Raw genomic sequence first — 57,671 nt, forward strand, 5'->3', positions numbered from 1 at the left:
ATCGTGCGTGCGCCGGATGGCATCGGCGGCGAGAAATTTTTCCAGCGTCACGGCATGCAGGGCATGTCGGACCTGCTGGAGCTGGTCAAGGTCTCGGGCGACCGCAAGCCGTATCTGCAGATCGATCGCGTCGAGGGATTGATCGCGGTAGCGCAGGTCGCGGCCGTCGAGCTGCATCCGTGGAATTGCGCGCCCGATGTCTACGACGTGCCGGGCCGGCTGGTGTTCGATCTCGATCCGGCGCCGAACGTCGCCTTCGAGGAGGTGATCGCGGCCGCCAAGGAGATGCGGCAGCGGCTGACGAGCCTTGGTCTGGAGAGCTTCTGCAAGACCACGGGCGGGAAAGGGCTGCACGTCGTGACACCCTTGCGCTACGGCGCGCGCGACAAGGTGACGTGGCCGGAGGCGAAGGCGTTTGCGCAGGGCGTGTGCCAGTGGATGGCCAACGATAATCCGGATCAGTATCTGCTGAACATGTCGAAGAAGCTGCGCAAGGGAAAGATCTTCCTGGACTATCTGCGCAACGACCGGATGTCGACCTCGGTCGCGGTGTTGTCGCCGCGGGCGCGCGAAGGCGCGACGGTGTCGATGCCGCTGACCTGGGCGCAGGTCAAGAACGGGCTCGATGCCAAGCGCTACACAATCCGCACGGTCCCGGCTCTGCTCTCCAAGGCCAAGGCGTGGGACGGTTATGACGAGGCCGCCGGATCGATCAAGCCCGCGATCAAGAAGCTCGCAAGTGCATCATAGGAATGCGGGCAGAGACGGCTGCGCCGCCTCTGCCCGAACGGATCGAATCAGTTGCACCGTCAGATTCGGCCGAGCAGGACGAGGATCAGGATGATGACGATGATCAGGCCGAGGCCGCCGCCGCCGTAGTAGCCGGTGCCGTAGAAGGGACCGCCGCCGATGCCGGAAAAGCCGCCGAGCAGGGCGATGATGAGAATGATCAGAATGATAGTTCCGATGGACATGTGCTTCCCTCCAGGGCCCGGCAGCGGGGCGAATGTGCTCTGCCTTCGCCGAGGAAACTGGTGGGAACTTCGAAAGTTCCGGCCGAGGTCCAGGTAAAATGCGGGCGTGTCTTTGCGGTCGTGGCAGCTGATGACTACATCAAGACGGTTGTTAGTCAGGAGATCGCGATGTCAAGACCGCTTGTCGTTTCCATTCCGCATCGCCTCGGCAAGGACGAGGCCGTGCGCCGGCTGCAGGCGGGATTGACCCGCGCCGCGCGCAGCGTTCCGGTTCTGAGCATCGACGAGGAGCGCTGGGAGGGCGACAAGATGATCTTTCGCGTTCGCGCCCTCGGCCAGGCGGCAGCCGGCCATGTCGATGTCGCCGAGGATCACGTGCGGGTCGAGGTCGTCCTGCCCTGGTTGTTGCAGCGCTTTGCCGAGGCGGCGCAAGCGGCCATTCGCAGCCGTGGCCAGCGGTTGCTGACCAAGAGCTGATCAGGTGGCGGCGACCGCCGCCGGCCCCGCATGACGTTTTCCGATCTGCCCGGCTGCTGCCTCGCTCCGCGCCGGGATCACCGCCGCCGGCAGATGGGTGAAAATGGAGGAGACCGGAAGGAGCCCATCTTGCACGCCCTCGGCCTTGTAACCGGGAACGTGCACCGCGGCGTCGAACGCGTCGGCGTGCGGCCACACCCGGCCGCTGTCGGTGAATGGCGCAAACGCCCGTGCGACCACTACGATGGCCGCTTCACGGCCACGGCAACGCGCGAAGGCGACGATGTGATCTGCGTGGCGGCCCGTCACCTCCAGCGGCTCGTATGCGCCGTCCGTGAACACCGCTGCGAGCTCGTTGCGCATCTTGAGCAGATGCCGCGTCCAGCCCAGCTTGACGCGGCCATCAGGCCAGAGCTCGATGAGACGAGCCCAGTCCGGCTTCTCTGCCTCCCGCAGTGCGGTCTCGCGCGCGGCAAAATCGACCGGACGGCGGTTGTCGGGATCGACCATCGACAGATCCCAGAACTCGGTGCCCTGGTAGAAATCGGGCACGCCCGGCATGGTGGCCTTCAGCGTGAGCTGGGTCAGCGAATTCAGCGCGCCGAGCAGCGCCAGCCGCCTAGCCACCGTCTCCAGCGACTGCAAGAACTCGGACGAGCGCTCGCGGTCGAGGATGCGCTCGATGAACATGCGCAGGCCGTTCTCATAGGCCTCGTTCGGGTTGAGCCAGCTCGTCTCCTCCTTGCCTTCCCGCGCCGCCTTCAGCGCATAGGCCTGCAAGCGCCCGGGAAGGCTGTCGTCGGCGCCGGACGCCGGCCAGATGCCGACCAGCGTCTGGTAGAGCATGTATTCGAACGCGGCCGAGGGCGCGCGCATGTTGCCCTCCACCACCACATGAGGCGCGTTCAAGGTCTTCCAGCGCGCCACCGAGGAGGTCCAGTCGCTGGGCAGTTCGGTGAGCGCCGCAAGCCGGGTGCGGGCGTCTTCGCCGCGCTTGGTGTCGTGGGTCGCAGTGGCGGTCATGCCGTGCGGCCAGTGCCTGGCGCGGTCGCGCATCAGTCTGTGGAAGTCGGCGATGGCGAGCGCATGCGCCGCCGGATCGCCGCCGACCTCGTTCAGCGGGAGCAGCCGGTGGAAGCGATAGAAGCTGGTGTCCTCCAGCGATTTCGCCATCATCGGGCCCGTGAACTGCTGCACCTTGAGAGCGAAGCGGCGCACGCGCGGGACGCTGTGGTTGGTGCTGCGGTCGCGCTTGATGAGATCCATGGTCAGCGCATCGCGCAGGAACTCGAAGATCGAGCCGTCGGAGGCGAACCATTCGGCGCGGGCGCCGGCGATGGCGTGATCGATCAGCTTGCGGTCGGCCTCGGTCGGAGCGGCCGTGGTGAGATAGGTGCGATAGACCGGGAAGTGCAGCACGTAGAGCTCGAGCGCCCGGCGCAGGCTGTCTTCCGAATAGTCGCGCGTGGAGTAGTGGCCGTTGGCGATCCGCGCCAGCAGCCGGGTCAGCACGGTGAACTCGCTGGTCAGCAGCGTTTCCAGCACGCGCCGCTTGGCGTCCTTGATGACGGGCGCGAGCTTCGGTGGCCTATTGCTGATCTGGCGCCAGATCTCGTCGAGCGGCTCCAGCCCGTTGCCGTCGATCAGGAGCTGCGTGATGACGTTCATCCACTCGTAGCCGGTGGTGCCGTGCACGCCGGCGAAGCTCGGCAGCTTCTCGTGCTCGCAGAGGATCTTTTCGATCACGACATAGAACGGCGCTGCCGCCGGCCCGCGGGCGTCACGGATCAGGCGGCGCAGGCGCTGGAAATACTGCGCGGGGTCGCGCAGGCCGTCGATGTGGTCGAGCCGCAATCCCTGCAACCGGCCGTCGGCGATCAGCTTCTTGACCAGCCGATGGATCGCCTCGAACGTGCCGGCATCCTCGACGCGCAGGCCCGCCAGCGTGTTGACGTCGAAGAAGCGGCGATAGTTGATGTCGCTGGACGCCAGCCGCCAATGCCCGAGCTTGTAGTTCTGCCGCTCCAGCAGGTGATGCAGAGCGAGCGTCTGCGCCGGCCGGTCGGGGCCGGCCCTGTAGGCCGAAAGACCGCGGGCGATGATATCTGCCGCGCCGGGAACGGCCATGAGCGCTGCCTTGAAGCCGGGGGCTTCCTTGCGATTGGGATGGCGCAGACCCGGATAACGCGAGACCAGTTCGAGAATCTGTTTGCCCGCATCGCTATGCTCCTCGCCGGCTTCCTTGACGATGATGCGCAGCATCTCGCCATAGCGCTCGGGAGCGATCGGCAGCCGATGCTCGAAGTACCAGCAGGAGAAGGAGCCTTCGCTGGCGTCGTAGCGCAGCTCGATATCGCCATGTTCGAGCGCGTGGCCGTAGGAGGTGCCGATGATCGGCAGCAACACTCCGCCGCGCGCGCGATACGGCAACTGGTCCCAGTCGATGTCGAAGGAGGCTGCGTGGGGCGAGGCCTCGCCCCATTCGAGCACGTCGAGCCACCACGGATTGTCGTCGAAATGCACGCCGACATGGTTCGGCACGAAGTCGAGGATGAGGCCGAGATCGTGCTGCTGCAGCGCCGCGCTCAGCTTGGCAAAGCCCTCCTCGCCACCGAGCTCGGGATTGAGCTTGGAATGGTCGGTGATGTCGTAGCCATGTGTCGAGCCCTTGCGCGCTTTCATGAAAGGCGAGGCGTAGACATGGCTGATGCCGAGCGCCTTCAGATACGGCACGACGCGCGCGGCCGCCTCGAAGTTGAAATCGGCGGTGAGTTGCAGGCGGTAGGTCGCGAGCGGAATGGCCGGAGGCATGTTACCCTCCGATGCTCCAGAAGACGGACCAAGGCGGCAGGCGGTCTCCAGGCGTGCCGCCCCAAATCAGAGTGCCCGCGAACTCGCTCGGAGAGAAGGCCAGCTCCCTGTCAGAGACGTTGGCGAGCAGCCGCAGCTTGCTGCCGTCACCCATCACCCAGTGAGCGCTCAGCCGCCCGTCGTCGGTCGCATTGGCGTCGCCGAATTTTGCGCCCGGCAGTCGCGGCGCGACCTCCTTGTGCCGCACGGCAAGCAGCGCGCGTACCAGCGCCAGACGCGCGCGCCCAGGGGACTCATTGCGGGAGTCCCAATCGATGATCGCGGACTTGAAAGTCTCGATGTCGAGCGGATCGGGGACCTCGTCGCCATATTTGGCGTACGCCCACTCATACTCCCTGCGGCGTCCCCTGCGCACGGCATGTGCGAGGTCGCCCTGGAAGTCGCAGAAGAACGGGAACGGCTGCTTCGAGCCCCATTCCTCGCCCATGAACAGCATCGGGATCGTCGGCGCCAGCAAGGTCGCCGCCAGCGCAGCCGCGATTCCTTCCGGGGGCGCCAGTGCCTCCAGCCGGTCGCCGAACACGCGGTTGCCGATCTGGTCGTGGTTCTGCAGGAAATTGATGAAGGCGCCGGGGGCCAGATGACCGCTCGGTTCGCCCCGTGGGTCGCCGCCCCAGAACACGGCCGGCTCGCCCTGATAGACGAAGCCCGAGGCGAGCGCGCGCGCGAGGCCATTGCGCGGCGATTGCTGATAGTCGCCGTAATAACCGCCGTTCTCGCCGGTCAGCATCACGTGCCAGACGTGGTGATAGTCGTCATTCCACTGCGCGCGGAATTTGCCGCTTGGCGGATCCTCGGAGGCGTCGAGCATGCTGGCGCGGTTGTCGCCGTTCTCGAGCACGAGATGGATGTGCCGTCCGGCCGCCGCGGCGAATTCGCCGACCGCCGCGCTGAGATCGTGCAGCATTGGAATCTCCCCCTCGTTGGAGAGGATGTGATTGACGGCGTCGAAGCGCAGTCCGTCGAAGCGATAGTCGCGGAGCCAATGCAGCGCGTTCTCGATCGCGAAAGCGCGCACTTCCGGCCGCCGGTAGTCGATGGCGCTGCCCCACGGGGTATGCGCGTCGGTGAAGAAGGTCGGTGCATACCGGCCGATGTAGTTCCCCTCAGGACCAAAGTGATTGTAGACGACGTCGAGGAACACCATTACGCCGCGTAGATGCGCCTCGTCGATCAGCGCGCGCAAATCGTCGGGACGGCCATAGGCGCTGTCGGGCGCGTAGAGCAGCACGCCGTCATAGCCCCAGTTGCGCTTGCCGGCGAAATCCGCCAACGGCATCAGCTCGAGCGCAGTGATGCCGGTCTCGACGAGGTGGTCGAGCTTGTCGATCATCGCGCGATAGGTGCCTTCCTTCGTGAAGGTGCCGACATGGCTTTCGAGGAACACGGCATCCTGCCACGGACGGCCGCGCCAGTCCGAGGAGCGCCAGCGGTAAGCGCCGTGATCGATGACTTCGCTGGGACCGGAGACGTCCTCCGGCTGAAAATCCGAGCCTGGATCCGGAACGTCGAGCTCGTCATCAATGCGGAACTTATATTGCGTGCCGGCACCGACTCCGGCGACATCGAGCACATACCAGCCGCTATCGACGCGCTGCATCTCATGCTTGCTGTCGAGCACCAGATCGACGCGCTTCGCGGCGGGAGCCCACAGCCGGAACGTCGTGCCGTTGCCGGTGATGCGAGGCCCGAACTGCCGGGCGCTCATGACAGGCCCGCATAGGCCAGCACGGAGCGCGGCGGCGCCTTGAGATCCGCGCCGGCGATGAAGTCGATCTGCGTCTGCTGGGCTTCAGTGGTGTTGAGGACCTGCTGCCACGTCTTGTATTCGGCGAGCTTGGGCAATTTGAATCCGATCTCTTCGGGGGCGGCGTTCAGAACGATAAAGATCGGAGCCTGCTCCTGTTCCACCGGCGCGAGCACATAGGCGAGAAATCGACCATCGGGAAAGGTCCAGTCGGTTTGTGTCATCTCCTCTGCCGAGGGTGTCAGCCACAGCACGCCGAAGCTGCCATCCGAGCGACGGCCATCGAGCCAGCGGCGCGCGCGAATCTGGCCGAAGCGGCGGCGCAGCTCGGTCATGTGCGCAATGAAGTCGATGAGGTCGTCACCTTCGCGCCCCATGCCGCTCCAGTCGACCCAGCCGACCTCGTTGTCCTGGCAATAGGCGTTGTTGTTGCCGCTCTGCGAGTTGCCGACCTCGTCGCCGGCGAGCAGCAGCGGCAGGCCCTGCGCGAGGAACAAACAGGCGAGCTGATTCTTGCGCGACTGCCGGCGCAGCGCATTGATGGCCACATCGTCGGTCGGCCCCTCATGGCCGAAATTGTTGCTGTGGTTGTCGTTGGAGCCGTCGCGATTGTCCTCGCCGTTCGCCTCGTTGTGCTTGCTGTTGTAGCTGAACAGGTCCGCAAGCGTGAAGCCGTCATGGACGGTGACGTGATTGAGGCTGGCGCGCTGCGTGCGGCCGTCGTGATTGAAGATGTCCGACGAGCCGGTCATGCGGCTCGAGACCTCGCCGATCAGGCTGCCTTCGCCGCTCCAATAGCGCCGCATGGCGCTGCGATAGCGGTCGTTCCATTCCGACCATTGCGATGGAAAGGCGCCGACCTGGTAGCCGCCGAGGCCGACGTCCCAGGGCTCCGCGACCAGCTTGACGCCCGCCAGCACCGGGTCCTGGCGGATCGCCGTGAGGAAGCCGCTGCGCCGGTCGAAGCCGTGCTTCTCGCGGGCGAGCGTGGTGGCGAGATCGAAGCGGAAGCCGTCGACGTGACAGACCTCGACCCAGTAGCGCAGCGAGTCCATCACCATCTGCAGCACACGCGGATGCGTGAGATTCACCGATGAGCCGCAGCCGGTGAAGTCGTCGTAGAACCGCGGATTGTCTGGCTGCAGCCAGTAGTAGGACGCGTTGTCGATGCCGCGATAGCACAAGGTCGGCCCGAGATGATTGCCCTCGGCGGTGTGGTTGTAGACGACGTCGAGCATCACCTCGATGCCGGCGTCATGCAGCCGCGCCACCGTCGTCCGGAAAGCGTCGAGCGGATTGTCCTGCGCGTAGCGCAGCTCCGGCGCGAAGAACGAGATGGTGTTGTAGCCCCAGTAGTTGACCAGCTTCTTCTCGACCAGCATGCGGTCGTCGATGAAGGCGTGGATCGGCAACAGCTCGATCGTGGTGACGCCGAGCCGCTTGAGGTGCTTGATCATCGCCGGCGACGACAGCCCGCCATAGGTGCCACGCAGATTGGGCGGGACGTCGTCACGCTTGTTGGTCAGGCCCTTGACGTGGGCCTCGTAGATGATCGTGTCCTCCCAGGGGATCTGCGGACGCATTTCGCGCCGGCCCCAGTTGAAGGTCTCGTCGATGACGACGGCCTTGGGCATGCCGCGCGCATTGTCGCGCCGGTCGAAGGAGAGGTCCTCTCGCGGCGAGCCGGCGCGGTAGGCGAAATGCGCATCGCTCCAGACCAGGCGGCCGGCCAGCCGCTTGGCATAGGGATCGAGCAGCAGCTTGTTGGCATTGAAGCGATGGCCGCGCTCCGGCTCGTAGGGGCCGTAGACCCTGTAGCCGTAGAGCTGCCCGGGCGAGACGTCGTTGAGGTAGCCGTGCCAGACGTCCTCGGTCCGTTCCGGGAGCTCGATACGCTCGATCTCCCGGCGGCCCTGGCTGTCGAACAGGCAGAGCTCGACCTTCTCGGCATTGGCCGAAAACAACGCAAAATTGGTCCCCCGTCCGTCCCAGGTGGCTCCGAGACGGGCGTGACTTCCTGTGGCCAGACGCATTGCGTCAGGCTTCCGGGACGAGAAATACCGCTGCCATGGGCGGGAGGATGAGGTTGAGCTGGTGTTCTTCAGAGGCATGAACCTGGCCGACATTGCCGACATTGCTGCCGCCATAATGCAGGGAGTCGGAATTTAAAGCTTCCCGCCACCTGCCGCCGAACGGCACGCGGACCCGGTAGTTGTAATACACGTTGGGCGAAAAGTTCACGACCACGACGCAGCGGGCATGCTCATCGAAGCCTTTTCGTACCCAGGCGAAGACATTGCGGTCGGAATCGTCCGCGATCAGCCATTCAAAGCCGTCCGGCTCGCAGTCCCGCTCATGCAGCGCCGGCACGTTGCGGTAGAGATGGTTGAGGTCGCGGATCAGGGCCTGGATGCCGGCATATTTGGCGTCGCCCAAGAGATGCCAGTCGAGCGAGGTATCGTGATTCCACTCGCGCTCCTGGGCGAGTTCGCAGCCCATGAACAGGAGTTTCTTGCCCGGATGCCCGAACATGAAGCTGTAATAGGCGCGCAGATTGGCGAAGCGCTGCCAATCGTCGCCGGGCATCCGTCCCAGAATGGAGCGTTTGCCGTGGACGACCTCGTCATGGGATAGCGGCAGAATGAAGTTCTCGGAAAAAGCGTAGTGCAGCCCGAACAGGATCTCGCCGTGGTGATATTTGCGGTGGATCGGATCCTTGCTGACGTAGCGCAAGGTGTCGTGCATCCATCCCATGTTCCATTTGTAGCCGAAGCCGAGGCCGCCCATGTCCACGGGGCGTGAGACCTGCGGCCACGCCGTCGACTCTTCCGCAGCCGTCGTCGCCTGCGGGAAATGACCGAACACCTCGATATTGGTCCGGCGCAGAAACTCGATCGCCTCCAGGTTCTCGCGGCCGCCATATTTGTTGGGAATCCAGCCGCCGGACGGACGGCTGTAGTCGAGATAGAGCATGGACGCGACGGCGTCGACGCGCAGGCCGTCGATGCCGTAACGCTCGAGCCAGAACAGCGCATTGGAGCGCAGGAAGTTGGCGACTTCGGTGCGGCCGAAATTGTAGATCAGGGTGCCCCAGTCGAGGTGCCGGCCCTGCATCGGATTGGCATGCTCGTACAGCGCCGTACCGTCGAAATGGCCGAGGCCATGCGGGTCGTCGGGGAAATGGCCTGGTACCCAATCGAGCCATACCGCAAGCCCCTCGCGATGGCAGGCCTCGATCAGGGCGCAGAAGTCATCAGGGGTGCCGAAGCGGCTGGTTGGCGCGAACAGGCCGGTCGGCTGATAGCCCCATGAACCGTCGAAGGGGTGCTCGCTGACGGGGAGGAATTCGACATGCGTGAAACCCATGTCGCGTGCATAGGCCGGCAACTGCTCGGCCAACTCGCGATAGGTCAGCCACTGGTTGTTGTCCTTGCGTCGCCAGGAGCCGAGATGCACCTCGTAGATCGAGACCGGCTTGTTCAGCTTGTTGATGTCATGCGGCGCCGGCCGCGGGCGCGGAAGCGTCGTTTCGTCGATGACGATCGATGCGGTCTTCGGACGCAGTTCGGCCGCGAACGCCATCGGATCGGATTTGAGCGGCAGGTGCTCGCCCTGCGGGCCGATGATGTCGAACTTGTAGTGATCTCCAGCCTTGGCAAGGGGAACGAATAGTTCCCAATAGCCGTTGCCGCGCACCCGCATCGGGTGGCGTCGTGCGTTCCAGAAGTTGAAATCGCCGACGACGCTGACGCGCCGTGCGTTGGGCGCGAGCACGACGAAGCCCACGCCCTCGACGCCGTCGAGTACCATCGGATGCGTGCCGAGCTTGTCGTAGAAACGCTCATGGTTGCCCTCGCCGAGCAGGTGCAGATCGAAATCGCTCAGGATCGGCAGGAAACGATAGGGGTCTTCGAGGTCAGTGACGCGATCGCCGAACGTGGCTCGAAATCGATAGCGCTGCAGCGACGACATGGTCCCGGTGAACAGGCCGGCGTCGTGGATGCGCGTGAGCGGCGCGACTTCGCCGTGCTCGCCGACCACCTCGACCCGGGAGGCCTCGGGCAGGAAGGCGCGGACCACGGTCCGGCCGTCGATCGTGTGCTGACCGAGATAGCGAAACGGGTCGGCATGCCGACCTTCGATGATCGCAAACGCCTCGGGAGAAAGATGGGTCATGAGGACTCGCTGGCAGGTGCTGGCACGAACAGGACGCGAAGCAGGTTGCCCAGCGCGACGCGTAGCCAGTCCGGCCGGTGAGCCAAGTCATATTCGAGTGCTCCGAGGGCTTTTTCCAGCATGAAAAAGTTAAGGAGCGCCTCTGCGGTGTGCGGATCGTCGGGCCAGAGGCGCTGTTGGGTCCTGTTCTCGCGATAGCCCGCCAAAAAGGCGGCGATGGCCCGATCGCGCCAGTCCAACAGCGCCGCGGCAATCCGGCCGTGGTCGTCGGGGCCGGCGCGCAGGGCGCGATCGAGGGCGACGCCGACCGAGCAATCGATCGAGCGCAGGAATCCGGCGATGTCGCGGGCCGGCGGCGCCTTGCGCTGGCGCTCGGCGAGCGGCTGCTCCTCGTCGCCGTCGAAGTCGATGATGAAGACGTCGTCCTTGACGATCAGCATCTGGCCGAGATGGAAGTCGCCATGGACGCGGATGTCGAAGCCGCCGACATGGTGCGGGATCAGATTGCTGAGCCGCTCCGACAGATCGCTTCGCTTGGCGAGCACCTGGTCGACCAGTGCTCGCTCATGATCCTTGAAGTGGTCGCGGCGCTCGCTCAGGACGGCGAAAATACGGCCTGCCTGGGCGCGGAGCCGGTCGATCCAATGGTCGAGCGCATCGGCCGTCGTCGGCTCCGGGGCGAACTCGGCCATGTCGTCGCGCGACGCCAATGCCGCATGCAACTCGCCGACCCGTCGTCCGGCCTGTGCCATGTAGCGCAGGTAGGGCAACAGCTCCTCGCTCTGGCGCTCGTCGCCGCTTGCGGCAAATACGCGCTGGTCGTCGATGTAGCGGTCGAGATAGGCCGCGCTGACGGTCCAGCCGTCGCCCTGGTTCTCGACAAAGCCGTGGACGCTGCCGATGGTCCAGCGCCCGCCGTCCTGCATCACCTCGACGCTGCCGAGCAGCGGCGGCACGTTGGCAAAGCCCACGATCTCGGTCAGGAAGCGACCGACATCGACCTCGGGGTGGCTGCCAGCCTCTAGCTCGCGATAGATCTTGATGAAGAATTCATTGTTGACCACCGCCTTGCTGCTGCAGCGGTCGGTTTCGATGATGCGGACCTGCTCGGACTCGCGGATCGGCTTGTCCGGAAATCGCGACGTCGGGAGGAATTCCAGGCGCAGTCCGTTCTCCTCCACGATCAGCGATTGACCGAGATTCCGCAGCAGCAGTGCGAGGAAGATGGGAGTGGTCGCCGCATCGAGCAGGGTGCCTTCGCGGGCGCCCTGGCGCACGGCGGCAAACGCCTGCGGATTGTAGCGCTCGCGATCGAAGCGAACCCAGTCGATCTGCATCGGCAGCAGATAGCGTAGCGCGTCCTGCCGTTCAGCGGCCTTGAAGAAGATCAGCCAGGGGCGGTTGTCGCCGATGTCGCAGAACGGAATCGCGGCCGTGAGCGTCGGATGGATCGCCTCGGCCGAGCGCTCGGGGTACCAGCGCGTGCGCGCGAGGTGGTCGGGCAGCACGTCGCGCTCGAACAGGCTGCGTGTGCGCGCCAGGGACACCCAGGTGGAGCCGAGCGGCACCACCAGCGTTTCGAATTCCGGAACGGCGCGCTGGACCACCGGCTCGGATTTCTCGCGCTCCTTGAGCTGGAACCAGTAGAAGCCGTAAGGCGCGAGCGTGATCATGTATGGCAGCGTGCCAATCGCGGGAAAGCGCGAGCGCCCCAGCATCTCGACCGGAATGCGGTCCTTGAACGCGGAGAGATCGAGCTCGGTCGCCTGCGCGGAGCGCGACAGATTGGCGACGCAGAGGATGACCTCATCCTTGTATTGCCGGACATAGGCCAGCACGGACCGGTTGGCGGGACGGATGAAGGCCATCGTGCCGCGCCCAAAGGCCAGCGTCGATTTGCGCACCGAGATCAGCTTCTTGGTCGCGTTCAAGAGCGACGACAGGCTGCGCGACTGCGCCTCGACGTTGACGGCCTCGTAGCCATAGACGGGGTCCATGATCATCGGCGCGTAAAGCCGCGCCGGGTCGGCGCGGGAGAAGCCGCCGTTGCGGTCCGGCGTCCATTGCATCGGCGTGCGCACGCCGTTGCGGTCACCGAGATAGATGTTGTCGCCCATGCCGATCTCGTCGCCGTAATAGATGATCGGCGTGCCGGGGAACGACAACAACAGCGAGTTCATCAGCTCGATCTTGCGCCGGTCATTGTCCATCAGGGGCGCCAGCCGCCGGCGGATGCCGACATTGATGCGCGCGCGCGGATCGTTGGCGTAGGTCGACCACAGATAATCCCGCTCGACGTCGGTCACCATCTCCAAGGTCAGCTCGTCATGGTTGCGCAGGAACAGCGCCCACTGGCAGGTCGCGGGAATGTCGGGCGTCTGGCGCAGGATGTCGGTGATCGGGAAACGGTCCTCCTGCGCGATCGCCATGTAGATGCGCGGCATCAGCGGGAAGTGGTAGGCCATGTGGCATTCGTCGCCCTGGCCGAAATATTCCTGCACGTCCTCGGGCCATTGATTGGCCTCGGCCAGCAGCAGCTTGTCCTTGGCGTAATTGTCGAGCTCGACGCGCAGGCGCTTGATGATCGCATGCGTTTCGGGGAGGTTCTCGTTGTTGGTGCCGTCGCGCTCGCACAGATAGGGGATGGCGTCGAGCCGGAAGCCGTCGACACCGGCATCGAGCCAGCGCTTCATCACCTGGATGATGGCGTTGACCACGCGTGGATTGTCGAAATTGAGGTCCGGCTGGTGTGAGAAGAAGCGGTGCCAGTAGAACTGGCCGGCCTCCGGATCCCAGGTCCAGTTGGACTTCTCGGTATCGGTGAAGATGATTCGCGTGCCCTGATATTTCTGGTCGGTATCGCTCCAGACATACCAGTTGCGGGCGCTTGAGCCGGGCGGGCTGCGCCGGGCGCGCTTGAACCAGTGATGCTGGTCGGAGGTGTGGTTGACCACGAGCTCGGTGATCACCCGCAGGCCGCGCCGCTTGGCCTCCTGGATGAAGCGCTTGAAATCCTTCATCGTCCCGAAATCGGGATTGATGCTGCCGTAGTCGGCAATGTCGTAGCCGTCGTCGCGCCCGGGCGAGGGGTAGAACGGCAACAGCCACAGCGTGGTGACGCCGAGGTCCTGCAGATAATCGAGCTTATCGGTCAGGCCGGCGAAATCGCCGACACCGTCATTGTTGCTGTCGGCGAAGGCTTTGACGTGCAGCTGGTAAATGATCGCATCCTTGTACCAGAGACCGTCGCCATCGGTCGTCGTCACGAGGTCGGTCGCATCCAGAGACGACATCACGTTCATGGGGCTCTCACCGGACGGAGGATAGTGGATCGGCTGTGGTCGGAGGCGACTTGACCCCGACAGATGCGGCTCTCCTCAAAAGGGGGCAGAATAGGGGAGAAAGCGTCTCGGGGAACGACGCTCTCGAACGTGTGCGCAAATTTGTTCACGGTGATGCCATTGACAACAAAACGGTGTCCCGGTTCGCTATGAATCGAGACGACCCCATACAAAGCTGCAGACGCCGGTTTGGTTCCCCAGGGAACGAGGGCAACCGCAACGCGTTAGGGGTCTATCCTCTTGCGACCCAACAACAATTTCATGACGTGTGCCCCTTCACGTCCAGATCGCGTGCCGAATGGATCTCTACAAAGAAGCTCAATATCTCGGAATTCTGACCGAATTCTATGACGGTCAGGGGCAGCGCCGCGTCACCGACGAGGCAGCCCTCAAGATCATCGTCGAGGCCTTCCCGAGGCCCACACCGCACCGGCTGCTCAGCGGCGCCATCGTGATTCGATCCGGGCAGCCCGTCCGCAGTCGGCTCAGCGAGGCGGCCCAGCTGCCGGTCGTATGGACCATCAAGCGGGGGGACGTACAGGTTGCCAGCGGCGAGGCCGGCGAGGCGCTGGTCGAATGGCCAGCCGATCTTCCGGTGGGCAGCTATCGCCTCGAGCTCGTGGACGCGTCGTCATGCCGCGAGGATCTGCCACTGCTGGTCGCGCCGGAGAAGGCGTTCGGCGGCGATTTCGACCGCGGCTGGCTGCTGGCGGTGCAGCTCTACGGCATTCGCTCGGGCCGCAACTGGGGTATGGGCGATTTTACCGATCTGGCCAATCTGATCGAGCTCGGTGCCAAGCTCGGCGCCGACGGCGTCGGTCTCAATCCGCTGCATGCGCTGTTCGATGACCGGCCCGGGGATTTCAGCCCCTATGCGCCGAACAGTCGGCTGTTCCTGAATGCACTCTATGTCGATGTCGAACAAGCGCCGGGCTTCCGGAAGGGGCCCGACAGCAAGGTGCTCAAGGAGCTGAGGCAAGCCGAGTTCGTCGATTACAAGGGCGTTGCGGCGCTGAAATGGCCGGCGCTGCGCGCGGCCTTCAAGGCCTTCATGGCGATGCCGGACAGCGCCGAGGCCGCCGAGTTCAAGACCTATCGCGCCGAGCGTGGCGACCTGCTCGCGCGCTTCACCTGCTTCGAAGTGCTGCGGCATCGCTTCCAGCAGCCATGGTGGGAATGGCCCGCGGAATGGCGCGAGCCGGACGCGGCGCGCTGTGCGGCTCTGCTCAACGGTCCCGATCGCCGTGAGGCCGATTTCGTCGCTTATGTGCAGTGGCTCGCCGAGCGGCAGCTGCGCCATTGCAAGGAGCTCGCCCATCGGCTCGGCATGAAGGTGGGTCTCTATCTGGACGTTGCGGTCGGTGTTCAATCCGACGGCTTCGACGCCTGGAACGAGCAGGGAGCGATTTCGCGGACGCTGTCCGTCGGCGCGCCGCCCGATCCCTTGAATACGGTTGGACAGAACTGGGGTCTGGCCGGCTTCAATGCACCGGGGCTCGAATTGAAGAATTTCGAACCGTTCCGGGAGATGGTGCGGGCGTCGATGCGTCATGCCGGGGCGATCCGGCTCGATCACGTGCTCGGTCTGAAGCGGCTCTATCTCGTGCCGCACGGCTTTCCCGCCAAGCAGGGCGCCTATGTCCAGATGCCTTTCGACGCTCTCCTGGCGGCCACCGCCCTGGAGAGCGCCGCAAACGAGTGTATCGTCATCGGCGAGGATCTCGGCACCGTGCCGGAAGGTTTTCGCGAGCAGATGGCCGATTGGGGGCTGTGGTCGTACAAGGTGATGATCTTCGAGCGCGACGACAACGCGCGCTTCCGCGATGTCGATGCTTATCCGCCGAACGCCTTGGTGACGCTCAATACGCACGATCTCTCGACCTATGCCGGCTGGCGTTCGTTCGGCGATCTCACGACAAAGCGCGGTCTCGACATCGATCCCGGCGAGACCGACGAGGAGCGCTGGCGCGCATTGGGGCTGTGGGACGAGGTGCTGCGTCACAACGCGATCGAACGCAACGACGTCTATTCGGCGATCAGCTTCCTGTCGCGAACGCGGTCACGGCTGCTCGCGATTTCGCTGGAAGACCTGCTCGGCGTGGTCGACCAACCGAACATTCCGGGCACGATCGACGAGCATCCGAACTGGCAGCGCAAGATGCCGGTCGCGATCGAAGACATCACCGGTGCGATCGATGCCGAGGCGCTGAAAGTCGCAACTGCCGAACGGATCAGTCCGGCGGGCGTTTGAGGAGCGGGGTGGGAGGCATTTGCATGTGGATGCGAAATGTCCTGCAGAATTGAAGACTACGCGCTGATCGGTGACTGTGAAACGGCTGCGCTCGTCGGCCGCAACGGGGCGATCGACTGGCTGTGCTGGCCGGCGTTCGACTCGGATGCCTGCTTTGCGGCGCTGCTCGGCGACCATAGCAATGGACGCTGGCTGATCGAGCCCCGCGGCGAGGTCACCGCCACGTCGCGCCGCTATCGCGGCGACAGCCTGATCCTCGAAACCCGGTTCGAGACCGCGACGGGCACGGTCGAGCTGATCGACTTCATGCCGCCGCGGGGGAGCGCCTCCGATGTCGTCCGCCTCGTTCGCGGCGTGTCCGGCCGGGTCGCGATGCGCATGGACCTGATCATCCGCTTCGGCTTCGGGGTGGAGATTCCCTGGGTGAAGCGGTCCGACGACCGCTCCGCGCTGCTGGCGATCTGCGGCCAGGACATGGCGGTGCTGCATACGGCGGTCCAGACGCGCGGCGAGAACATGACGACGGTGGCCGAGTTCGACGTCGCGGCCGGCGAGACCATCCCGTTCGCGCTGACCTACGGCGCGTCGCATCTGCCGGTGCCCAGGCCGATCGATCCGGACCAGGCGCTTGCCGACACCGAGGCCTTCTGGACGGAATGGGCCCGCCGGTGCACCTATCGCGGCGAGCACCGCGACCTCGTGATGCGATCGCTGATCACGCTGAAGGCGCTCACCTACGGCCCGACCGGCGGCATCGTCGCAGCGCCGACCACGTCGTTGCCCGAGAAGCTCGGCGGCTGGCGCAATTGGGATTATCGCTTCTGCTGGCTGCGCGATGCGACGTTCACGCTGCTCGCGCTGATGAACTCCGGCTACACCGAAGAGGCGCTGGCCTGGCACAACTGGTTGCTGCGCGCGGCCGCCGGCGCCCCGGCCCACATGCAGATCATGTACGGCATCATGGGGCAGCGCCGGCTGACGGAATGGGAGGCGGAATGGCTGCCGGGCTACGAAGGCTCGCAGCCGGTCCGGATCGGCAACGCCGCGCATGCGCAGCTGCAGCTCGACGTCTACGGCGAGTTGATCGATGCCTTTCACCAGGCGCGCATGACCAGGCTGAAGCTGGACGACGGCACCTGGGCGCTCGAATGCGCCGTGCTCGACCATCTTACCGATGTCTGGGACCAGCCGGATCACGGCATCTGGGAGCGCCGCGGTGATGGCCGGCACTACGTCTTCTCCAAGGTCATGACCTGGGTCGCCTTCGACCGCGCCATCAAGAGCGCCGAGCGCTTCGATCTGAAGGCGCCGCTGGAACGCTGGCGGCGGCTGCGCGAGACCATACATCGCGACGTCTGCGACAAGGGCTACGACGCCGATCTCGGCTGCTTCGTCGAATCCTATGGGTCACAGCTGCTCGATGCGAGCCTATTGCTGCTGCCTGCGGTCGGCTTCCTGCCAAGCTCGGACCAGCGCATCAGCGGCACGATCGCAGCGATCGAGCAGCGCCTGATGCGTGACGGCTTCGTGCTGCGGCACGACCCTCGCGAGGTATCGTCGGAGGAGCAGCAGCCGATCGAAGGTGCTTTTCTGGCATGCACCCTGTGGCTCGCCGACGCGCATGTGCTCGCCGGCGATATCGCAAAAGCGGAGGCGCTGTTCGAGCGCGTCGTGGCCATTGCCAACGATGTCGGCCTGCTGGCGGAAGAATACGACATCGAGACACGCCGGCAGACCGGCAACTTTCCCCAGGCGCTGACGCACATCGCGCTGATCAACACGGCGCAGAATCTGAGCGGAGCGAAAAAGACCAGCGACAAGCCTGCAAAGCAGCGGTCGGAGTCCTGAGCCTGCTGCCGTCGGCTCGCAGGACTAGCCTTGCGCGTTCTCCGCGACGATCATCTCCATGGCGTTGGCAAAGCCTTCGTCCTGGTTGGAGGTGGTGACGCGCTTGGCGTGGCTCTTCACCTCGTCGCTGGCATTGTCCATGGCGATCGAGAGTCCGCTGACCGCGAACATCGCGACGTCGTTGTGCATGTCGCCGATGGTCGCGACCCGGTCGAGCGGAATGCCGAGCCGCTGCGCCATGGCGGTGACGAAGGTGCCCTTGTCGCGGCCGGGCGGCGTGATGTCGAGATAGTAGCTCTGCGAGCGGACCGCGTTCGCCTCGCTCCCGAGCGCCTCGCGCATCTCGCTCTCGCAGCGGGCCAGGAGCTCGAAATCGCGGCTCGAGCCCACGATCTTGCAGGCGCTCGACAGATAAGGAGCGAAGTCGCCGATGATCGTCGGGTCGGCGCGGATCGCGCGCTGTTCGTTCGGCACGTAGTCGCCGTCCGGATTGCGCGTCAGCCAGGCATCGCTGGTGAAGACCCAGATGTCGACGCCGGACTGGTGGAGAAGGTCGACGCAGCGCTTGGCCGCCTCGGCAGGGATCAGGTTCTGTTCGAGCGGGCGCATGTCGGGGGCGATGATCGAGCTGCCGTTGAACGGCCCGACCGGCAGGTCGATCTGCAACGGGGAGATCAGAAAGCCCATCCCGATCGCCGGCCGGCTGGACGTGATGGTGAAAGCGATCCCGGCCTCGCGCAGCTGGCGCGCCGCCTTTGCCGCGCGTTCGGTCAGCACCTTGTCCTTGGTCAGAAGCGTGCCGTCGACATCGGACACGACGAGAGCGATGCGGGTCATGATCCCTTCCATTCGCAGTCAGGCGCGGTCCTGACTGACATGAAGCTGTTGCAGGATGCCGTCGACGATCGCCTCGACCGGCGCGTCGACCGAGACGGTGAGAGGATGTTCGCAGGCGCCGGGTGGTTCCAGGGTGGCGAACTGGCTGTCGAGCAGCCCTGTCGGCATGAAGTGGCCTTTGCGGTGGACCATCCTGTCACCGATCAGCTCCCGGCTGCCCTCAAGATAGACGATGCGAACGTCGTGATGGTGGTCCAGCAGAATGTCGCGATACGCTTTCTTCAGCGCCGAGCAGGCGATGATGATGTGCTCGCCGTTCGCCCGGCACCGCGCGATCTCCGCGGCGATCGCCCGGAGCCACGGCCAGCGATCCTCGTCGGTGAGGGGGTGGCCCGCGCTCATCTTGGCGACATTGGCCGGCGGATGGAAGCTGTCGCCATCCTCGAAGCGCCATCCGAGCCGCTCACCCAGCGCTTTTCCGATCGTGCTCTTGCCGGACCCGGCCACGCCCATGATGATGAGCGCCTGCGGCAACCCCGACGTCGACTGGTCAGCCGATGTTTCCGGTGAAGCGGCCGCATCGATCAAAAGAATGGTCTGATGGTCCGAGCGGGCGCGATTGGCGGGCAGGTCCTCGCCCGCCAGCACCCGTGTGAGGATCGGTCGCTTATCGGCGCCGCCCACCTCGAACAGCACGGTCCGGCAGGAGGCGAGGACGGGCAGGGTCAAGCTCACTCTGGGGACGAAAGGCGCGACGTGGGCCTGGTCGACGCCAACCACCCAGCGATCCCTGACATCGGCCGCAGGGAAGCCGGGAAAAAGCGACGCAACGTGGCCGTCGGGGCCGATGCCGAGCAGCACCAACTCGAACAGCGGCCGCGCCGCATCGAGCTGCTCGGCGCCATAGAACGTCTTCAGCTCGCGTTCGTAGGCGCGCGCCGCATCCTCCGGATCGGTCGTGTCGGTCGGGATCGGGTGGATATTCGCGGGCGGTGCGCAGGCATCGAGAAAGGCGCTGCGTGCCATGGTCATGTTGTGCAGCGGATCTCCAGGCGGCACGAAGCGCTCGTCGCCGATGAACCAGTGCACGCGCGGCCAGGGGATGCGATCGCGGTAGGCGTCCGTCGCCAGCAGCTCGTATAGCTGCTTCGGGCTGGAGCCGCCGGTGAGGCAGATCGCGATCCGGCCGGAATTGGCTGCGATCCGCGCAAGCAGGAGATCGGCAGCCGCTCGTGCCATCGCGGCCTTGTCGGCGACGCGCACCAGCTCGGGAGACGGTGTGCCCATCGCTTCAGGCCAGCTTGCGCCAGCTGCGGCCGTCACGGGCGAGCAGATCGGCCGCCGCCTGCGGGCCTTCGCTGCCGGCTTCGTAGCCATGCAAGCCATCGCGGCCGGCCTTCTTCCAGGCCTCGATGAACGGCTCTACCGCCTTCCAGCCGGCCTCGACGCTGTCGGCGCGCTGGAACAGGATGTTGTCGCCGATCATGCAGTCATAGATCAGTGTCTCATAGCCCGTCGCCGGCTCGGCCTGGAAATAGTCCTTGTAGTTGAACTTCATCTGCACGCCGTCGGTGCGGATGGTCGGCCCCGGGATCTTGGTGTTGAACTGCAGGGTGATGCTCTGGGTCGGCTCGATGCCGATGACCAGATAGTTTTCGGCCAAAGTGTCGATCGGCGTGCAGCTGAACATCGCGAACGGCGCCTGGCGGAACTTGATCGCCACCTCGGTGCGTTTCGCTCCAAGCGCCTTGCCTGTGCGTAGATAGAACGGCACCCCGGCCCAGCGCCAATTGTCGATCGTCAGCTTGATCGCGGCATAGGTCTCGGTCGTGCTGTCGGGCCGGACGTCCTTGGTCTTGCGATAGTCGGCGAGCTCCGCGTCGCCCACCATGCCGGCCTTGTATTGTCCACGGACGGAGTTCTGCAGCGCTTCCTGTTCGGTGAGCGGCTGAATGGCCGAGAGCACTTCGGCCTTTTCGGAGCGAACGGTGTGCGCATCGAACCGCGCCGGCGGCTCCATCGCGACCAGCGAGAGCAGCTGGAACAAATGGTTCGGCACCATGTCGCGCAGCGCGCCGGTCGCATCATAGAAGCTGCCGCGCGTGCCGACGCCGAGCTTTTCTTCCACGGTGATCTGCACGTGGTCGATGTGGTGCCTGTTCCAGATCGGCTCGAACATGCCGTTGGCGAAGCGCAGCACCAGGATGTTCTGAACGGTTTCCTTGCCGAGATAGTGATCGATCCGGTAGATCTGATGCTCGGTCACGAGCTCGAGCAATTGGTCGTTGAGCTTCTTGGCCGAGGCGAGGTCGGTGCCGAACGGCTTTTCCACCACCAGGCGCCGCCACGCCTTGCCGTCCTCCTTCAGCAACCCGACGCGTCCGAGCTGCTGGGCGATCGGCGCGAAAGCGCTCGGCGGCGTCGCCAGATAGAACAGCCGGTTGCCGTGGGTTTCCCGCGCGGCCTCCAGCTTCTCCAGCCTGGCCTTCAGTTGGTCAAAACTATCCGGCTCGCTCGGATCGGCCTCGATCGCGGTCACGCATTGCAGGAGCCGCTGGGCGACCTCGTCCTCGACCGGTCGGGTCGCGTATTTGCGCAGGCCTTCCATCAGATTGTCGCGCAGCTGCTCGCTCGACATGCCCTTGCGGGCGATGCCGACGATGCAGAAGCGATCGGGCAGCAGGTGACTGGCGGCGAGATTGTAGAGCGACGGCAGCACGAGCCGGTGAGTGAGGTCGCCGGTGACCCCAAAGATGACGAAGGCGCAGGCGTCGGGCTTCTGATGTTGCGGCTGGCGGGGATGGGTCACGCGAGGTCGGCCTTTGGCTTGACGATCTCGGGCCCGCTCTGGCGCGCCGGATCAGGATGTTGCTCGGGCTCCTTGTGGCCGCCAAAACCTTCGCGCATCGCCGAGAGAATCTTTTCTGCGAACGTGTGTTCCTGGCGCGAGCGGAAGCGGGCGAACAGGGCGGCCGTCAGCACTTCCGCAGGGACCGCCTCGTCGATTGCGGCATTGACGGTCCAGCGTCCCTCGCCGGAATCCTCGACGTAACCGGAGTATTTCTCCAGTCCCGGCTGCCGCGCCAGCGCGCTCGCGGTGAGATCGAGCAGCCAGGACGGAATGACGCTGCCGCGGCGCCAAACTTCGGCGATGTCGGCGAGGTCGAGATCGAACCGGTGCGACTCGGGCAGGACCTCGCTGTTCGCATTCCTGAGGATGTCGAAACCCTCAGCATAGGCCTGCATCAGGCCATATTCGATGCCGTTGTGGATCATCTTGACGAAATGGCCGGCGCCTGTCGGGCCGGCGTGGATGTAGCCCTGCTCGACGCGCGGGTCGCGGCCGTCGCGGCTCGGCGTGCGCGGAATGTCGCCGATGCCCGGCGCGAGGCTTGCGAAGATGGGGTCGAGCCGGTCGACGACCGCCTTCTCGCCACCGATCATCATGCAATAGCCGCGGTCGAGGCCCCAGACCCCGCCGGAGGTACCAACGTCGACATAGTGCAGGCCGCGCTGCTGCAGCGCCTTGCCGCGGCGGACGTCGTCCTGCCAGAAACTGTTGCCGCCGTCGATGATGACGTCATCTGATGTCATCAGCTTGGTCAGCTGCTCGACCGTCGCCTCGGTGATCTTGCCCGCCGGCAGCATCACCCAGGCGTGCCGCGGGGCGGCGAGCTTGCTGACGAATTCCTCCAGGCTCGCGGCGCCGGTCGCGCCTTCGGAAACGAGTGCGGCAACCGCCTTCGCATCGCGATCGTAGACGACGCAGGAGTGCCCCGTGCGCATCAGGCGGCGCACGATGTTGCCGCCCATTCGCCCGAGACCAATCATACCCAACTGCATTGACGAGGCCCTTCCTAGCTCAGCGCTTCTGATATCGCGCTGTCGAGCATCTTCAGGCCCGATTTCAGATTGCCTTTGAGATGCACCCGCAACGCGCGGCGTCCGCGTTCGGTCAGCACGTCGAAATCGCCGCGCGCCTGGGCCGCCTTGATCACGCCGAAGCTCGCCTTCTGCCCGGGGATCGGCAGATCCTGGGCATCATCGGCGGTGATCTGGAGAAACACGCCGCTGTCCGGACCGCCTTTGTAGGCTTGGCCGGTCGAGTGCAGGAAGCGCGGGCCGAACTCGGCGCAGGTTGCGAGATGCTTGGCATCGCGCAGCTTGAGCCGGATATTTTGCAGCGTATCGATGTTGCCGGGATTGCGGTCGATATAGCCGAGCAGGGCGATGTAGTCGCCGTCGCCGGCGCGGCCGAGATGCGCCTTCAGCCAGGAGGCGAGCGTGCCGTCCGCGCCATGCTCGCGCAAGCTCTCGGCATTGTGCGTGTCGGTGTAGAGTTCGCAGCCCTTGATGGAAACGACCGGCTCTTCCGCAGGAAGTGCGCCGGTCTGCTCGAACGCTGCGGTCAGCTCACGGGTCTTGATCTTGGCGGCCTCGACGTCGGGCTGGTCGAACGGGTTGATGCCGAGCACGGCCCCCGCCACCGCGGTCGCCATTTCGAAGCGGAAGAACTCCTGCCCGAGCTGGTCGATCGACTTCATGACGATGCGCACCACGGGATGGCCGGCGTCCTCAAGTGCTGCAAGCTTCGCGTCATGGCCGGGGACGTCGTCGCCATCGACCTTGATGTCGATGAAGAAGCGGTCGTCGCCATAGACGGCGGGATCGGCCAGCAGCTCGCCGTCGATCGGAATGAGACCCTTGCCCTCCTTGCCGGTGGACTCCGCGATGAGCTGCTCGGCCCAGGCGCCGAAATCGGCGATCCTGGGGGAGGCGAAGATCGTCACCTTGTCGCGGCCTTCGAGCCCGGCAAGACCCATGGCGAGGCCGAGCTGAACGCCGGGGTTCTGCAGCGGCGGCACATCCGGGCCGCAGGAGCGCACCATCGACTGCGCATGCGTGATCAGCCTGCGCACGTCGATCCCTGCCGTCGCCGCCGGCACCAGGCCGAACGGCGATAGTACTGAATAACGGCCGCCGATGGTCGGCTCGCCATGGAAGATGCGGGCAAAGCCTTGCGCGCGCGCGGCCTTCTCCAGCGATGAGCCGGGGTCGGTGACCGCAATGAAGCGGTGGCCGGCTTTGTTGGGCCCGATCGCCTCGCTGACGCGGGCGAAGAAATAGTCCTTCATCGCGTTGGGCTCGGTGGTGCCGCCCGATTTCGAGGACACGATGAACACCGTCCTGGTGATGTCGATGGCCTTCTCCATCGCGCGGACCTGCGCCGGATCAGTGGAATCGAGCACGTGCAGCCTGGGGAAGCCGGCTTTCCGCGGGAACGTCTCTGCCAGCACTTCCGGTCCGAGGCTCGAGCCACCCATGCCGAGCACGACGGCGTCGGAGAATTTCTGTCCCTTCACACGCGCGGCGTAATCTTCGTAATCCGCAATGTCGGCCTTCGCGGCGCTGGTCAGCCAGCCCAGCCATTTGTGCTCGTCACGCCCGGTCCACACCGTCGCGTCCTTGTGCCAGAGCCGGCGGATCTTGGCGGTCTTGCGCCAGTCCTCCGTGGCGGCTGCGACCTTCTTCTCGAGATCTCCCGCGGCAGCGATCGTCTGCTGTCCCAGCTCGAGGCCCATCACCGTCGCCCGCTTGAAGGCGACTGCGCCGTAGAGCTTGTCGGCGGCGTCGGCGAACTGCTTGACGCCATCGATCACGAGGTCGGCGGTGATCTGGTCGAGCGAAATGCCGCTTTTTGCCAGCTCGTCGAGCGCGTCCTGGGCCGACTCGACGTCCTCCTCCAGGCTGTCGCGCACCTTGCCGTGGTCGCGGAATGCATCCAGCGTGGCCGGCGGAACGGTGTTGACCGTGTTGGGCCCGATCAATTCCTCGACATAGAGGACGTCGCTGTAATCCTTGTTCTTGGTGCCGGTCGAGGCCCACAGCAGCCGCTGCGGCTTGGCGCCCTTGGCGGCCAGCCGCTCCCAGCGCTCGCCGGAGAACAGCTGCTTGTAGTCCTGATAGGCCATCTTGGCGTTGGCGATGGCGATCTTGCCCTTCAGAGCGGTGAGCCGCTCCTTTTCGCTGGGGTCGTTGGCCTGCGCGATCTTCTCGTCGAGCTGCTTGTCCACGACGCTGTCGATGCGGCTGACGAAGAACGAGGCGACGCTTGCGACATGGGACGGATCGCCACCGTCGGCGACGTAGGCTTCGAGCCCGGCGAGATAGGCTTCTGCGACCTGGCGGTAGACCGCCTGCGCGAACAGTAGCGTGATGTTGACGCTGATGCCCTTGGAGATCAGGTGCTGGATGGCCGGCAGGCAGGCGTCGGTCGCCGGCACCTTGATCATCAGATTCTTGCGGTCGACGGCCTTCCACAGCTGCTCGGCCTCGGTGATGGTGCCCTTGCTGTCCATCGCCAGATAGGGCGAGACTTCGAGGCTGACGAAGCCGTCATTGCCGTCGAAGCCGTCATAGACAGGGCGAAGCACGTCGGCGGCGTTCTGGATGTCTTCGACTGCGACGGCTTCGAACAGCTGCGTCGGCGAGCGGTCTCCGCTCTTCAACGCCCGTGCGATCGGCGCATCATATTCGTCCGAGCTGCCGATCGCCTTCTCGAAGATGGCCGGATTGGACGTCACGCCCTTGACGCCGTCCTCGTCGATCAGCCGCTTCAGGTCACCCTTGGAGACGAAGCCGCGGGCAAGGAAGTCGAGCCAGACCGCCTGGCCGTGTTGTTCGAGTGCTTTGACGGGGTTCATGATGCCTATCTATGTGCTCTGGCTTGCCTTTTCGGGTTCCAGGCCGGACCTGTCCCGAGCCGGGACTATGCGTCACCCGTTCGGATAACGCCATTCATAATGGATTGATCCTGGTTGAAATCCCACGCGTTTCACGAGCCGAGGTCGCGGGGTCCGGGCCCAGACCTCTCGAGCCCGCAGATGCAGATGGAGACAGCCTTTGGATTGCAGCTCGGCGATCGCACCATCCCGGCTTTGCCGCCACGGCAAAACCCACCTCGGTGATTTCGTTCAAATGGTAGAGACCGTCAGCCTGCGCTTGTGAGCTTGCGAACGGGACGCCGGGCATCGGACGGCTGTGCCCAACATGTCGCGCCGATCCGTGCTCCGTCCTTGCAAAGAGAAAAGCACGTCACATCTGTTTAGGGACATGCTATCATTCGTGTTGGACAGTCGCGAGTTCGGTCCGGTCACTGACGAGGCGCGCACAGCTTTCGGTGCCGCTGCGATCGACGCGGAAGATCCTGTCGTTGACGCCAGCAGGCAGTGTGTCGCCGGCCTCGTCATCGCGGTTGTAGTTTCGTCGCCAGACGGTGATGCGCGTTGGGCGCAGCATGGCGGATGTGTCGTCTTTCGACATCGCAATTCCGATGCTGTCGCCTTTGCGATCGATCGGTCAGTTGTAGCTGATCTCATTTGCGGCATTTTCAATGCCCGAACCATTCTGCTTCGGAGGATGCGCGAGGTGTCGTGCCGTTCGATGGGTGATGCGCGTGGGTCACGCCGCGCAGCGAATGAATCGTTCCAATCGTTTGTGGCGAAGGGGAATATCTTCGTTCATTCGCGGTTCAGATCGCGCGCCACCACACTCGACGTGTCGGCCTGGCGCGCCCGTTCACGTGGCTTCACAACGCCTTGTGCGGCGCAGGGAGACTACGGTGCCGGGGTATTGCGGATGTTGCGAAGCAGAGACAATGAGGTACAAATGGGGAGAGTCGGCCCGCTTTTGCCGAACTATTGAGCGAAGTGCATGTTGATAGGGCATATGCTGCATGCACTTTGCGTTGCGGAAAAGGACGAAGACGGTGCCCAATGGGGGCTAGCGCGCTTCACTCTGAGTCGGTTCGAGATCAGTAGGAACGTACTTAGATCTCGGCCCGTTGCAGCAGTGCGGCGGAACCTACGTGGAGAGGGATCATGTACAACGATTCGTTGTTCAACGCGTTCGCTAGGTCGTTCGAGGCGCGAAGCCAGACCGACATGTCGATGCAGGAATATCTGGAATCGTGTCGAGCCGACCCGATGCGATACGCGAACGCGGCTGAACGACTACTAGCTGCCATCGGCGAGCCTCAGATGATCGACACGGCCAAGGACCCACGCCTTGGCCGTATTTTTTTGAACCGGACGGTTCGGCTCTATCCTGCTTTCGCCGGCTTCTTCGGGATGGAAGATACGATCGAGCGCATCGTCGGCTTCTTCCGGCACGCCGCGCAAGGTCTCGAAGAGCGCAAGCAGATCCTCTATCTGCTCGGACCGGTCGGTGGCGGCAAGTCGTCGCTCGCCGAACGGCTGAAGCAGCTGATGGAAACCCATCCGATCTATGTGCTCAAGGCCGGTGACGAGTTGAGCCCGGTCTTCGAATCGCCGCTCGGCCTGTTCGATCCCGACACGCTGGGCCCGATGCTCGAAGAGAAATACGGCATTCCGCGCCGCCGTCTGTCGGGACTGATGAGCCCGTGGTGCTACAAGCGGCTCGAATCCTTCGGCGGTGACATCTCGCAGTTCCGCGTCGCCAAGATCCAGCCGTCGCGGCTGCGCCAGATCGGCATCGCCAAGACCGAGCCGGGCGACGAGAACAACCAGGACATCTCCTCGCTGGTCGGCAAGGTCGACATCCGCAAGCTCGAGACCTACGCCCAGAACGATCCCGACGCCTACAGCTATTCCGGAGGCCTCAACCGCGCCAACCAAGGCATTCTCGAATTCGTCGAGATGTTCAAGGCACCGATCAAGATGCTGCATCCGCTGCTGACGGCGACGCAGGAAGGCAACTATATCGGCACCGAAAACATCGGTGCGATCCCGTACAACGGCGTGATCCTCGCCCACTCCAACGAGTCCGAGTGGCAGAGCTTCAAGACCAACAAGAACAACGAGGCCTTCATCGACCGCATCTGCGTCATCAAGGTGCCGTACTGCCTGCGGACCACCGAAGAGCGCAAGATCTACGAGAAGCTGATCCAGGGCTCCGAGCTCGCCACCGCGCCCTGCGCGCCGGCGACCTTGGACACCTTGGCCCGCTTCTCGGTGATGTCGCGGCTGCGCAAGCACGAGAACTCGACGCTGTACGCCAAGATGCGGGTCTATGACGGCGAGAGCCTGAAGGAGTCCGATCCCAAGGCGCGCAGCGTGCAGGAATATCGCGACGCCGCCGGCGTCGACGAGGGCATGGACGGCATCTCCACCCGCTTTGCCTTCAAGGTGCTGGCCGCGACCTACAATCACGACACGTCGGAAGTGTCGGCCGATGCCGTGCACCTGATGTACGTGCTGGAGCAGTCGATCAAGCGCGAGCAGCTGCCGGAGGAAATCGAGAAGCGCTATCTCGAATTCATCAAGGCCGACCTGGCGCCGCGCTACGCCGAGTTCATCGGTCACGAGATCCAGAAGGCCTATCTGGAATCCTACTCTGACTATGGCCAGAACCTGTTCGACCGTTACGTCGACTATGCCGACGCATGGATCGAGGATCAGGACTTCAAGGATCCCGATACGGGACAGCTGCTCAATCGCGAGCTCTTGAACCAGGAGCTGACCAAGATCGAGAAGCCGGCCGGGATCGCCAACCCGAAGGACTTCCGCAACGAGGTTGTCAAGTTCTCGCTGCGCTCCCGGGCCCAGAATGGTGGCAAAAATCCGTCCTGGACCTCCTACGAAAAGATCCGCGAAGTCATCGAAAAGAGGATATTCTCGCAGGTCGAAGATCTGCTTCCGGTCATCTCGTTCGGCACCAAGAAGGACGGCGATACCGAGAAGAAGCACGACGACTTCGTCGCGCGCATGGTCGAACGCGGCTACACCGAGCGGCAGGTCCGCCGGCTGGTCGAGTGGTACATGCGGGTGAAGCAGGCGGGTTGAACGTGGTCCGGCGCCGGTGTTCACTGCATGTGCCGCAGGTCATCGGCGGATATTGGCGCCAGGACGACGAACCAGGTGGAACGTTCGACGCTGAACTTCGGAGGGACGTGTCGAACAGCGAATGATGCGGGTACAGTATCAAGTCCGATACTGCACCGCGGCATCGCGGCGGGGGAGAGCAGGAGTCGAAACCGCTGCAGCAGGAGGCGTATGAAACGTGGTCATGCACATCATTGATCGGCGCCTGAATCCGGGCGGCAAAAGTCTCGAAAACCGTCAGCGATTTTTGCGCCGGGCCAAGGCGTTGGTTCAAGGAGCCGTGAAGAAGACGTCGCAGGACCGCGACATCAAGGACGTGCTGGAAGGTGGCGAGGTCTCGATCCCGCTCGACGGCATGGACGAGCCGCGCTTCCGCCGCGAGGGCGGAACCCGCGACATGGTGCTGCCTGGGAACAAGAAGTTCGTCGAAGGCGACATCCTGCCGCGGTCCGGTGACGGCAGCGGCCGCAAATCGGCGCCGGGGCAGGGCGACAGCGAGGACGCCTTCCGCTTCGTGCTGAGCAAAGAAGAGTTCGTCAACCTCTTCCTCGACGATCTCGAACTGCCCGATCTCGCCAAGCGCAAGTTCGCCGAGGCCGAGAGCGAAGGGCTGGTGCGCGCCGGCTATGCGACCTCGGGCTCGCCGGCCAATATTTCGATCAGCCGCACCGTCACCCGGGCGCTGGCCCGCCGCGTCGCGTTGCGCCGTCCGCGGCCTGAGGCGATTGCCGAGCTCGAAGCCCAGCTGGAGCAGGAGACCGACGAGGACAAGCGCGCCGCGCTGCTGGCCGAGATCGAGGCGCTGAAGGCCAAGGCCAAGCGCATCCCCTTCATCGATCCGATCGACATCCGCTACCGCCGCTTCGAGGCCGTGCCGAAGCCGATCGCGCAGGCCGTGATGTTCTGCCTGATGGACGTGTCGGGCTCGATGTCCGAGCACATGAAGGACCTCGCCAAGCGGTTCTACATGCTGCTCTACGTGTTCCTGACCCGGCGCTACCGCCATGTGGAGATCGTGTTCATCCGCCATACCGATCGCGCCGAAGAGGTCGACGAGCAGACCTTCTTCTACGGACCGGCCTCCGGCGGCACCTTGGTGTCGAGCGCCCTGCAATGCATGCACGACATCGTCCGCTCGCGCTTCCGCCCCAGCGATTGGAATATCTACGCGGCGCAGGCCTCCGACGGCGACAACGCGACCTCGGATTCCGAGAACGTCGCGCGGCTGCTGACGGACAACATCCTGCCCGTGACGCAGTTCTTCGCCTATCTCGAGGTCGGCGAATCCGGCACCTATTCGTTCGAGATGCCGGACTCTGCGCTGTGGTCGCTCTATGAGCGGCTGCGCGCCAATGGCGAGCCGCTATCGATGCGCAAGGTGCGTGACCGCAGCGAGATCTTCCCGGTCTTCCACGACCTGTTTCAGCGTCGCGGCACGACGCAGGAAAGGGCGGCGTCATGAGCGGGCTGCTGTTCGAAGGCGCAGACTGGAATTTCCTCACTTTGCAACGCATCCACGATGCCTGCGAAAAGGTGGCGCACAAGGAGCTCGGGCTCGACACCTATCCCAACCAGATCGAGGTGATCACGGCCGAGCAGATGCTCGATGCCTATTCCTCGGTCGGCATGCCCTTGTTCTACAAGCACTGGTCGTTCGGCAAGCACTTCGCCTATCACGAGGCCTCTTACCGCAAGGGCCTGATGGGCCTCGCCTATGAGATCGTGATCAACTCCTCGCCCTGCATCTCCTATCTGATGGAGGAGAACACGGCGACGATGCAGACCCTCGTGATCGCGCACGCCGCGTTCGGCCATAACCACTTCTTCAAGAACAACTATCTGTTCAAGCAGTGGACCGATGCCAACGGCATCCTCGATTATCTCGACTTCGCCCGCGGCTACATCGCACAATGCGAGGAGCGGTTTGGCCGCCTCGCGGTCGAGCATACGCTGGATGCGGCGCATGCCCTGATGTCGCACGGCGTCGACCGCTATCCCGGCAAGAAGAAGCTCGACTTCCGCGAGGAGGAGAAGCGCGCCGGCAAGCGCAGGCTCTACGAGGAGGAGCAGTTCAACGATCTCTGGCGCACGGTGCCGACAGGCAAAGTCAAGACCAACGCGGTTCTGAACGTCGAGCGGCGCCGCGCGCTGCTCGGCCTGCCGCAGGAAAATCTGCTCTATTTCCTGGAGAAGACCGCGCCGCGGCTGGCGCCCTGGCAGCGCGAATTGCTGCGCATCGTGCGGCACATCGCGCAGTACTTCTATCCGCAGGGCCAGACCAAGGTCATGAACGAGGGCACCGCGACCTACGTGCATTACCGCATCATGAACCGCCTGCATCAGGACGGCCGCCTCACCGACGGCAACTTCCTCGAATTCCTGCAGTCGCACACCAATGTCGTGTTCCAGCCGGAGTTCGACGATCCGCGCTACTCCGGCTTCAATCCGTATGCGCTCGGCTTTGCGATGATGCAGGACATCGAGCGCATCGTGAAGGACCCGACCGCGGAGGACCGCGAATGGTTCCCGGACATTGCCGGCACCGGCGACGAGATGGCGGTGCTGCGCGACGTCTGGGCCAATTATCGTGACGAAAGCTTCATCAGCCAGTTCCTGAGCCCCAGCCTCATCCGGCAGTTGCGCTTGTTCCACCTGCATGACGATCCGGCCGAGCGCGCCGGCATCCTGGTTGATGCCATTCACGACGAGCGCGGCTATCGCCGTATCCGCCGTGAGCTGTCGAGGCAGTATGACGTCGGCTACATCGATCCCAACATCGAGGTGGTCGATGTCGATCTCGCCGGCGACCGCCGCCTGATGCTGCGGCATACGGTGGTCAAGGGCGCTCAGCTCAACGAAACCGACACGAAGCGGGTGCTTCAGCATCTCGCCGATCTCTGGAGCTACGACGTCCAGCTGACGGAAGTCGATGCCGCCACCGACAAGGTGCTGAAGGAGTTCGTGCTCAATCCCCGGATACAACCGGCGGCCGCCTAGCGCGGCCGCCAGAATCTAACCCTATACACCGTTCTCCGTCATGGCCGGGTCAAGCCCGGGCATGACGAGCGGTCGCACCCTGGCCGCAGTTTTGACCCAGCACTTTTGCAAAAAGGGAGATGGCTTGGTGCTTCCACGAGTTGCGCCCATTTCGATCCGTTGCGAGTGGCGCTAGCCGGATCAGCCCGCTATGGTGCGCGCAATGGCGGCTCCTTGCAGCTGGAGCGGCTTTCGGGAACGTAAGTCGTAGCGGGCGTGCGAGACGTGGTTGGACCAGGGGAGACGGCGAGCCGACGGGACCGGTTCATTCCCGTGCGCAAGTCCGACATTCTCGATGCCGTGATTTCGCATGGCGGCCTGGACGACGGCCGGTCGCGTGAGCTGCATGAACTCGCTCGCATGCTCGGCGCCATTCTGCACCATCAATATTTCGACGAGCTCGATCGTTTCCGCGACGCCTATGTCGACTTCGATCCCGAGGTGCCGGTCGGCCGCCACCGATCGCCGGGGGATCTCGACGCCGCGTATCGCGGCCTGACCGACGAAGTCGTGCGGGTGCTCAGCGAGGCCAATTTCGTCGAGATCAGCCATGAGGAGATCGAGCGCGCCTTTGCCGAGCACGCGCTTGTCAGAGTCAAGCTGAAGGCGCCGATCTCCGACTATCGCGACGTCCGCATGTTCCGGCGCGGCACCCATCAGGAGACGATCGAGGTCCCCATGTTGTACGGCCTGCGTCGCCGGTCGCAGGAGATCGAGGTCTATGACGACATCGTCCTGATGGTCGCGACCAAGCCGGACGAACCGAAGAAGCGCAAGGCGGCAGCCTGGCGCGGCCGCAACAAGATCCGCGGCGGCGCGGTGCTGTTCAAATATTTCCGCCACATCGCGCGCTTCGACCTGGAAGCGCTGCTGCCGAACGTCCGCGTCGTCATGGGTCTGCGCGAGCAGTTGACGCTCGGTGTGCCGGCGCTGGTCGGCGGCGTGCCGATCCTGCTCAAGCTGGCCTCGACCTTGACCGTGCTGTTCATCGTCGCCGGCTTCTATCTCGGCCTCAGCGGCACCGTGCACGACAACGACACCGAGCAGGCGCTGGCGGCGCTGTCGGGCATCTTCGCCCTCGGCGCCTTCATCTTGAGGCAATGGGGCAACTTCCACCGCCAGTCGCTGATCCATCAGAAGCAGGTCACCGACAACATCTACTTCCGCAACGTCAACAACAATTCCGGCATCTTCAACTACCTGATCGGCGAGGCCGAGGACCAGGACTGGAAGGAAGCAATGCTGGCCTATGGCGGCCTGCTGCTGGCGTCCGTCCCGCTCTCGCGCGCGGCCCTGGGCGGCCATGTCGAGGAGCTGCTGCAGCAGATGTTCGGACTGGGGCGAGCGTTCAATGTCGATGAGGCGCTGCTGCGGCTGCGCGAGTTCGGTCTCGTCAGCGGCGGCGACGACGCGCTGACGGCGCTGCCGCTGCCGGAGGCGATCGCGCAGCTCGATCGCGTTTGGGCGAGCGCGCTGCGGCCGTAGCCGCACATGGACGGTGAACAGAATCGTAGCCCGGGTGAGCGGAAGCCGGCGCCCGGAGGGCGGAGGCGGACGCGACATCCGGGTTCTCACGAACCGTCGTCGGTGAACCCGGATGTCGCTATCGCCGCCGCCGAAGAGGCGCCGGCTGGCGCTCATCCGGGCTACGAGAGCTGAGATCGAGGCCTCATGGTTCGAGACGCGCCGCCATGCAGACGGCTCACAAGGGGGCGACCGTGGCGCGGCGCTCCTCACCATGAGGGGCGAGAGCGGCGCTCCCTGGAAGCCGCCGCCATACATTCAGAACATCGCCCTGAGGAGGCCGCCGCAGGCGGGCGTCTCGAAGGACAGCTACGGGGACTCTGTCAGAACTTCGCCCCGGCCGGATCAGCGCAGGCTCGCATTGATCTTGTCGAGCACCGACTGCCCCGGGCACAGATCCGCCGCTTCCAGCCGGTTGAGCGGGCGCTCCACCGTGTTGAGATGGCTGTGCAGATCGTCCGCCTCGGCATCGACATACAAGAGTCCGGTCACGATCTGGCCCTGCGCGGAGTGCTTCTGCAGGAAGGTCATCGCGCCCAGCCGGTCGTGCGGATCGTAGTCGGCGTCGATCTTGCGCAGCGCCAGACGCGAGCCGTCGTGCTGCTCGACGATCTGCACCGTGCCGGGATCCTGGTCGATCTCGATCGGGTCGCGCCCGGTCAGCACGTCCAGCCGGTTGACGGCGTCGTTGTGCTCGCGGACGTAGTCGAAGCTCTTGGTCGAGCCGGCGTGATTGTTGAAGGCGATGCAGGGGCTGATCACGTCGATGAAGGCGGCGCCCTTGTGCTGGATCGCGCCGGCGATGATCGGCACCAGTTGCTTCTTGTCGCCCGAGAACGAGCGCGCGACATAGGTCGCCCCCAACTGCAGCGCGATGCCGACGAGGTCGATCGGATTGTCGGTGTTGGTGACGCCCTTCTTGGACTTCGAGCCGCGGTCGGCTGTCGCCGAGAACTGGCCCTTGGTCAACCCGTACACGCCGTTGTTTTCGACGATATAGGCCATGTTGACGCCGCGCCGGATCGCGTGCGCGAACTGGCCGAAGCCGATCGAGGCGGAGTCGCCGTCGCCGGAGACGCCGAGATAGATCAACTCGCGATTGGCGAGGTTGGCGCCGGTCAGCACCGACGGCATGCGGCCGTGCACGGTGTTGAAGCCGTGCGAATTGCCGAGGAAGTAGTCCGGCGTCTTCGACGAGCAGCCGATACCGGAGATTTTTGCCACGCGATGCGGCTCGATCGACAGCTCGAAGCAGGCCTCGATGATCGAGGCCGTGATCGAATCATGTCCGCAGCCGGCGCACAGGGTCGAGATCTTGCCCTCGTAGTCGCGATGGCTGTAGCCGAGCGCGTTCTTCTTGATGCCGGGATGCTGGAATTTCGGCTTAGCGATGTAGGTCATGGGAGCCTCGCATCATCCAGCGTCGTCATGGCCGAGAAGACGAAGAAGATGGATACCCGGGCCTTCGCCGCGCCGAAGCGGCTTCGGCCGCGCAGGCGGGTCAAGCCCGGGCATGACGGCGGAGAGGAACGACCCACTATCATGACACGGCCTTGCGCAGCGGTGTGACTTTGATCTGGTCCTGATGGTCGCCGATCGCGTCCGCAATGAAGCGCGCGGTGATCGGCGTGCCGTCATAGTGCAGGACCGGAACCAGGCGGACCGGGTCGATGCCGTTCTCGTTGACGATCAGCTGGCGCAGCTGCGCGTCGCGGTTCTGCTCGACCACATAGACGAAGTCGTGCTCGGCGATGAAGCTCGCCACGCTCGAATGGAACGGGAAGGCGCGGATGCGCAGGCGGTCGAGCTGACAGCCGCGCGATTCCAGCAGCCCGATCGCCTCGTCCATCGCCGGCGCCGTCGAGCCGAAATAGATCACGCCATATTTGGTCGGCTTGCTCGCATTGGCCTGCAGCGGCCGCGGCACCATGTCCTGCGCGGTCTGGAACTTGCGCAGCAGGCGCTGCACGTTGTCGGCATAGACGGCCCCTTCCTCGGAATAGCGCGCGTAGCGGTCGCGCGAGGTGCCGCGGGTGAAGTAGGAGCCCTCGGTCGGATGCGTGCCGGGATAGGTGCGGAACGGGATGCCGTCGCCATCGACGTCGAGATAGCGGCCGAATTCGCGGCCTTCGTCCAGCATCTCGGCGGTCATGACCTTGCCGCGGTCATACTGCTTGGCATCGTCCCATTTCAGCGGACGGCACAGCCGCTGGTTCATGCCGATGTCGAGATCGAGCATCAGGAAGATCGTGGTCTGCAGCCGCTCGGCAAGGTCGAACGCCGCAGCGGCAAACTCGAACGCCTCCGCCGGATCCTCGGGGAACAGCATCACATGCTTGGTATCACCGTGCGAGGCGTAACCGCAGGCGATCAGGTCGCATTGTTGCGTCCGCGTCGGCATGCCGGTCGAGGGACCGGCGCGCTGCACGTTCATGATCACGGCCGGGATCTCGGCGAAGTAGGACAGGCCGATGAACTCGGTCATCAGCGAGACGCCGGGGCCCGACGTGGTGGTGAAGGCACGGGCGCCGTTCCAGGACGCGCCGACCACCATGCCGATCGAGGCGAGCTCGTCCTCGGCCTGCACGATGGCGTATTTGGCCTGTCCCGTCTCCGGATCGTGCCGCAGCTTCTTGCAGTGGTTGCTGAAGGCTTCGGCCAGCGACGATGACGGTGTGATCGGATACCAGGCGCAGACCGTGGCGCCGCCATAGACCGCGCCGAGCGCGGCGGCGTTGTTGCCCTCGATGAAGACGCGGTCGCCGACCTTGTCGGCCTTCTTGATGCGCAGCCCGATCGGGCATTTCAGGTTCTGCAGCGCCCAGTCGCGGCCGAGATGCAGCGCATGGACGTTGGAGGAGAGCAGCTTCTCCTTGCCCTTGTACTGCTCGCCGATCAATTGCTCGATCAGCTTCGGATCCATGTCGAGCAGCGCCGAGAGCGCGCCGAGATAGATGATGTTCTTGAACAGCTGGCGCTGGCGCGGATCGTTGTAAGTCGAGTTGGTGATCGCGGTCAGCGGCACGCCGATCACGGTGATGTCGTCGCGGAACTTGGTCGATGGCATCGGCTTGGTCGAGTCGTAGAACAGATAGCCGCCGGCGACGATGCCCGCGACGTCCTTGTCCCAGGTCTGCGGGTTCATCGCCACCATCAGATCGGTGCCGCCGCCGCGCGCGCCGAGATGACCGGCCTCGGTGACGCGCACCTCGTACCAGGTCGGCAGGCCCTGGATGTTGGACGGGAAGATGTTGCGTGGGCTCACCGGCACGCCGTGACGGAGCACGGCGCGCGCGAACAATTCGTTGGCGCTGGCCGAGCCCGAGCCGTTGACGTTGGCGAAGCGGACGACGAAGTCGTTTACGCTGCTGAGCGGCGCTTGCTGGGACATGCGTTACCTGCGTGGGTCGTCTCGATGAAATATTTCTGCATGTCCCACGCACCGGTGGGGCACCGCTCGGCGCACAGGCCGCAATGAAGGCAGACGTCCTCGTCCTTCACCATCACGCGCCCGGTCTTCAGATCCGATGACACGTAAAGGTCCTGGTCGGGATGCAGCGATGGCGCCCGCAGGCGCGAGCGCAGATCAGCCTCCTCGCCATTGTCGGTGAACGTGATGCAGTCCATCGGGCAGATGTCGGCGCAGGCGTCGCATTCGATGCACAGGGTGTTGGAGAACACCGTCTGCACGTCGCAGTTCAGGCAGCGATGCGCCTCGCCGAGCGCGAGCTTGACGTCGTAGCCGAGTTCGACCTCGGTGCGGATGTCCTTCAGCGCGACGACCTTGTCGCGATGCGGCACCTTGAAGCGCTTCTCGGACGAGATGTCGTTGTCATAGCTCCATTCATGGATGCCCATCTTCTGCGACGAGATGTGCACCTCAGGCAGCGGCCGCTCGGTGATGTCCTCGCCCGAGAGCAGGCGATGGATCGACAGCGCCGCCTCATGGCCCTGCGCGACCGCCCAGATGATGTTCTTGGGGCCGAACGAGGCGTCACCGCCGAAGAAAACTTTCGGATTGGTCGAGGCGAAGGTCGTTGGATCGACCACGGGCATGTGCCGCTTGTCGAATTCAATGCCGCAATCGGCTTCGATCCAGGGGAATGCATTCTCCTGGCCGACGGCAACCAGCACGTCGTCGCAGGGATAGGTCTCATCGGGCTCGCCGGACGGCACCAGTGAGCGTCCGCCGTTAGCGTCATATTCCGCCTTCACCTTCTGGAAGGTCATGCCGGTCAGCTTGCCGGCGGCATGGTGGAAGGCGATCGGAACGAGATAATTGAGGATCGGAATGTCCTCATGCAGCGCGTCCTCCTTCTCCCACGGAGACGCCTTCATCTCCTCGAACCCGGAGCGGACGATGACCTTGACGTCCTCGCCGCCGAGCCGCCGCGCGGTGCGGCAGCAATCCATCGCGGTGTTGCCGCCGCCGAGCACGATCACGCGCTTGCCGATCTTGTCGGTATGGCCGAACGAGACGGCGGACAGCCAGTCGATGCCAAGATGAATGTTGGCCGCAGCTTCCTTGCGGCCTGGAATGTTCAGCTCGCGGCCGCGCGGCGCGCCGGACCCGATGAAGACGGCGTCATAGTTTTCGGCCAGCAGCTTCTTCAGACTGTCGATGCGATGGCCGGCCTTGTAGTCGACGCCGAGGCTGAGCACGTAGCCCGTCTCTTCGTCGATCACGCTGTCGGGCAGGCGGAATTTTGGGATCTGCGAGCGCATCATGCCGCCGGGCTTGGGATCGGCGTCGAACACGGTGCAGTGATAGCCGAGCGGCGCGAGATCGCGTGCCACGGTCAGCGAAGCCGGGCCGCCGCCGACCAGCGCGATGCGCCAGCCGTTCTTCGGGGCAGGGCGCGGCATGCGCTGCTGGACGTCGTCCTTGAAATCGGCGGCGACGCGCTTCAGGCGGCAGATCGCGACCGGGCTCTCTTCGACACGCCCGCGTCGGCAGGCCGGCTCGCAGGGGCGGTCGCAGGTGCGTCCGAGAATGCCCGGGAATACATTCGATTTCCAATTGATCATGTAGGCGTCGCTATAGCGACCCTCGGCGATCAGGCGGATGTATTCGGGGACCGGGGTGTGTGCGGGACAAGCCCATTGGCAATCGACGACTTTGTGAAAGTAGTCGGGGGCCGAGATATCAGTCGCTCTCATTCATACCCTGTCCGCGCGGCGAACCACGAGCGCGCGGCCTTCCTGACGTGAGGACGACTGTTTGTTCAGGATCGGCTAGGGATCAATGCGGGGTCCGGAGCAGGTCCTGTTCGTCGCCCTTCTGCTTTTTGAATGGCTCAATTGAATAGTCTTATCAGACTAGAGCCATTCCAAGGCGCGCACAAAGGCAAATTTGCAAAGCTGCCCTTCATGCACAGTGTGCGGCGCCGCATTAGGGGCGTGATGCTGCCATCGAATTTGTTGCGTTGCGGCATTCTCACGGGCGGCTGCATCGGCCGGTTGCACACTCACGTCATTGATTCAGGACAATGCGCGCTCTCAGCCCAGCGCGATGTCGGCGCGGCTCAGATCCCACATCAGCCTGTAGATGCCGGCCGAGATCTGCGTCGCCAACGGACCATCGATGGCCGCAAAGCGCGTCGTCATCAATGTCGCGATCGCGTGACTGTCGGTGCCGTCGATCAGGATGAACCAGTCGGCATCGCGCGAGCTCGCGGGCACGCCGGCAGCCGGACCGGAGAGATCAGCATCGCCTTCGAGCAGATGCATCGAGATCACGCCCCTGAGTTCGCGCGGATCGAGCTCGATCTGCAGCGCTTCGCGCAACGCGCCGTCCTGTCCCGGTTTCGGGCGCAGGCGGATGATGCCGAGCACGGCGCCGCGGCCGGCGCCGATCGAGATCGTGATGCGTGCCACGCTGCGGATCATGTTCTTGAAGCGCGCCATGACGGCTTTCGACCATTCCGTCGGCGCCTCGAGACGCGCGCGATAGGGGGGGCTATCGAGCACGTCGATCGTCTCGGTCGAATACAGGCAGAGATATTTCGGGCTGCCCTGCTCGGCGACATAGCGCCGCGCCTCGATGAAGCCGGGGATCGCCACGCGCTCCTCGAGATGCTCGCTGTCGTACCAGCGGTTGAAATCGGCTTCGTCGGCGGCATCGATGTTCATCGATGTCAAAAGCATGCCTTTCCCGGCGATGGGCATTGCGGATGTCCTTGTTCAGCAGCCAATTCCTCATGGTGAGAGCGTCGCTTGGCGCGTCTCCCGGACAATGCAGCGCATCGCCTGGTGAACCATGAGGCCGGGGATGTCTGGGGCCTCATCCTGCGAGACGCCATGCTGCGCATGGCTCCTCAGGATGAGGAGAGAGGACCACGTGTTTAAGGCGCAGTCGTGCGCGTCGCCATATCGCAGATGGCTTTCATGACCGCATCGCGGATGCCGGGGTCATAAAGATTGTGACCTGCGGCTTCGACGACACGGATTTCAGCGTCGCGCCAGATCTCGGCCAGCCGCGCTGAGGTCGAGGGCGGACAGAGCAGGTCGAAGCGGCCCTGCACGATGATTCCGGGAATGCCCGCGAGCTTGCTCGCATCGCGCAGCAGCTGGTCTTTTGCCATGAAGCTGTCGTGCGAGAAGTAATGCGCCTCCATGAACGGCGTCGCCGGCAAGGCGGTGCCCGAGCGGATGGCGAGGCGATCGAGCCGGGCGCGCGCGGGCTTCACTTCCGACAACGCGCGCTCGGTATCGTGCCAGGCGCGGGCGGCGGGGCCATGGATCGCCGGATCGGGATCGAGGATGCGCCGGAAGTAGGCGTCGCACGGATCGGCGCGCTCGGCCTCCGGCAGCAGCTCCACGAAGTCGCGGTGCAGGGCCGGGTGAAAGCGCGCCAGCGTCTCGCCGAAGGCGGTGGCCACCTCCGCGCGGGTGCCGAGAAAGGTCGCGCGCAGCACCATTCCCGTGACTCGCGTCGGATGTGCCTGCGCGTAGGCCAGCGCCAGGGTCGCACCCCACGAGCCGCCGGCCACGATCCACTTCTCGAAGCCGAATTTCTCGCGGATCGCCTCCATGTCGGCGATCAAATCGGGCAGGGTGTTGTTGTCGCGGCCGCGGGAGGGGCGCGAGCGGCCGGCGCCGCGCTGGTCGAACAGCACGGCATGGAAGCGCTCAGGATCGAACAGGCGGCGGTGATCCGGCTGACACCCGGAGCCCGGCCCGCCGTGCAGATAGACGGCGGGAATGCCGGCGGCGCAGCCGCTGCTCTCGACATAGATCTGGTGACCGCCGGAGACATCCAGCCATTCCGACGTCTGCGGGGCGAACGGATCGCTGCGGTGCGCGGCGGCACGGCCGGCTTCGGCGTCAGGCATCGTCGCCGCTCTCGGGCGTGCCGCCGGCGAAGTTGCGATACAGGAAGCGGTCCTGGCCCGAGGCCGCATCGCGCTCGGCCTGCTTGAAGATGCTCTCGTGCAGCGGCGACAGCGTGCAGGCCGGATCGGTGTTGCCGGCGTCGCCCGTCAGCGCGAACGCCTGGCAGCGGCAGCCGCCGAAATCGATCTCGCGGAAGTCGCAGGACTTGCACGGCTCCTTCATCCAGCCGGTGCCGCGATAGCGGTTGAAGGCCTCGGAGTTCTGCCAGATCCAGGCGATCGAGTTGTTCGAGCGTACCGACATGAAGTCGAGCCCGGTGATGCTTTCGGCGGCGTGACACGGCAGCACCTTGCCGGAGGGCGAGATGTTGAAGAACTGCCGGCCCCAGCCGCCCATGCACTTCTTCGGCCGCAGCGCGTAGTAGTCCGGCACGACGTAGTCGATCGTCAGCGTGCCCTTCAGCCGCTCGCGGGCGTCCTCGACCAGGCGGTCGGTCTCTTCGAGCTGGGCATAGGTCGGCATCAGGCTGGCGCGGTTCTTCAGCGCCCAGCCGTAATATTGCACGTTGGCGACCTCGAGCCGGTCGGCGTCGAGGTCGACCGCCATCTGGATGATCTCAGGCAGCTGATGCAGGTTCTGCCGGTGCATCACGGCGTTCACGGTCAGCGGCAGGTCCAGCTCGCGGGTCCAGCGCGCGACCTCGATCTTCTTGGCGTGACCGCCCTTGTAGCCGCCGACGCGATCGGCCACGACGGGCTCGTTGCCCTGGAAGCTGATCTGGACATGGGACAGTCCGGCATCCGCTAGCTCCTTGAGGCGCTCGCGCGTCAGGAGCACGGCCGAGGTGATCAAATTGGTGTAGAGCCCGACGTCGTTGGCGTGTTGCACCAGCTCGACGAGGTCCTTGCGCGCGGTCGGCTCGCCGCCCGAGAAGTGGATCTGCAGTACGCCGATCTCGGCGAGCTCCGACAGCACCTTCTTCCACTCCGCCGTCGTCAGCTCCTGCCCGGCGCGATCGAGCTCCAGCGGATTGGAGCAATAGGGGCATTGCAGCGGGCAGCGATGGGTGAGTTCGAGCAGCACGGCGAGCGGGATGCCGTAGGTCTCGGCGACGGAGCCGCGGCGTTCCAGCACGGCGAGCCCGTCATTGCTGTCGACCTGCGGCGACGTGCCAGTGAGCTCGGTCATGATGTCGTCTCCCGAACCTCGGTCAGAAAACCCTTGTCGGCGAGATCCTGCAGCATCGCGACGACGTCGGTCGCGATCACGTCGCGGGGCGCGGCGTACTTCACCGCCAGTTCATCAATGATCGCGGCGACGCTGCGGGCGCCGTCGCACAGCTTCAGCACCTCCACCGCGATCTCATCCGGCGCCAGCACGCGCTCCGGCGCCAGGATCACCCAGACCTGCCGCGTCTCGTCGAACTTCAACTTGGTATGCCGCGGCAGCACCACGCGGCTGGGCTCAGTGACTTGGATGTGACGCGGGGCCATGGCGGGTCTCTAACGCGCTTTATGTTGGAAGAGCACGGTGGCTGCGCAGAGCACAGTGCAACTCCCCTCCCCCTTGCGGGGAGGGGTCGGGGGTGGGGGTCTCAGCAAAGACCGCCCGTGTGGACCCCCCACCCCGACCCTCCCCCGCAAGGGGGGAGGGAGAGCACCGTTTGCGCGGCGGTAGCTTCGCTTCGAAGTCAACACGCTCAGCTCTCCTTCGGCACGAAGGCACCCGGCGGGATGTTGCCTTCGACATAGGCGTAGTACAGCGCGTCGAGCTGCACCCAGAGCACGTTGGTCTTGAAGATCAGCGCATTGCAGACGGCGGCGCGCTGCTCGGGCGTGGTGGCGTGCTCCTTGACGTAATGCAGCGCAAAGTTGGCATCGCGCGGCGCCTGGGTGAGACGGCGCTTGAAGTAGCTCATCGTGTCGTTGTTGACGAAGTTGTAGTGCTCCAGCATCCCCGAGATGCGCTCCTCGTGGATGCTTGGGGCGAACAGCTCGGTCAGCGACGAGGCGATCGCCTCCAGCGGCGAGCGGTCGCGGCAGAAATGCACATAGGCCTCCACCGCGAAGCGCGTCGCCGGCAGGATGCCCTCGGTCGACTCGACATAGGCGGTGTCGAGACCGAGACCTTCGGTCAGCTTGATCCAGCGCTCGATGCCGCCTTCGCTGCCGATATCGCCGTCATGATCCTCGATGCGATGCCGCCATTCTAGCCGCGTGGCGCGGTCGCGGAAGCGCGTCATCACCATCGCATCCTTCAGCGGGATGGTCGACTGGTAGTAGTAGCGGTTCAGCGCCCAGGCCTGCACCTGGCCCTTGTTGAGCTTGCCGCTGTGCAGCAGCTTATGGAACGGGTGGTGATTGTGATAGCGCGTCGCGCCGATGTGGCGCAGCGCCGCTTCCAGCTCGCTCGCATTGTTCAAGGTCACGCCACGGCCAATCGACAGCGCCGTCATTCCACTCAGATTCAGCTCACTCACAGCACGATCTCCATCCCTTCGGCGGGGATTTCCCATCCCTCGCGTTCTAATGCTTGCCGCTCGGGTGAGGCGTGCAGCCACGCCGGATTGGAGTTGTTGATGTGCAGGAAGATCTTCCTGCCGATCGCGAGGTCCGAGAGCTGCTTGATTGCGCCGCTTTCTCCGGACATCGCGATATGTCCCATGCTCTGCCCGGTCTTGTTGCCGAGTCCGGCCTGGATCATCTCGTCGTCGCGCCACACCGTGCCGTCGAACAGCACCAGCGGCGCGCCTTTCAATCTCGTTCTCAAGTCGTCGTCCACGTTCGCGCAGGCGGCGATGACGTAGCAATATTGGCCGCTCGCCAGATCTGCGATCTTCAGGCCCAGCGTGTCACCGGTCGACGAACTGCCGCCGGGATGCTGCCTGTCGCGCAGATACCAGGCGCTGGTTCCGGACACCGCGAACGCCGTGATCTCCAGGCCCGAAGCCGAACCGTCCTGGAGTTGCGGCCGGAACGGCGCATCGATCTCGATCGGCAGGCGCTTGACGGTCTCGTCCTTCAACACATCGAAGATGTTGTTCGATCTGAGGATCGCAAGCACCTTGGGATGCGCATGGATCGAAAATGGTGAGCTCTCGCGCATCGACAACAGCCCGGTGATCGCGTCGATCTCGCCATTGGTCAGGATCACGCCGGCGATCGGGCTGTGGCGCAGGGCCCCTCGCTTCGGATGCAATTGCGGCGTGCGGGTGACCTGCTGGCGCAGATCGGGCGAGGCGTTGACCAGGAACCAGTTCGCGCCGTCGGCGCTGACCGCGACCGAGGCCTGGCTGTTGCTGATCTCAGGATGATCGGCGCGCGCAGCGCGGCAAATGTTGCAGCCGCAATTCCATTGCGGCACTCCACCGCCCGCGGCGGCGCCCAGGACGACGATGCGAAGCATGAGCCGTCTCCTGGAATTCAGCTGTGGTGGCGCACGCGATTACCAGCGGCAGGATGACCAACAGTCAGGACGAGGCGAGATGACCGTCAGGTCAAGAACCGGCAGGTCAAAGAGGTGACGAGGGTGGACATCGGACCAGCGTACGGGCTGGCACATACGCGATCGCTGATCCCCACCCTCAAGCGTCGACGTCCTGATCGGCGAGACCGGGACGTCACACCCGCGAATTATTTGCGGGCCGCGCAGGCATACATGTTGATTTCCATGCCGACCGGCACTTCAACGATCTTCGGTGCTTTCCAGGCCATTGTCCTCTCCTTCAAGATGGGACGGTTATCGTCCTCAGCATTAAACTACCGTGCTACGAAAAGTTCGCCAGTGGAATCTTTTTGTTTGAGCCTCTCAGGCCTGTTTATTGCAGTGCGAAGTTGCAGATGCGAGTTGCTGCCGTTTTCGTCAGATTGAGCCGCGAAAACAACGAATTCGTGATCGATGGCTTCGCAAGACCGTTCAATTCGGTCCCTAGCTTGGGGGACTGAGCGGACCGGATAAAGCAGTCGTGAGATGTTCGAGACTTCAAAACCCCAGCGCGCGACCCCATTGGAAGCTGATGATGCCTAGATATTTCTTCAACACACGGATCGGCGAGGAACTGGTCTCCGACACCGACGGCGAGCTGCTGCGAAACCCCGACCGCGCCTGGGAAGTGGCGCGCGACATGATCAAGGAACTGCTGCGCACCGAAGGTGGCAACGCGGCGCTGATGACGGCCGTCATCGAGGTCACCGACGAGGAGGGCGAGATCGTGCTGGAGTTCCCGTTCTCCGAAGCGATCTTCAACATGACGGCGCAGTCGATGACGCGCCATTGAGCGCAGAGCGGCGGTGTCGCCGCTCCTCGGCCGCGTGCGAGTCAGATCGAATGACGGGGGCGCACCAGGTCGCCGCGCGTGCTGGCGATGGCCATCTCGAAGCTGTCGGCGATGCGGCGGGCGCGGATGATGAAGAGTTCGGCGAGCTCCGGCGCGAACAGGTCGCGCACCGTGGCTTCGAACAGCTGCAGCCAGCGGTCGAAATGCGGCCCCTGCAGCGACAACAGCAGATGCGGCCGCATCGGCGCGCCGGTGTAGCGGCCTGTCTTGAGGAACATCGACGACCAGAAATCGCTGATCCGGCCGATATGTTCGTCCCAGTCCTCGACGGCGCGGTTGAAGATCGGGCCGATCAGTTCGTCCTCCCGAGCCCGTCCGTAGAACGTCTGCACGAGCAGGCGGATGGAGGCCTCGTCGAGTTCCGGATGTTGAACTGCAAGGGGATGACGATCGGGCTGGGCGGCAGGGCTATTCATGGCGCTGTATATAGGAGCTGATAGCGCCGATGGAAACGTCGAGGCCGCCGCTCATGATCTTGCGACGGCCCCGTCGGCCGGTCATGGCAGGCTGACGAATTCCACCCAGTTCGGCTTCTTGCCGACGGCATAGGATTTCAGCTTCTCCAGCGCGCCGCTGGCGGCATCGATCCGGTAGACGGTCATGCCGTTCGACACTTCGCCAACGGCGGCCAGGTAGCGGCCGGTGGGATCGATGTTGAAGCCGCGCGGCTGGGTCTCGGTCGGCACGCTGCCGATCAGCGTCAGGCGTCCGCTCGCCGCATCGATCTTGAAGGCAGCCAGCGTGTGCGAGCCGCGCTCGGAGGCGTAGAGGAACTGGCCATCCGGCGTCGCATGCAGGTCGGCCGCCCAGGGCTTGCCGGAGAAGCCTGAGGGCAGGGTCGTAGTCCGCTGCTGCTCGCTCCAGGCGCCGTTGTCGGCATCATAGGCATAGACGGCGAGATCGGCGTTGAGCTCGTGCAGGAGATAGATGAACTTGCCGTTCGGGTGGAAGATGAAGTGGCGCGGCCCTGATTTCTCCGGCGTCTTCACCGTCAGCGCCTCCTTTGCCGTGAGCGTCCCGGTCGCGGCATCGAAGGCGAAGCCGAGCACCTGGTCGGAGCCGAGATTGGTCGCGAACACGAAGCGGTTGTCGGGCGAGGGCAGGAAGGCATGGGCGTTCAACCCGGTCGGGATCACCTGGCTAGGTGCGGCGACCACGCCATTGGCCTGGACCGGATTCACCGCGACCTTGTTGCCGCCATAGGAGGCGCTGAACAGCACCTTGCCGGTGCGGTCGAAGGCGATGTTGGCCATGCTGTCGGCGAGCGGGCCGTTGCCGATATGGCTGAGCTGGCCGGTCTTGGCATCGATCGCAAAGCTCTCGGCGACGAACGGCTGCGAGCGGATGCCTGCGATCAGCACGCGCTTGTCCGGGCTGACGGCGAGCGGGGTCGACGAGCCCGGCTTCTCGATGCCGACGAAGGCGGCGGTCTGCACCGGGACCATCTCGCCGGTGGCGGCATCGAATTTGAACACGCTGATGTCGTTGCTGTCGGCGTTGCCGACATAGGCGAAAGTCTCGGCATGGCCTGCGCGCGGCGCGAGGCTGGCAGCAGCTGCGGCCAAAACAAGTGATACGGCCATGACGGTGCCCGATCTGATCATGTGGTTTCCCCCTTTGTGATGTTCTTGCTTGAGGTCTTAAAGTTGATTGCGAGGCTTGGCCAAGCCTGATTCCGGATCGATCGATGCAGGATCGGTATTGATCCTGCGGTCGTCGCTTGCAGCATCCCGGCCTCATGGTTCGAGACGCCCCGCCTGCGGCGGGCGTCTCGAAGGACGGCCGCGGCATGACTGCTCCGCACGAAGAGCGTGAGGCGTAGGCCAGTCGGACCGCGCTTGTGCATGGCCACCTCGCCTGGCGCGGCTTTCTCCGTGCTCTCCGTCGCGCTAAGAACGCGGAGTCACCACGGAGTTCCCCATGACCGATCTCTGGCGCCTGCCGGCGGCCGACCTCGCCGCCCTCATCAAGTCCAAGCAGGTCTCCGCCCGCGAGGCCGCGACCGCGGCGCTGGCCCGGCTCGATCAGGTCAACCCGGCGATCAACGCCGTGATCGACCACCGTCCTGAGGACGTGCTGCAGCAGGCCGACACCATCGACGCAAAGCTGGCGCGTGGCGAGGACCCCGGGCCGCTCGCCGGCGTGCCGGTGACGATCAAGGTCAATGTCGACCAGGCCGGCTTCGCCACCACCAACGGCCTCAAGCTGCAGAAGGACGCCATCGCCTCAGTGCACAATCCGGTCGTCAACAACTTCGTCAAGGCGGGCGCCGTGCTGCTCGGCCGCACCAATACGCCTGCGGTGTCCTATCGCTGGTTCACCAGCAACCTCATTCACGGCCACACCAAGAACCCGCGCGACCCTGGGATCACGCCTGGCGGCTCGTCTGGGGGCGCCGGCTCGGCGACGGCGGCCGGCATCGGTCACATCGGCCACGGCACCGACATCGCGGGCTCGGTGCGCTATCCGGCCTATGCCTGCGGCATCCACGGCCTGCGCCCGACGGTCGGCCGCATCCCCGCCTTCAACACCTGCTTGCCGGAGCGCCCGATCGGCCCGCAGATCAGCGCCGTCTCCGGCCCGCTGGCCCGCACCGTCAACGACGTCAGGATCGCGCTGGCGGCGATGTCCGCGCGCGACGTCCGCGATGTCTGGTGGATGCCGGTGCCGCTGGAAGGGCCGCCCCTCCCGAAACGCGTCACGCTCTGCGTCAACCCGGACGGCCTCAATCCCGTGCCAGAGGTGGTCGCTGCCTTGCGCGATGCCGCCAAGCGCCTCGAGGCCGCCGGCTGGATAGTCGAGGAGGTCCAGGACACGCCGCCGATGCAGGAGGCCGCATTGCTGCAGACCCGGCTGTGGCTCGGCGACGGCTACGAGGCGCAGCTCGCGGCGGCCGAGACGGAGGGCGATCCCGGCGCGCTCGCCTGCCTGCGCGGCGTCAGTGACAAGGTACATCCGTTCGATCTCTCGGCGACCTTGGCGCGGCGCGCCGCGCTGACGCGGCAGTGGCTGCTGTTCATGGAGCAGCACCCGCTGCTGCTGCTGCCGGTGTCGGGCATGCTGCCGTTCGCCGACCAGCTCGACCGCAAGGACGAGGAGTCCTTCCAGCAGGTCTGGCACGCCCAGCTGACGCAGATCGCAATCCCGTTCTTCGGCCTGCCGGGCCTCGTGGTCTCGACCGGCATGGTCGGCCGCATTCCCGTCGGCGTCCAGCTGGTCGGCCAGCGTTTTCGCGAAGACATGTGCCTCGCCGCGGGCGAGGCGATCGAGGCTGGCGGCACGCCGCCATCGCCGATTGATCCGGTGGTCTGATGGCCAGCATCTACGATTTCACCGCAACCTCGCTGTCCGGCGAGGAGGTGCCGCTGAAGCGGTTCGAGGGGCAGGTGCTGCTGATCGTCAATACCGCCAGCGCCTGCGGTTTCACGCCGCAATATCGCGGCCTCGAGGCGCTGCACCGGGCCTATGCTGACAGGGGCTTTGCCGTGCTCGGATTTCCCTGTAACCAGTTCGGCGCCCAGGAGCCCGGCACGGCGGAGGAGATCGGCGCGTTCTGCGCCGGCAAATACGACGTCACCTTCCCGCTGTTTGCGAAGATCGACGTCAACGGCGCCGACGCGCATCCGCTGTACCGGTTCCTGAAGGGCGAGAAGACGGGCCTGTTGGGCTCGGCGATCAAGTGGAATTTCACCAAATTCCTGGTCGATCGCACCGGTCACGTGGTGTCGCGCCATGCGCCGACCACCACGCCCGAGGCGTTGAAGAAAGACATCGAGGCATTGCTGTGAGCGACAACGAGACAACCCCATTCCCCGACCGCCTGTCGGTCGATCCGAAGAGCCCCTATTACAATGCGGAGATCCTGTCGCGCGACGTCGGCATCCGCTTCAAGGGCGCCGAGAAGACCAATGTCGAGGAATATTGCATCAGCGAAGGCTGGATCCGCGTCACCGCCGGCACCGCCAAGGACCGCCACGGCAACCCGCTGACCATCAAGGTCCACGGCCCGGTCGAGCCGTATTTCAAGGATTGAGGGCAGGGCGCGCCATCGCGTGCGCCCCCTGTGCCGAATGCGTCGGCGGTCTGCCTCTCCCAGGCTCGTCGTCATCGCTAGCCACCCGGTCCGCGCGAAGCGCGGCCGGATGACAGGCTCCGCGACGCGATCCAGGGCCGCGCAAGGACTCTGGATTGCGTCGCTCCGCCGCTCCGCTCGCAATAATGCGGAACGAGCTCGTTCCACCCCAGCTGTCATCGTCCGCGAAAGCGGACGATCCAGTATTCCAGAGGCCGCGGTGATGAACCGAGAGGCCGCGGCGTGCTGGATTCCCCGCTTTCGCGGGGGAATGACACTGAGGATGCCGGGCGTGCTCGGCCTCACGAACATGGTGGACCGCCGCGACGGTTAGCCCAGTTCGCTCCTAAAATTGAGCGACGCTCAAAAATATCTTGAACGCCGCTCAAGTTCCGCTACACTCACTCTCATCTGCCACGTCGGCACCGGCTCCTGACGCGCAGCGCCCCACGGCGCTGCTGCGACCGGCCTTCGCGTGCCATGTCCGAGCGGGCCACAATGGGTGATGACGATGTCCTATTCCGACCATGACCTCCGCGCCGCCGCTGGCGCCGGCGCGATCAGTTCCGACGACCTGCAGCGGCTTCTGACGTATCTCCAAAGCCGGGTACGCGCGACCGCCGCTCCCTCGGCGAAGTTCGATGCCGCGCATCTGCTCTGGTACGCCGGCGCGCTGATCGTGATCGGCGCGATGGGCCTGTTTTCGACGGTCGCCTTCTCGCAGATGGGCGGCCGCGCGCTGACGGCCTGCGCGCTCGCCTATGCCGTGGCATTCGGCCTCGTCGGCAACCACCTCTGGCGTCGTGATCTCCGCGTCCCCGGCGGCCTCCTGATCGCCATCGCCGTCTCGATGGCGCCGCTCGCCGTCTACGGCGTGCAGGAGGAGCTCGGCTGGTGGGGCAAGTTCGGCAAGCCCGGCACGGTCCATGACTTCTACATCTGGATCAAGGGCAGCTGGCTGTTCATGGAGCTCGCCACCATCGTCGCCGGCGCGATCGCACTGCGCTTCTACCGCGTGCCCTTCATCGTCGCGATCATCTCGGTGGCGCTGTGGTTCATGTCGATGGACCTCACGCCCTGGATCTTCAACGTCAGCCATTTCGACTGGGAGATGCGCCGCATCGTGTCGATCTGGTTCGGCCTCGGCATCCTCGTGATTGCCTGGATCGTCGACTACACCAGCGATAGCCGCGACTTCGGCTTCTGGCTGCATTTGTTCGGCTTGCTGGCCTTCTGGGGCGGCATCACGGCCACCGACGGCGCCACCGAGCTCGGCAAGGCCGTCTACTGCCTGCTGAACGTCGGCCTGCTCGCGATCGCCGTCATCATCGTCCGCCGCGCCTACGCCGCGTTCGGCGCCATCGGCATCACCATGTATCTTGGCCATCTCGCCGACGTCGTGTTCAAGAACTCGCTGCTCTTCCCGTTCGCGCTGTCGCTGATCGGCGTCGCGGTGGTGGCAGTGGGGCTGGCGTATCACCGGAAGCAGAAGGTGATTGCGGAGTGGCTCGGGGCCAATCTGCCGCCGGCGGTGCTGCGGCTCAGGCCGCAGGAGGCGGCGGTTTAAGGTCCTGCGCTACGACCGTGCTTCGAGACGCCCGCGGTTTCGGTGGGCTCCTCAGGACGAGGTTCGTATCCGCGGAAACAGCTTAATCCCTCATGGTGAGGAGCGCCGCTCGCGGCGCGTCTCGAACCATGAGGCCCGAGCAGTTGGCGCCTGTGTGCGGGGCTACGATCCGAGCGGCGCGATGCCATGCATTTTCAGCATCGCATCGACATATTGCGGGTAGCTGACAGAAAGATCGGCGCTGACAGGGTGCTCCCGGTTGGCAGCTACGAATTGGCGAAGGGTATCCAGCTGGCCGAGCTTGATGAGGAAAATCGGCACGTACATGACGAATGCAGGCGATGCCCTTCGTTTATCCACGGCTGCGCGCCACAAGGCCTCTATGTTGGTGTGCGCCTGAATGTATGGGTACCCGCAGGTCCGGATGCAGTGAACGATGTCGTCCGCAACGTTTGGCTCCAACGCTTTGCCGCGATAAGTCCAGGAAATCCTAGCCCGATTGTCAGCGTCCTGTTCGGCAAGCTGCTGCAAGTTGATCATGATCAGTGGCGGTCCATTCTTGCCGTATCGCCATGGTGCCCCCGACATCTTCAGCGCTTCGCTGCTGGCCTTCAGGAATTCGTCGTTGAACACGCCGACGACAGGGCCCAGGCTGTAACGTCCGGAGTCCACGCCAATCCATCCTCGCCACGCGTTGATCCATGGCTTGACATAGATCCCGCGGGATGGCTGCCGAAAGCCATCCTGAGAGAGCGACTCAGAAATGCGTTTCGAAATTTCCTGTGATGGATTCATGTATCTCTCTTGGGTGGTCCTTCGTAACCTCAGCTTGCGACCCCCTCAGCAGAAGTTTCGCGAATTCTACGCCCGTCCAAATTCCCAGAAGGCCACCGAGGCCGACGCCGACCAGAACGCCCAGCAGCGCGAGGATGCTCCAGTCGCTGTGAATGCCTCCAGGCGCGAAACTAAGGGCAAAGAAGCTGAGCGTCAGTGCCGCGTAGCCGAGAATGGTCGCGCCAAGCGCGCCGCCCACCAGGGCTGCGACTGCAACGAATGATGCTCGCATCGCTATTGCCACCCACAATCCTTGCAGCGGTCCCCGAGCAAAAAATTATTTCACCAACTGTCGGGGAACGCCAGCCCGTATCGTCCTTCGAGCACACATGCTGCACACTTGCGGCGAGCCGTCAAAATCGAGGAGCAACATTCATGCGGATCACCGTCGAAACCACCGTCGCAGCCCCCATCGATCAGGTCTGGCGCGCCTATACGACGCCGGCCGACATCGTGAAATGGAACGCCGCCTCGGATGACTGGCATACGACCAAGGCCACGGTCGACCTGCGGGAAGGCGGCGCGTTCTCGTCGCGGATGGAGGCCAAGGACGGCAGCATGGGCTTCGACTTCGCGGGCACCTACACGAAGGTCGTCGAGCACAGACTGATCGAATATGCCTTCGGCGACCGGAAGGCCGAAGTCCACTTCGAGCCTGGCCCGAAGGGCGTGGTCGTTCGCGTCGTCTTCGATGCCGAAACGACGCATTCGGTCGAGCAGCAGCAGGGCGGCTGGCAGGCGATTCTCGACAGCTTCGCGCGATATGTAGAGGCGAAGCCAAAGGCGTCCTGACGGGAGCGGGATGGTGGTCCGAAATCGGTGCACAAACTGATCGTCGACGGCGGCCGATGTGGTGCGACGACCTTGTTCGGCGTTACCGAAATCGAGGTCAGCCCATGCAGCATCACGGCAGGCCGCTTTCGATGTCTTCATAAAACCCTTGTTAACCAGTCTCGAATTCCGCGCCCGCGAGGCGGGAGCGGCGAGGTAGTTTTTTACTCTGCTTTAGACGCGCCCCCGTAATTCAACGGGGGGCGCGCGGCAGCCGATCATCAAAGTGGGAAGCGCGCGCTGCTCGGGAAGCAGAAGTGCAGCATGAGTGATCGGAAGTCGTGGGCGGGGGAGGTGCTTGCCGAGGCATCGGCGATAGGTTGGCAGGCGCCGCAAGCCTTGGGAACCTATGCCTTCCTGATCTCGCTGCTGAGCGTCTTCTATGTGTCCAACACCTCGCTCCTCCTGAGCCACTACGATCTGGGCTGGCATCTTGCCGCCGGGGAGTTGATCCGTAGCGAAGCGCGCGTTCCGTTCCAGGACCCTTGGTCGTTCACGCTTGGCACCAAGCAGTGGTTCAACCTGTCATGGCTTTGGGATGTCATTGCCAGCATGATCTTCGCGTCCGCCGGGTATGGCGGCCTCGTCGCCCTGGTCGTGGCGTGCGGCGCGCTGATCGTCGGATATCTCGCATCCGCCTGCCTGGGGAGCGGGGCGTCCGCGCTCGCCGCCTGCATCGCGACGTTCGCGGCCTGCATGTTGTATCCAGCCTATGAAGCTGCTCCCAACAGCTATCTGGCGGCGTCTCCCAACGTCGCGACCATGCTGTTCAGCGTGGTCTTCTACCGGGAATGTCTGCGGCCGACGAAATTGTTGGTGTTGCCCTTGCTGATGGTGCTGTGGGTCAACCTCCACGGTGGATTCGTGCTCGGCTTCTTCATCCTCGCCGTGTTCGGCGGCGGCGCCGTCCTGCGGCGCGACTGGAATGGATTCAAGGCCATCGTGCTGGCAGGGATCGGCTGTTTGGCTGCGACCTTCGTCAATCCGCTGGGGTGGCAGATCTACCAGGGCGTGACGGCGACCTTGGGGCACTTCGTCCAGCGCAACATCGGCGAGTGGCTTCCGTACGCGCACAACGTCGAAATCCCCGGCAGCATTCCCGGAATGGCCTATATCCTTGCGTTCATTGCACTCGAGCTGCGTTACGGTCGCTCGACGAAAATGCGCTTGGAGTCGCGCGTTCTGTCCTGGGTGTTTCTCGGACTCGGGCTCTATCAGTTTCGATACATCGCATTCTTCTTCATCTTCTCGGCGATCCCGGTCGCCCTGCACCTCGATCGGCTTCTCCCCAGATGGCTGCCGCAGCTGCAGGTCCAGCGGGCGCTCCTGACCGCCGCGATCGTCGGCGCCTGCGTCCTCCCGCTCACGCTGTTTCGGGTCCAGCCGGCGCTCGGCCTGCCCGAGATGCTGTCGGAACGGGACGCCGAGTATCTGCAAACACATCTCGCGCATGCACGGGTGCTCAACCACTGGAACGTCGGCGGCTACCTGATCTTCTTGACCCATGGATCCGTCCCCCTGTTCGTAGATGGGCGCGCCGCAACCGCCTATCCGGATGACCTGCTGAGGGACTACTTCAAGCTCGTGCGCTGGGACATCGATGAAAGGGATTGGGATGAGGTGCTGGAGAAATACCACATCGATGCGGTGCTGTGGCTGAAGGCGCATGAAGAGCTGAGGCAGTTCCTGGTCGGAAAGCGAGGCTGGAAGGAAGATCACACCGGCCTCTACGAAAGCGTCTACACGAGACCGGGCGTCGCACGCTGACGGAGAAGCGGACCGTTCAGAGCGTTTGCTTTGCGGTTCGGCAGCCGCCGGCGCATCGACCGTATCGGCCGTGTCTCGGAGCAGAACTTTCCGCTTGACAAATTCCGAAAATCAGCAATGATGCTGATATCCTGCCTCATCGCAGAGGGGCGTACGCGTCGTCACGAACGTCGGGGCAGGGATGCGGTGGCCGCGGAGATGTCGGTAGACGACCGGCGTCGTTGCGGACGGAGAAGTCGTGTGGTCCTGGCCTCTCGACGCTGAGGTCAAGTTCGCAAGCGTTGCTTGACGGCACGCGCGAACGATGGGGGCAAGAGAGCCCGATCCCCAGGGAGAGCACGAAGGACACCGTTCAAACCATTGCGCAGGGAAGGCCGGAATGCACCGGTCGTACCTGTGGTTCCTGCCCCGTGCACTTTCTCACGCACGGGGGCCATGGGTGTGGCCAGCACCCGGTCTTCCCTGCGCCCTAAGCACCTATCAGAGGGACATGATCGATGCAGCACTCGGGCGCAATGCGCCGCGAGGCTACGGTCGCACGTCCCCAGCTGTTTGAGATGTGAAAGCGGTTTTTCCACAGCGTCGTCCCGGGCAAGCCATGACGCGCGTAGCGCGTGATGGCGCCGACCCGGGACCCATACGCCGCGGCGGAGGTGGCTTGGTGAGGCCTAACGACAGGCCTGCCCCAAACCGCTCCCTGTGGGTATGGATCCCGGCGTTCGCCGGGATGACGGCAGTGTTTGTGGCATGAGCACACCATCTCACCGGGCGTCATTGCGAGCGCAGCGAAGCAATCCAGGCTGTCTCTGCGGAGATAGTCTGGATTGCTTCAGCGCAAGGGCGCCTCGCAATGACGGAGATTGGAATGGGCGGCGTGCCCGACAGCGTCGCGGGGGCGGGAGGACGTGAGAGAGCGCTCCTCGCGCCCGCAACTCCTACGACGACAACCTCATGTCCAGCAGCCGCCGGCCCTCGTTGCGCAACAGCTTCTTGACCGCGCTCGACGCCACGACCTCGCCGTCATTGGCATAGGCCTCGTGGTTCTTCTCGATGTCCTCGAGCCGGTAGAGATAATTGACCATCACGGTAGCGGATTCGCGCTGGCCCTTGGACGAGAGATCGCCGAGCCAGTTGATGCGCTCGAGCCGGGCGCCGTTGCCGAGATGGAAGCGGGCGACGGGATCGATCACCTTGCCCTTCGACGTGCGCGCCTTCAGGAAATAATGCGCGGCGAGCGGCTCGATCACGGCGCGCAGCTCGGTGGTGATGTCGGCATCTTCGAAGCAGCGCGGCTCGTTCAAAAGCTTGAGCACGTTGCGGTCGTCCTCGGTCGCGTCAGTGGTCTGCTTCAGCCAAGCCATGAAGCCGGGCACCGGCGACAGCGTGACGAAGGTGTCGAGCTTCGGCAGCTCGCGCCTGAGCTCCTCGACCACCTGCTTGATCAGGAAGTTGCCGAACGAGATGCCGCCGAGGCCGCGCTGGGTGTTGGAGATCGAGTAGAACACGGCCGTGCGGGCGCGGTCGGACGGCACCGGCGTGCGATCGACCGCGAGCAACGGCGCGATGGCGCCGGGGATGGTCTCGGTCAGCGCGATCTCGACGAAGATCAGCGGCGCATCGGGCATCGCCGGATGGAAGAAGGCGTAGCAGCGGCGATCGATCGGATCGATGCGGCGGCGCAGATCGTCCCAATCGTGGATCTCGTGCACCGCCTCGTAGCGGATGATCTGCTCGAGGATGTTCGCCGGCGTCGACCAGTCGATCTTGCGCAGCACGAGAAACCCCCTGTTGAACCACGAACTCAAGAGATGCACGATGTCGCGATCGAGCGCTGCCAGCTCCGGGTTGGCCTTCAGCAGGTCCTGCAGATCGGTGCGCATCGCGACCAGCTCGGGCGTGCCGCCCGGCGCACGGTTGAGGCGACGGATCAGCTCCTGCCGGCGTGGCTCGGAGGCGAAATGCAGCGCGCTCGCGCCTTCATCCGACGGGGCGGCGCGCCAGTCGTCGATCGCCTTGGCGAGCCTCGCCGTATCGGGGCCGAAATCATGCACCAGCGCGGTGAAGAACGCCTTGCGTCCGTCGGCGTCGAGATCGTGATAGCCGTCGAGCACGTCGCGGGCCATCGCGGTGCCCGAGGCCTCGCCGGCGCCCGACACCAGCGCCTCGCACAGCTCGGCCAGGCTCTTCGCGTCATGCTTGTCGACAGCAGCGCCGCCACCGCGCAAAAGCGTCCGGCCGCGCTCGGAAATCGTGGTGATCAGGTCGGTGAAAAAGGCGTTGGCCATCTGGTGTCGGTCGAATCCCCATCGCGCGATGGCTGTGATGTTACATGGATTTATGGCAAAGGTGGCCACATTCAACCATAACAAATCGTCAACACCGCCGTCGCGGCGCGCATGCGCGAGGTCATGTTCCGGACTGCTCGACGAACTCCGTGGGCGTGCGGCCGGTGACCTGGCGGAACGCGTGCGAAAACGCCGGCACGCTGGCATAGCCGAGATCGGCGGCAAGCTGCTTGACCGAGAGATGACGGTCGGTCGACAGCCGCTCGATGGCGGCTGCAATCCGGGCGCGCTGGCACCACGCCTTGAAGCTCAGCCGCGTCTCCGCGGCGAACAGCCGCGACAAGGTGCGCGCGGAGCTGCCGACCTTGCCCGCCAGGGTCGCCAGATCCTCCTCGCTCGCGGGGGAGGCGAGAACGAGCTGGGCCGCGCGCCGGGCGCGCGGGTCCTGCGGCAGCGGAATGAAGGTCGAGGAATCCTCGGCGCGGCGCAGCTCGACCAGCGCGAGGCGCACCAGCATCGCGGCACGTTCGGCGCCGCCCTCGTGCGCGAACAGCGCCAGGATCACCTGATGCAGCAGCGGCGACACCTGCACCACGAATTCGCGGTCGAGCCGCACGCCGCGCGTCTCCCGCTTGAGCCAGTCGAGCTCGAAATACAGCGTGCGCATCTGGCTGTCCGCCAGCATGTCGATGGCATGGGCGTGGCGCGCCGGTACCCAGACGGCGCGATCCGGCGGCACCAGCCAGCGTCCCCTGGGCGTCGTCACCTGCATCGTGCCGCTGGAGGCGTAGATCAGCTGCGCCTCGCGGTGCATGTGCGGATCGAGCCTGATGCCCTTGTGATAGGTGCGCGCGATCAGATGGACGCCGGCCTCAGTCGTCACGCGGTCGGCGCCGAGCGCCTTCAATGGCGTTTCCACGATGGTCATTGGCGCCTTCTCGTTAGTCGCGTCCATTATAACCGATTTGCAGGATATCGAGGACAGGTCTCATGAACAGCCCCCGCCGCGTGATCGGCTTCGTCAACGCGGCCCATTTCATCGACCATTATGCGATGCTGATCTTCGCGGCCGCCGTCATCATCATGGGCCCGGCGCTCGGCATGGCCTATGCGGACCTGTTGCCCTATGCGACGCCGGGCTTCATAGCCTTCGGCGCCGGCTCGCTGCTGACGGGCTGGCTCGGCGACCGCTGGAGCCGGCGGCACATGATGCTGATCTTCTATCTCGGCATCGGGCTGTCGATGATCTCGGTCGGCTTCGTGCAGACGCCGTGGCAGCTCGGTGCGGCGCTGCTTGCCATCGGCCTGTTCGCCTCGATCTATCACCCCGTGGGAACCGCGATGCTGGTGTCCTATGCCGACCGGTTGGGGCGCGACATGGGACTGAACGGCGTGTTCGGCAATCTCGGCGTCGCCTCGTCGGCGCTGGTCACCGGCGTGGTCGGGCAATATCTCGGCTGGCGCTTTGCCTTCATCGTTCCCGGGGTGATCACGGTGGGCATCGGCGTGATCTTCGCGCTGTCGGTCGTGCACGAGGACCGCAGGGGATCGAAGCAGGCGGCGGCGCAGGCGCGGATCGCGCGCGACCAGATGTGGCGGGTGGTGCTGGCGCTGCTGCTGGTGGTGATCGCGATCTCGACGACGTTCAACGCGATCACGGTCGCATTGCCGAAGCTGTTCGCGGAGCGGCTGGCCGGGC

Annotated in this window: 44 protein-coding genes (2 of these 44 cut by a window edge); 16 read left to right on the forward strand and 28 right to left on the reverse strand. The window is 64.5% G+C overall.

What is annotated here, in order from left to right:
• Positions 1–750, forward strand: the 3' portion of a protein-coding gene (ligD, locus tag S58_RS08795; RefSeq protein ID WP_015664931.1) for a DNA ligase D. Its footprint begins 1,980 nt before the window's first position; only the last 750 of its 2,730 coding nucleotides appear in the window; its start codon lies off the left edge, out of view; it ends in the stop codon at positions 748–750.
• A gap of 59 nt (positions 751–809) precedes the next feature.
• On the opposite strand, the gene S58_RS35975 is transcribed toward ligD, so the two are convergent.
• The gene (locus S58_RS35975; protein WP_015664932.1) at positions 810–974 is read right to left on the reverse strand and encodes a DUF3309 family protein; all 165 of its coding nucleotides are present in this window, start codon (positions 972–974) and stop codon (positions 810–812) included.
• A gap of 168 nt (positions 975–1,142) precedes the next feature.
• Here S58_RS35975 and S58_RS08800 point away from each other — a divergent pair, with 168 nt between their 5' ends.
• On the forward strand, positions 1,143–1,451 hold the full coding sequence (locus S58_RS08800) for a polyhydroxyalkanoic acid system family protein (protein ID WP_015664933.1): 309 nt from the start codon (positions 1,143–1,145) through the stop codon (positions 1,449–1,451).
• On the opposite strand, the gene treY is transcribed toward S58_RS08800, so the two are convergent.
• From treY to treS, 5 genes are read right to left on the reverse strand one after another with little or no spacing between them, the layout of a single operon-like run.
• Positions 1,452–4,262: a malto-oligosyltrehalose synthase gene (treY, locus tag S58_RS08805; protein WP_015664934.1), complete on the reverse strand. Its 2,811-nt coding sequence runs from the start codon at positions 4,260–4,262 to the stop codon at positions 1,452–1,454. It abuts the gene before it with no gap.
• Position 4,263: 1 nt separating this feature from the next.
• Positions 4,264–6,030 (reverse strand): malto-oligosyltrehalose trehalohydrolase, encoded by a 1,767-nt coding sequence (gene treZ, locus S58_RS08810; RefSeq protein ID WP_015664935.1) that lies wholly within the window; start codon positions 6,028–6,030, stop codon positions 4,264–4,266.
• The gene (glgX, locus tag S58_RS08815; protein WP_015664936.1) at positions 6,027–8,102 is read right to left on the reverse strand and encodes a glycogen debranching protein GlgX; all 2,076 of its coding nucleotides are present in this window, start codon (positions 8,100–8,102) and stop codon (positions 6,027–6,029) included. Before glgX ends, treZ begins: the two co-directional genes overlap by 4 nt.
• 4 nt (positions 8,103–8,106) lie before the next feature.
• Positions 8,107–10,245 carry a 1,4-alpha-glucan branching protein GlgB gene (glgB, locus tag S58_RS08820; RefSeq protein WP_015664937.1) on the reverse strand — a complete coding sequence of 713 codons (2,139 nt, stop codon included), beginning with the start codon at positions 10,243–10,245 and terminating at the stop codon, positions 8,107–8,109.
• Entirely contained in the window at positions 10,242–13,547 is a 3,306-nt protein-coding gene (gene treS, locus S58_RS08825) for a maltose alpha-D-glucosyltransferase (protein ID WP_015664938.1), read from the reverse strand. The genes glgB and treS overlap by 4 nt, the downstream gene beginning before the upstream one ends.
• A gap of 337 nt (positions 13,548–13,884) precedes the next feature.
• Between treS and malQ the strand changes: the two genes are divergently transcribed.
• Positions 13,885–15,837 (forward strand): 4-alpha-glucanotransferase, encoded by a 1,953-nt coding sequence (gene malQ, locus S58_RS08830; protein ID WP_015664939.1) that lies wholly within the window; start codon positions 13,885–13,887, stop codon positions 15,835–15,837.
• A 36-nt stretch (positions 15,838–15,873) separates the two neighbouring features.
• Complete coding sequence (locus S58_RS08835; RefSeq protein ID WP_015664940.1) at positions 15,874–17,685, forward strand: glycoside hydrolase family 15 protein; 1,812 nt, start codon at positions 15,874–15,876, stop codon at positions 17,683–17,685.
• A gap of 24 nt (positions 17,686–17,709) precedes the next feature.
• On the opposite strand, the gene S58_RS08840 is transcribed toward S58_RS08835, so the two are convergent.
• The 6 genes from S58_RS08840 to S58_RS08865 all read right to left on the reverse strand — a co-directional run bounded on the left by S58_RS08840 (position 17,710) and on the right by S58_RS08865 (position 25,845).
• Positions 17,710–18,522 carry a Cof-type HAD-IIB family hydrolase gene (locus S58_RS08840; RefSeq protein WP_015664941.1) on the reverse strand — a complete coding sequence of 271 codons (813 nt, stop codon included), beginning with the start codon at positions 18,520–18,522 and terminating at the stop codon, positions 17,710–17,712.
• Positions 18,523–18,540: 18 nt separating this feature from the next.
• Positions 18,541–19,845 carry a 6-phosphogluconolactonase gene (gene pgl / locus S58_RS08845; RefSeq protein ID WP_244440733.1) on the reverse strand — a complete coding sequence of 435 codons (1,305 nt, stop codon included), beginning with the start codon at positions 19,843–19,845 and terminating at the stop codon, positions 18,541–18,543.
• Positions 19,814–21,331, reverse strand: a complete 1,518-nt coding sequence (gene zwf / locus S58_RS08850; protein ID WP_015664943.1) for a glucose-6-phosphate dehydrogenase — start codon at positions 21,329–21,331, stop codon at positions 19,814–19,816. Before zwf ends, pgl begins: the two co-directional genes overlap by 32 nt.
• The gene (gene gnd / locus S58_RS08855) at positions 21,328–22,365 is read right to left on the reverse strand and encodes a phosphogluconate dehydrogenase (NAD(+)-dependent, decarboxylating) (RefSeq protein ID WP_015664944.1); all 1,038 of its coding nucleotides are present in this window, start codon (positions 22,363–22,365) and stop codon (positions 21,328–21,330) included. The genes zwf and gnd overlap by 4 nt, the downstream gene beginning before the upstream one ends.
• Positions 22,366–22,379: 14 nt before the next feature.
• Complete coding sequence (locus tag S58_RS08860; RefSeq protein ID WP_015664945.1) at positions 22,380–25,226, reverse strand: bifunctional transaldolase/phosoglucose isomerase; 2,847 nt, start codon at positions 25,224–25,226, stop codon at positions 22,380–22,382.
• 415 nt (positions 25,227–25,641) lie between these two features.
• Entirely contained in the window at positions 25,642–25,845 is a 204-nt protein-coding gene (locus tag S58_RS08865; RefSeq protein ID WP_015664946.1) for a hypothetical protein, read from the reverse strand.
• Between the two features lie 557 nt (positions 25,846–26,402).
• On the opposite strand from S58_RS08865, the gene S58_RS08870 reads away from it, so the two are divergent.
• The 4 genes from S58_RS08870 (at position 26,403) to S58_RS08885 (ending at position 32,906) form a co-directional block, all read left to right on the forward strand.
• A complete protein-coding gene (locus S58_RS08870) occupies positions 26,403–28,346 on the forward strand; it encodes a PrkA family serine protein kinase (protein ID WP_015664947.1) in 1,944 nt (647 codons plus the stop codon).
• Between the two features lie 223 nt (positions 28,347–28,569).
• The gene (locus S58_RS08875) at positions 28,570–29,847 is read left to right on the forward strand and encodes a YeaH/YhbH family protein (RefSeq protein WP_042339031.1); all 1,278 of its coding nucleotides are present in this window, start codon (positions 28,570–28,572) and stop codon (positions 29,845–29,847) included.
• Positions 29,844–31,382 (forward strand): SpoVR family protein, encoded by a 1,539-nt coding sequence (locus S58_RS08880; protein WP_015664949.1) that lies wholly within the window; start codon positions 29,844–29,846, stop codon positions 31,380–31,382. The genes S58_RS08875 and S58_RS08880 overlap by 4 nt, the downstream gene beginning before the upstream one ends.
• A 264-nt stretch (positions 31,383–31,646) precedes the next feature.
• Positions 31,647–32,906 carry a TMEM143 family protein gene (locus S58_RS08885; RefSeq protein ID WP_042339033.1) on the forward strand — a complete coding sequence of 420 codons (1,260 nt, stop codon included), beginning with the start codon at positions 31,647–31,649 and terminating at the stop codon, positions 32,904–32,906.
• Between the two features lie 384 nt (positions 32,907–33,290).
• Here S58_RS08885 and S58_RS08890 read toward each other — a convergent pair whose 3' ends face one another.
• From S58_RS08890 to pqqA, 10 genes are all read right to left on the reverse strand, one after another.
• Positions 33,291–34,346: a 2-oxoacid:ferredoxin oxidoreductase subunit beta gene (locus S58_RS08890; RefSeq protein WP_015664952.1), complete on the reverse strand. Its 1,056-nt coding sequence runs from the start codon at positions 34,344–34,346 to the stop codon at positions 33,291–33,293.
• Between the two features lie 139 nt (positions 34,347–34,485).
• Positions 34,486–36,336 (reverse strand): 2-oxoacid:acceptor oxidoreductase subunit alpha, encoded by a 1,851-nt coding sequence (locus tag S58_RS08895; RefSeq protein ID WP_015664953.1) that lies wholly within the window; start codon positions 36,334–36,336, stop codon positions 34,486–34,488.
• Positions 36,306–38,105 (reverse strand): FAD-dependent oxidoreductase, encoded by a 1,800-nt coding sequence (locus S58_RS08900; protein WP_015664954.1) that lies wholly within the window; start codon positions 38,103–38,105, stop codon positions 36,306–36,308. Before S58_RS08900 ends, S58_RS08895 begins: the two co-directional genes overlap by 31 nt.
• 339 nt (positions 38,106–38,444) lie before the next feature.
• Positions 38,445–39,113: a DUF4286 family protein gene (locus tag S58_RS08905; RefSeq protein ID WP_015664955.1), complete on the reverse strand. Its 669-nt coding sequence runs from the start codon at positions 39,111–39,113 to the stop codon at positions 38,445–38,447.
• Between the two features lie 176 nt (positions 39,114–39,289).
• A complete protein-coding gene (pip, locus tag S58_RS08910; protein WP_015664956.1) occupies positions 39,290–40,279 on the reverse strand; it encodes a prolyl aminopeptidase in 990 nt (329 codons plus the stop codon).
• Positions 40,272–41,468: a pyrroloquinoline quinone biosynthesis protein PqqE gene (gene pqqE / locus S58_RS08915; RefSeq protein WP_015664957.1), complete on the reverse strand. Its 1,197-nt coding sequence runs from the start codon at positions 41,466–41,468 to the stop codon at positions 40,272–40,274. Before pqqE ends, pip begins: the two co-directional genes overlap by 8 nt.
• Complete coding sequence (gene pqqD, locus S58_RS08920) at positions 41,465–41,773, reverse strand: pyrroloquinoline quinone biosynthesis peptide chaperone PqqD (protein WP_015664958.1); 309 nt, start codon at positions 41,771–41,773, stop codon at positions 41,465–41,467. Before pqqD ends, pqqE begins: the two co-directional genes overlap by 4 nt.
• Positions 41,774–41,979: 206 nt before the next feature.
• Positions 41,980–42,735 (reverse strand): pyrroloquinoline-quinone synthase PqqC, encoded by a 756-nt coding sequence (gene pqqC, locus S58_RS08925; protein ID WP_377811993.1) that lies wholly within the window; start codon positions 42,733–42,735, stop codon positions 41,980–41,982.
• A 20-nt stretch (positions 42,736–42,755) separates the two neighbouring features.
• On the reverse strand, positions 42,756–43,685 hold the full coding sequence (gene pqqB / locus S58_RS08930) for a pyrroloquinoline quinone biosynthesis protein PqqB (protein ID WP_015664960.1): 930 nt from the start codon (positions 43,683–43,685) through the stop codon (positions 42,756–42,758).
• 227 nt (positions 43,686–43,912) lie between these two features.
• A complete protein-coding gene (gene pqqA / locus S58_RS08935; protein WP_012029362.1) occupies positions 43,913–43,993 on the reverse strand; it encodes a pyrroloquinoline quinone precursor peptide PqqA in 81 nt (26 codons plus the stop codon).
• Positions 43,994–44,298: 305 nt separating this feature from the next.
• On the opposite strand from pqqA, the gene S58_RS08940 reads away from it, so the two are divergent.
• A complete protein-coding gene (locus tag S58_RS08940; RefSeq protein WP_015664961.1) occupies positions 44,299–44,556 on the forward strand; it encodes a DUF6894 family protein in 258 nt (85 codons plus the stop codon).
• Positions 44,557–44,597: 41 nt separating this feature from the next.
• Here S58_RS08940 and S58_RS08945 read toward each other — a convergent pair whose 3' ends face one another.
• A complete protein-coding gene (locus S58_RS08945) occupies positions 44,598–45,032 on the reverse strand; it encodes a group III truncated hemoglobin (protein WP_015664962.1) in 435 nt (144 codons plus the stop codon).
• Between the two features lie 81 nt (positions 45,033–45,113).
• A complete protein-coding gene (locus S58_RS08950; protein ID WP_015664963.1) occupies positions 45,114–46,220 on the reverse strand; it encodes a lactonase family protein in 1,107 nt (368 codons plus the stop codon).
• 316 nt (positions 46,221–46,536) lie between these two features.
• Here S58_RS08950 and S58_RS08955 point away from each other — a divergent pair, with 316 nt between their 5' ends.
• The 4 genes from S58_RS08955 (at position 46,537) to S58_RS08970 (ending at position 50,255) form a co-directional block, all read left to right on the forward strand.
• Complete coding sequence (locus S58_RS08955) at positions 46,537–47,928, forward strand: amidase family protein (protein WP_015664964.1); 1,392 nt, start codon at positions 46,537–46,539, stop codon at positions 47,926–47,928.
• Positions 47,928–48,404, forward strand: a complete 477-nt coding sequence (locus S58_RS08960) for a glutathione peroxidase (protein ID WP_015664965.1) — start codon at positions 47,928–47,930, stop codon at positions 48,402–48,404. Before S58_RS08955 ends, S58_RS08960 begins: the two co-directional genes overlap by 1 nt.
• Positions 48,401–48,649 (forward strand): DUF3297 family protein, encoded by a 249-nt coding sequence (locus S58_RS08965; RefSeq protein ID WP_015664966.1) that lies wholly within the window; start codon positions 48,401–48,403, stop codon positions 48,647–48,649. The genes S58_RS08960 and S58_RS08965 overlap by 4 nt, the downstream gene beginning before the upstream one ends.
• A 550-nt stretch (positions 48,650–49,199) precedes the next feature.
• Entirely contained in the window at positions 49,200–50,255 is a 1,056-nt protein-coding gene (locus tag S58_RS08970) for a hypothetical protein (protein ID WP_015664967.1), read from the forward strand.
• Between the two features lie 162 nt (positions 50,256–50,417).
• On the opposite strand, the gene S58_RS08975 is transcribed toward S58_RS08970, so the two are convergent.
• Both S58_RS08975 and S58_RS08980 read right to left on the reverse strand, forming a co-directional pair.
• Positions 50,418–51,050: a hypothetical protein gene (locus S58_RS08975; protein WP_015664968.1), complete on the reverse strand. Its 633-nt coding sequence runs from the start codon at positions 51,048–51,050 to the stop codon at positions 50,418–50,420.
• Positions 51,013–51,321, reverse strand: a complete 309-nt coding sequence (locus S58_RS08980) for a hypothetical protein (protein ID WP_042339039.1) — start codon at positions 51,319–51,321, stop codon at positions 51,013–51,015. Before S58_RS08980 ends, S58_RS08975 begins: the two co-directional genes overlap by 38 nt.
• Before the next feature lie 143 nt (positions 51,322–51,464).
• Here S58_RS08980 and S58_RS08985 point away from each other — a divergent pair, with 143 nt between their 5' ends.
• Positions 51,465–51,881, forward strand: a complete 417-nt coding sequence (locus S58_RS08985) for an SRPBCC family protein (protein ID WP_015664970.1) — start codon at positions 51,465–51,467, stop codon at positions 51,879–51,881.
• A gap of 303 nt (positions 51,882–52,184) precedes the next feature.
• Positions 52,185–53,687: a CidA/LrgA family protein gene (locus tag S58_RS08990; protein ID WP_015664971.1), complete on the forward strand. Its 1,503-nt coding sequence runs from the start codon at positions 52,185–52,187 to the stop codon at positions 53,685–53,687.
• Between the two features lie 935 nt (positions 53,688–54,622).
• Here S58_RS08990 and S58_RS08995 read toward each other — a convergent pair.
• Complete coding sequence (locus S58_RS08995; RefSeq protein WP_015664972.1) at positions 54,623–55,972, reverse strand: malonyl-CoA decarboxylase; 1,350 nt, start codon at positions 55,970–55,972, stop codon at positions 54,623–54,625.
• Between the two features lie 121 nt (positions 55,973–56,093).
• Complete coding sequence (locus S58_RS09000) at positions 56,094–56,900, reverse strand: AraC family transcriptional regulator (RefSeq protein ID WP_015664973.1); 807 nt, start codon at positions 56,898–56,900, stop codon at positions 56,094–56,096.
• A 62-nt stretch (positions 56,901–56,962) separates the two neighbouring features.
• On the opposite strand from S58_RS09000, the gene S58_RS09005 reads away from it, so the two are divergent.
• On the forward strand, positions 56,963–57,671 hold the 5' portion of the coding sequence (locus tag S58_RS09005) for an MFS transporter (protein WP_015664974.1). 485 nt of this gene lie beyond the right edge of the window; the window shows 709 of its 1,194 coding nt (coding positions 1–709); the start codon lies at positions 56,963–56,965; its stop codon lies off the right edge, out of view.

The sequence above is a fragment of the Bradyrhizobium oligotrophicum S58 genome (genome assembly GCF_000344805.1).
GTDB lineage: Bacteria > Pseudomonadota > Alphaproteobacteria > Rhizobiales > Xanthobacteraceae > Bradyrhizobium > Bradyrhizobium oligotrophicum.

Bases quoted from the DNA above. Each gene is read 5' to 3' on its own strand.
- S58_RS08835 (WP_015664940.1), top strand. From the start codon at position 15,874: ATGTCCTGCAGAATTGAAGACTACGCGCTGATCGGTGACTGTGAAACG.
- treZ (WP_015664935.1), bottom strand. From the start codon at position 6,030: ATGAGCGCCCGGCAGTTCGGGCCTCGCATCACCGGCAACGGCACGACG.
- S58_RS08800 (WP_015664933.1), top strand. From the start codon at position 1,143: ATGTCAAGACCGCTTGTCGTTTCCATTCCGCATCGCCTCGGCAAGGAC.
- gnd (WP_015664944.1), bottom strand. From the start codon at position 22,365: ATGCAGTTGGGTATGATTGGTCTCGGGCGAATGGGCGGCAACATCGTG.
- S58_RS08940 (WP_015664961.1), top strand. From the start codon at position 44,299: ATGCCTAGATATTTCTTCAACACACGGATCGGCGAGGAACTGGTCTCC.
- treY (WP_015664934.1), bottom strand. From the start codon at position 4,262: ATGCCTCCGGCCATTCCGCTCGCGACCTACCGCCTGCAACTCACCGCC.
- glgX (WP_015664936.1), bottom strand. From the start codon at position 8,102: ATGCGTCTGGCCACAGGAAGTCACGCCCGTCTCGGAGCCACCTGGGAC.
- S58_RS08895 (WP_015664953.1), bottom strand. From the start codon at position 36,336: ATGTCCCAGCAAGCGCCGCTCAGCAGCGTAAACGACTTCGTCGTCCGC.
- pqqE (WP_015664957.1), bottom strand. From the start codon at position 41,468: ATGACCGAGCTCACTGGCACGTCGCCGCAGGTCGACAGCAATGACGGG.
- S58_RS09000 (WP_015664973.1), bottom strand. From the start codon at position 56,900: ATGACCATCGTGGAAACGCCATTGAAGGCGCTCGGCGCCGACCGCGTG.
- pqqB (WP_015664960.1), bottom strand. From the start codon at position 43,685: ATGCTTCGCATCGTCGTCCTGGGCGCCGCCGCGGGCGGTGGAGTGCCG.
- S58_RS08990 (WP_015664971.1), top strand. From the start codon at position 52,185: ATGAGTGATCGGAAGTCGTGGGCGGGGGAGGTGCTTGCCGAGGCATCG.
- S58_RS08840 (WP_015664941.1), bottom strand. From the start codon at position 18,522: ATGACCCGCATCGCTCTCGTCGTGTCCGATGTCGACGGCACGCTTCTG.
- S58_RS08880 (WP_015664949.1), top strand. From the start codon at position 29,844: ATGAGCGGGCTGCTGTTCGAAGGCGCAGACTGGAATTTCCTCACTTTG.
- S58_RS08860 (WP_015664945.1), bottom strand. From the start codon at position 25,226: ATGAACCCCGTCAAAGCACTCGAACAACACGGCCAGGCGGTCTGGCTC.
- pqqD (WP_015664958.1), bottom strand. From the start codon at position 41,773: ATGGCCCCGCGTCACATCCAAGTCACTGAGCCCAGCCGCGTGGTGCTG.
- S58_RS08905 (WP_015664955.1), bottom strand. From the start codon at position 39,113: ATGCCCATCGCCGGGAAAGGCATGCTTTTGACATCGATGAACATCGAT.
- S58_RS08865 (WP_015664946.1), bottom strand. From the start codon at position 25,845: ATGTCGAAAGACGACACATCCGCCATGCTGCGCCCAACGCGCATCACC.
- S58_RS08975 (WP_015664968.1), bottom strand. From the start codon at position 51,050: ATGAATCCATCACAGGAAATTTCGAAACGCATTTCTGAGTCGCTCTCT.
- pip (WP_015664956.1), bottom strand. From the start codon at position 40,279: ATGCCTGACGCCGAAGCCGGCCGTGCCGCCGCGCACCGCAGCGATCCG.
- S58_RS08985 (WP_015664970.1), top strand. From the start codon at position 51,465: ATGCGGATCACCGTCGAAACCACCGTCGCAGCCCCCATCGATCAGGTC.
- S58_RS08980 (WP_042339039.1), bottom strand. From the start codon at position 51,321: ATGCGAGCATCATTCGTTGCAGTCGCAGCCCTGGTGGGCGGCGCGCTT.
- pqqC (WP_377811993.1), bottom strand. From the start codon at position 42,735: ATGACGGCGCTGTCGATTGGCCGTGGCGTGACCTTGAACAATGCGAGC.
- pqqA (WP_012029362.1), bottom strand. From the start codon at position 43,993: ATGGCCTGGAAAGCACCGAAGATCGTTGAAGTGCCGGTCGGCATGGAA.
- S58_RS08875 (WP_042339031.1), top strand. From the start codon at position 28,570: ATGCACATCATTGATCGGCGCCTGAATCCGGGCGGCAAAAGTCTCGAA.
- S58_RS08960 (WP_015664965.1), top strand. From the start codon at position 47,928: ATGGCCAGCATCTACGATTTCACCGCAACCTCGCTGTCCGGCGAGGAG.
- S58_RS08950 (WP_015664963.1), bottom strand. From the start codon at position 46,220: ATGATCAGATCGGGCACCGTCATGGCCGTATCACTTGTTTTGGCCGCA.
- S58_RS08945 (WP_015664962.1), bottom strand. From the start codon at position 45,032: ATGAATAGCCCTGCCGCCCAGCCCGATCGTCATCCCCTTGCAGTTCAA.
- S58_RS08995 (WP_015664972.1), bottom strand. From the start codon at position 55,972: ATGGCCAACGCCTTTTTCACCGACCTGATCACCACGATTTCCGAGCGC.
- S58_RS08955 (WP_015664964.1), top strand. From the start codon at position 46,537: ATGACCGATCTCTGGCGCCTGCCGGCGGCCGACCTCGCCGCCCTCATC.
- S58_RS08900 (WP_015664954.1), bottom strand. From the start codon at position 38,105: ATGAGAGCGACTGATATCTCGGCCCCCGACTACTTTCACAAAGTCGTC.
- S58_RS35975 (WP_015664932.1), bottom strand. From the start codon at position 974: ATGTCCATCGGAACTATCATTCTGATCATTCTCATCATCGCCCTGCTC.
- treS (WP_015664938.1), bottom strand. From the start codon at position 13,547: ATGAACGTGATGTCGTCTCTGGATGCGACCGACCTCGTGACGACGACC.
- malQ (WP_015664939.1), top strand. From the start codon at position 13,885: ATGGATCTCTACAAAGAAGCTCAATATCTCGGAATTCTGACCGAATTC.
- S58_RS08970 (WP_015664967.1), top strand. From the start codon at position 49,200: ATGTCCTATTCCGACCATGACCTCCGCGCCGCCGCTGGCGCCGGCGCG.
- glgB (WP_015664937.1), bottom strand. From the start codon at position 10,245: ATGACCCATCTTTCTCCCGAGGCGTTTGCGATCATCGAAGGTCGGCAT.
- S58_RS08890 (WP_015664952.1), bottom strand. From the start codon at position 34,346: ATGACCTACATCGCTAAGCCGAAATTCCAGCATCCCGGCATCAAGAAG.
- S58_RS08870 (WP_015664947.1), top strand. From the start codon at position 26,403: ATGTACAACGATTCGTTGTTCAACGCGTTCGCTAGGTCGTTCGAGGCG.